Below are 57671 nucleotides of genomic sequence, written 5' to 3'. Positions count from 1 at the left end.
CCGCCGGATGTCGCGCTGAGCGCCGCCGTAACGGACGGATGACGAATCGGCGTGGATGCTGTGTGAACGCGGCGCTGGCCGCACAATAAAAGCGTGACCTCTCCCCGTGCGCGCAGAACCACGACCTCGGTGACCGCGACGAGCTTCCGCCTCTTCGGCGGCCTCGTTGTCGGGATGCTGGCCTTGAGCGCTTGCGCCACCCCCGTGGGTGGCGCGATGACTCCGACTCCGACGGCGACCCTTGAGAGCCCGACTCCCGAGCCGACACCGACGCCGACTCCGGACGACGCCGCGACCCCCGACGTGCCGGTTCCGACGGAAACGGTCGAAGTGGACACCCCCTACAACGGTGAGGTCCTCATCATCACCGCCGAGCAGCGGGGTGCGACCCTCGAGGTGACGGCGATGGTCCCGGGCGTCAGCGAGGATGACGGCACCTGCACGCTCCGCGTCGACGGCGTCGGGGTGGCCACCATCACCAGCACGGCCGGTAACGGTGTGACGTACTGCGGCCTCATGTCGGCCGACGTCGCGTCCGACTCCGCGGCAACGCGGTTCGATGTGCGGTACGAGTCCTCGTCGACGCGGGCGCGTTCCGCCGACTCGAGCGTCGAGTCGAGCCAGTGAGCGCGCGTCGCAGCATCCGCTCGTCCGTCGCGGTCCTCGCCGCATGGGTGTGCGCTATCGCGCTGCTCGTCGCGGCGCCGGTGGCGTTGTCGTCGTCGATCGCTCCGGCTCCGGCTGCCGCGGCCGCATCGGGATCGGACTTCAACCCCGGCAACATCATCAGCGACGCCGCCTTCTACGACTCGAATGCGATGGGATCGCCCGAGATCCAGGCATTCATGGAGCGTCAGGTGCGGTCGTGCGCCTCGGGTTTCACGTGTCTGAAGGACTACCGGCAGAACACCGACAACCGCCCGTCCGACCGCTACTGCAACGGGTACGAGGGTCGCGGCAACGAGAGCGCGTCGACGATCATCGATCGCGTCGCCCGCTCGTGCGGCATCAGCCAGAAGGTCATCCTGGTGCTGCTCGAGAAGGAGCAGTCTCTGGTCACCTGGAACGCTCCGACAGCGCGCGCTTACGCAGCAGCTACCGGGCAGGGGTGCCCTGACACGGCTCCGTGTGATTCGGCGACGCTGGGCTTCTTCTACCAGGTGTACTACGCGGCCCGGCAGTACAAGATCTACAAGGCTTTCCCGCAGGACTTCGGCTACCAGGCTGGCCGGTGGAACAACATCCTGTACCACCCGTACAACAACTGCGGGACGCAGCGGGTCTACATCGAGAACCAGGCCACCGCCGGTCTCTACATCTACACGCCGTACGTGCCCAACCAGGCCGCGCTCAACAACCTGTATGGCACGGGAGACACCTGCTCCTCATACGGAAACCGCAACTTCTGGCGGCTCTACACCGACTGGTTCGGGTCGACGCAGCCACAGCCTCCGGCGAATCCGTCCGGACCGTTCGGTAGCGTCGATGCCGTCCAGGCGAGGCCGGGGACGTTCGAGGTCTCTGGTTGGGCCGCGGACCCCGACACCAGCAACCCCATCGCCGTCCACGTGTATGTGAACGGTGTCGGCTACGCCTTCACCGCAGATGGTGATCGTGCCGACGTTGGCGCTGCGCTCCCTCACCTCGGGTCACGCCATGGCTTCTCCGTGACTGTCCCGGCCTCGGCTGCGGGCAGCAACGAGGTGTGTGTGTACGGCATCAACGTGGGTCCGGGAGGGAACTCGCAGATCGGATGCTCGAAAGTCGCAGCCCTCGCTGGGTCGCCAGTGGGAAACCTCGAGGGTGTGTCGGCGACCGCAGGCGGTGTGACGGTGGGCGGCTGGGCGCTGGATCCCGATACCCGCGATTCCGTCGACGTGCATGTGTATGTAGGGTCCACGGGAACGGCTTTGCGTGCGGACGCTAATCGTCCCGACATCGCCGCTGCTTATCCGCTCTACGGTGCCGCCCACGGTTTCGGGGCCACCCTCCCCGCTGCTCCCGGCACGTACGACGTCTGCGCATACGCGATCAACACCGGCTTTGGTAGCAACGTGCTCCTCGGGTGCCGAAACGTCACTGTGACTGCGCCGAGCGACCAGGGGCGTGCTCCGTTCGGTGTGTACGAGGGGCTCTCGGCCGACGGCCAGACACTCACAGTCAGCGGCTGGACGATCGACCCCGACACGGCCGCGCCTATCCGCGTCCGTGTGGACGCGGGCGGAGTGATCACCACCATCGCCGCTGACAACGTCCGCGCGGATGTCGGGGCAGCGTATCCCTCGTTCGGTTCGCAGCATGGGTTCGTTGCGAAGATTCAGGTTCCCGTCGGCGAAACACGTGTGTGCGTCACCGCCCTGAACAACGGACGAGGCGGCGACACGTCTCTGGGCTGCAAGACGATCACAGCGCGATTGCCTGATCTCGGGCGCGCGCCGATTGGTGTCCTCGAGGGTGTCACCGTGCGAGGGGCGACTGTCGCCGTAAGCGGATGGGCGTTGGATGAGGACACCTCAGACGCCATATCGGTGCATCTCTACGTGGGATCCAGGGGCGTGGCCTATAACGCCGACCTTCCTCGCGCCGACGTCGGCGCGGTGTACCCCGCGCAAGGGCCCAATCACGGCTTCTCGCAGGTCATGAATGCGCCACCCGGCCGGTCGGACGTGTGTGCCTACGCGATCAACAACGGCGCCGGCGGCAATACGCTGCTGGGATGCCGGGCCATTGTCGTAGGCACCAACGAGAAGCCTCCTTTCGGGAATCTCGAAGCGGTGTCGGTGGCGGGGCGGAACATCGTCGTCGACGGATGGGCGATTGATCCGGACACACCTGATCCGATTGCGGTCCACGTGTACATCAGCGGAGTCGGAACCGCGCACACGGCCGACCGAACCCGTGCGGACGTGGCTGGCGCTTACCCGGCGTCGGGGCCGCAGCACGGATTCTCAGTCACCCGTGCGGTGTCTCCCGGCACATACGATGCCTGCGTTTACGCGATCAACAACAACGGCAACGGGCCACACACACTGCTGGGATGTCGTCAGGTTCGGGTGCCGTAACCCGCATGAGGGGTTGATCACCGATCAGCCCCTCATGCGGGTCAACCGCGAAGGTATCGCGCGAGGACCTCTCGCCAGTCGCTGCCCGCGAGCATCGGGTCTTCGCGCAGCATCCCGTTCGCGGGTCGAGGCGACACGGCAGTCTCGACTTGGGCAAAGTATGCGGCCGTGGTCACCGCAGAGACGCGTTCGGGGTCATGCCCCATCAACGCGAAGACCGCCGCGGCGACTTCGTACCAGCTCGCTGGCGCTCCCGTCGAGGTGACATGGTGCAACCCGAACGGTGCATCGCGTTCGAGGAGGTGCCGTATCGCGCGGGCGATGTCGTCCGTGAACGTCAACCGGCCGATCTGGTCGTCGACGACCTTCGGATCGATACCCCGCTCGGCGAGCGAGGCCATCGTGCGCACGAAGTTGTTGCCATCGCCGATGACCCAGCTGGTGCGAACGATGTAGTGACGGGGAACGACGGACACGACGGCATCCCCGGCGGCCTTCGTTTGTCCGTACACGCCGAGCGGCGACACGGGGTCGTTCTCGGTGTACGCGCCGTCCTTCGTGCCGTCGAACACGTAGTCGCTCGAGACATGGACGAGGGTGATGCCGTTCGCCGTCGCGATGCGCGCCAGCGCGGCGACCGCGGTGACGTTCGCCGCCCAGGCGTCGACGCGGCCCTCGGGGGTCTCGGCGAGGTCGACCTTGGTGTACGCGGCCGCGTTGATGATCGTGCTGTAGTCGCGCCACCGGCGCGCGGAGGCGAGATCCGGCGACGTCAGGTCGAGCTCGTCCCGGCTCGCGTACTCCATCCACGGATGATCGCCGAACTCGGCGCGGAGCGCGCGGCCGAGCTGCCCGTTCGCCCCCGTCACCAGGATCCGCTTCGGCGGCATCGGAACCACGTCGGACAGACGCGGGTGGTTCTTGTCTTTCTCGCTGATCTCGACCTCGTCGAGGGGGATCGGCCACTCGATCGCTGCGGTCTCGTCAGCGAGATTGAGGAACGTGTAGGTCGCATCGGGCGACCAGTGGTCGTTCACGAGATACGTGTAGGCGGTGTCGGGCTCGAGGGTCTGATACGAGTTGCCGACGCCGCGCGGGACGAAGATCGCGCGCGAGGGATCGAGTTCGGTCGTGTAGACGGCGCCGAAGGTCGGCCCCTCGCGAAGGTCGACCCAGGCGCCGAAAATGCGGCCCGTGGCGACGGAGACGTACTTATCCCAGGGTTCGGCGTGGATGCCGCGGGTCGTGCCGACCGCGTCGTTGAACGAGATGTTGTTCTGCACCGGGCCGAAATCGGGCAGGTCGATGCCCGACGCGGTCATCTTCTCTCGCTGCCAGTTCTCCTTGAACCAGCCGCGTGAGTCGCCGTGCACCGGGAGGTCGAGGACCACGAGCCCCGGGATGGGGGTCGCGGTGACCGTGAGCGCCTTACCGAACTCGATGGCCACGGGTCACTGTCCCTTCGAGGCGTAGAAGGCTTCGACGCCGTCTTTCGCGGGCGCCCACCAGTCCTCGTTGTCGCGGTACCAATCGATGGTGGCCTTCAGGCCGGCTTCGAAGTCCTCGTAGCGGGGCGTCCAGCCGAGCTCGGTGCGGAGCTTCGTGGAGTCGATCGCGTAGCGCATGTCGTGACCGGGGCGGTCGGTGACGTGGTCGTACGCGTCGGTCGGGTTGCCGGTGAGGGCGAGGATCAGCTCGACGACGGTCTTGTTGTCCTTCTCGCCGTCGGCGCCGATGAGATACGTCTCGCCGATGACACCCTTATCGAGGATGGTGAGGACGGCGGAGGAGTGGTCGTCGGCATGGATCCAGTCGCGGACGTTCTCGCCCGTGCCATAGAGCTTGGGGCGGATGCCGCGGAGGACGTTGGTGATCTGGCGCGGGATGAACTTCTCGACGTGCTGGTACGGCCCGTAGTTGTTCGAACAGTTGCTGATGGTCGCCTTCACCCCGAACGATCGCACCCAGGCGCGTACGAGCAGGTCGGAGCCGGCCTTCGTGCTGCTGTAGGGAGAGGACGGGTTGTACGGGGTGTTCTCGGTGAACCGTGCCGGGTCGTCGAGCTCGAGGTCGCCGTACACCTCGTCGGTGGAGATGTGGTGGAACCGCTTGTCATGCTTCCGCGCGGCCTCAAGCAGCGTGTAGGTGCCGATGATGTTCGTGTCGAGGAACGGCCGCGGGTCGTGCAGAGAGTTGTCGTTGTGCGACTCGGCCGCGTAGTGCACGACCGCGTCGACCTGGCCGAACAGCTCATCCACGAGGGCTGCGTCGGCGATGTCGCCCTGCACCAGGCGCACCCGGTCGTCGGGCAGGCCCGCAAGAGATGCGGCGTTGCCCGCATAGGTGAGCTTGTCGAGCACGATCACCGTGTGGTCGGTGTGGTCGATGACGTGGTGAACGAAATTCGAACCGATGAACCCGGCGCCGCCGGTCACAAGAAGCGTGGACACACCGTCCAGGCTAGTAGCCGAGTTCGTAGTTTGGTGCGGCGGACGGCGTAGGGGAAACTTGTCCCATGCGCGGCATCATTTTGGCTGGTGGTACGGGATCACGTCTGCATCCGATCACCCAGGGGGTCTCGAAGCAGCTCGTTCCGGTCTATGACAAGCCGATGATCTACTACCCGCTGTCGACGCTCATCCTCGCCGGGATCCGAGACATCCTGATCATCACCACCCCCGACGATGCGCCGCAGTTTGCCCGTTTGCTGGGGGACGGCTCGGCCTTCGGTGTGTCCATCACCTACGCCCAGCAACCGCGACCCGACGGACTGGCGCAGGCCTTCGTCCTCGGCGCGGACCACATCGGCGGTGACTCCGTCGCGCTCGTCCTGGGCGACAACATCTTCTACGGCCAGGGGATGGGCACCCGCCTTCGTCAATACAACGACGTTCGAGGAGGCGTGGTGTTCGGCTACTGGGTCGATGATCCTTCGGCTTACGGTGTCGTCGAGTTCGACGACACCGGTCGAGCGATCTCCCTCGAGGAGAAGCCGAGTTCGCCACGAAGCAACTACGCGGTGCCCGGCCTGTACTTCTACGACAACGACGTGGTGAGCATCGCTCGCGACCTCCGCCCGTCAGCGCGAGGAGAGCTGGAGATCACTGACGTGAACCGGACCTATCTTGAGGCCGGGCGTCTCACCGTCGAGATTCTCCCGCGAGGGACGGCCTGGCTCGATACCGGCACGTTCGATTCACTCAGCGAGGCCACCGAGTTCATCCGTACCGTCGAGAAGCGGCAGGGGCTCTCGATCGGTTGTCCCGAGGAAGTCGCATGGCGGATGGGGTTCCTCTCGGACGATGAACTGCGTGAACGTGCATCGAAGCTCGCGAAGAGCGGCTACGGCGCGTACCTTCTGAAAGCGCTTGCACAGGGAGCAGGTGCGGCGCATTGAGTCGCGCTACTGTCCCGGCCGCCTTTCCGGTCGGAGGGCGGCGCGGCGTCGTCTACAGCGTTGCGGCTCGGCGGGGGCGGATCTCGGAAGCGGCGATCTACGCGATCGAGCGACTCCGCCGCGAGGTCGACGAGGTTCTCGTGGTCACTGGACCACTCGAGGACGATACGCGAGTTCGCGTGCAAGCCATCGCGCACGAGGTCGTGGAAGAGAACGGCGTTGTTGCGGGCTTGTGGGGTGCGCGGCTCGGGCTCTCTCGCTGGAGCCGTCGCGTCGACGAGTTCGACGAACTCATCCTCACAGGCGACCGGTGGTTCGGTCCGGTGAACGATCTGCGGCCGGTTTTCGAACGCATGGACCGGCGCGCCGTCGACGTGTGGTCGATCACCGATCGTCGCGACCCGCGGCGATTCGACCGTTCGGAAGGGCGGGACGGCGTCCCGGAGTTGAGCTCGTACTGGCTTGCCGTTCGACGTCGCGCTCTCGACTCGTCGGCATGGCGCACTTTCTGGAAGACCCTGCCCGCGATGCCCGAGAGCCGTCATGACGCCCGACGGATCGAGTCAGGCCTGGCGCGCCTCCTTACGAAAGCAGGGTTTCGCGGGGACGCCGCATTCCCGAGCGAGGACTATCCTGCCGAACATCCCGAGATGTTCAACGCCGAACTGTTGATCGCCGACGGCTGCCCCGCTGTCGTGCGCGATGTCTTCGACGGGTATCCACTCTTCTTCGACCAGCACGCCATCATCGGACGACGTATCGCTGCGGCGATGGCTGATCACGGCTATCCCGTGCGGTTGCTCTGGCAGGACCTGGCTCGCACGATGCCCCCGAAGTCGCTTCACACGCAAGCGGCGATGATGGAGATCCTGCCGAGCGTCGGCCCGGACGTCGAGCGCGCCGACCTCGCTGTCGTGGGCGTCGTGCAGGTCGTCGAGACCGAAGAGTTGCCTGACGTCCTCGCGCATCTCGCATCGGTGCCCGGAATGCGTCGTGTCGTGTGCACCGCTCCTGACGATGCGGTGGCGCGCGCGATCACCGAGGCGTCGCTGGCTATCGGATTGGGCGGGGTGGATGTGACTGTCGTCCCAGCGCCGGGCCGCGTGTTCGACGACGTGTCTGTCGTATTCGACGTATGCCGGGAGTACGTGTTCGCCGGCGATGCTGACATCGTCATCGCGCTTCACACTGGTACTCGCCCTGAAAACTCGATGAACGCGCGGCGCTACCTCCGCAAACAGCAGATCGACTGCCTCCTGGCCGGACCGGGCTACGTGCAGAACATGCTCGATCTGTTCCGCCGAGAGCCGGGTTTGGGGATGGTCTTCCCCCCCACCCCGCACATCGGCGTGTCGAGTCTCGGAGCAGGATGGCTCGGTCTTCGCGAGGAAGCGCATCATCTACTCAGCGATATGGGCGTCGATGTCCCTCTCGACTGGGCATCACCGCACGCGCCGCTCGGTGGGATGTGGGTCGGGCGACCCGAGGCGCTGCAGCGCCTCGCGGGTCGTCCGTGGGCACCGGGACAGAGCGGTAGCGATTTGCATCGCAGAATACTGACGTACGTCGCTGCGGAGGAGGGTTATCACACGCGCACCGTGGCCACGCCCGAACACGCAGGGCTCAGCCACGGGTCGTTGGAGTACACCGCTGACTTCATGGCCATGACCTCCTATGGGTATCCGGCGGGATACACCTCGATGCTCCACCGTGCTGGCGATGTCGGAACCGGCCGCGGGCGCGATTTCGCGCGCATGTATCTCCGGTATCGAGCGCCCCGGCTTCTGACCGTGTCTCGTCTCGTGGCACGGATGTTGCGCCCGGCGCGGCCAGTCCTGCGGGCGATCCGACAAACGCTGAGGAGGAACCAGTGACGGAAGTGGCCGAATCGCCCGGCGTGCCGAGACGATTCCTCGAGAGCGATCGACGCGCGGTCGTGTACGTGATTTACGACAAACGCGGTCGCGTCGACGACTTCGTCCTCCACGCATTGCGTGGTCTCCGTGAGCATGCGCATCACATCGTCGCTGTCGTCAACGGCGAGTTGCGCTCGGATGCTCGGCGGTCGCTCGAGACTCTCGTCGATGAGGTGTTGCAACGCGAGAACACAGGGCTGGACATCTGGGGTCAGAAGGCGGGACTCGACCTGCTCGGGGACAGGCTCGCCGAGTTCGATGAGGTCGTGCTGACCAACGACACCTGGTTCGGGCCAGTGCGTCCGTTCTCTCCCATCTTCCAGCGCATGAATGCTGCCGAACTCGATTTCTGGGGTCTGACCGATCACCCGCGCGTAGAGATCGAAGCGTCTTGGACGGGGGAGGTGATCCCCTACCATCTCCAGTCCTTCTGGATCGCCGTGCGGCGCCGCATGTTCACCTCCGACGCGTGGCGCGACTACTGGCGGGACCTACCCCTGCTCGACGATTGGCGACAGGCCGTCACTCGGCACGAAGTGACCTTCACTGAGCACTTCGCCTCGCGCGGTTTCACTCATGACGTCGGCTTCCCATACGCGGACTACGACACCGAGAATCCCTCGATCTTCAATGCGGATGCGATGCTTGACGCGGGCTGCCCGGTGGTGAAGCGTAAGCCGTTCTTCTTCTGGCCGATCACCATGGATCACAACGCCTCGATCGGGCGCTGGACGCTCGAAAAGGTCGAGTCTTACGGATATCCGCGGGAGCTGATCCTGCCGAATCTCGCCCGGAACTCGCCGCCTCGAGATTTGGCCACCGATATCGGGGCATTGGAGATCCTGTCGGATCAGCCTGCGCTGTACGACGCGTCTTCTCCGCTGCGCCTGGTCGTCGTGGCTCACATCTACTACGTGGACATGGCGCGCGACATGCTGCGGCGCGCTGACATGATGCCGGGCCCGTACGATCTTGTCGTCACCACTCCAGATGCGGGCCGCGCTGATGCGATCGCCGCTGTCGTCGCCGACTCTCCACGGGAGGGCCGTCGTGTCGACATCCGCGTTCTTCCGTCGAACAACGGCCGTGACCAGAGCGCGTTCCTCATCGCGTGCCGCGATGTCATCATGGACGACCGGTACGACGTGCTGGTGAAGATTCACACCAAGCGAACCCCGCAACAGGGGTATGCCGTCGGTCAACACTTTGCCTCGCAGCAGCTTGACAACCTTCTTCCCAACGCAGGCTACGCGGCGAATCTCGTCGGCCTGTTCCAACGCGAACCGACGTTGGGTCTGGTCTACCCGCCGATGATCCACATCGGTCACGGCACTCTCGGTCATGCATGGTGGGGAAACCGAGACAATTTCGTCAAGGTCGCCGACCAGCTGGGCATGCAGGTCCCGCTGGACGACGGCTCGCCGTTAGCGCCGTTCGGTTCGATGTACGCCGCGCGCCCTATCGCGTTGCGGAGGCTGGCCGAGCACGCGTGGCGCTACGAGGACTTCGGAGGTAAGAACGCGTATCGAGATGGCGGTTTGGCGCACGTGCTGGAGCGCATGCCGTCCTACGTGGCCGCCGAGGACGGGTACCACACGCGCCACGCGCTGACGGCCGAGTACGCCTCCCTCAGCCACACCTCGCTCGAGTTCAAGGTCGATGAGATGGCGGCGACGATCCCCGGCTCACTGCGCGACAAGGTGATCTTCCTCCACCGCGCAGGATGGATGGGAACCGGCCGTCTCAGTGACTTCGTGGCGATGTACCGGCGATTCAACGGTCGCGATCGTCATCCCGACACGGGGGAGCTCCGCCGCTTCGACCGCGCACTCCGCTGGCTGAGTGATCGTGCGATTCACTCAGGCGAGGACGCGTAGAATCTGAAGCTCCCGAAGGGCGAAGGCAGTTTGGACACATCGGCTAGATTCGCGCGCTTGAGCGCGCTCCCATTTGCCACCATCACGGCGAACGGCATGACCGTCGCAGGCCGAGGCGGGAAGATCCGCGAGGTGCTCGCGCGCCGAGATCTCCTGTTCCTCCTCGTGCGCCGCGACTTGCAAGTCCGCTACCGCGACAGCGTCCTCGGGTTCCTGTGGACCGTCATACGCCCTCTCATCCAGTTCCTGATGTACTTCATCGTGCTGGGACAGTTCCTGCGCGCTGCCGAGGGCATCCCGAACTTCGCGATCTACCTGTTCGCGGGCCTGACGCTCTACATGTTCTTCAACGACACAGTCTCCGGCGCGACGGGGTCCATCCTCGCGAACGGGGGCCTGGTCAAGAAGATCTACCTTCCGCGCGAGATCTTCCCGCTGGCCAGCGTGGGGGGAGCGGGATTCATGTTCTTCGTGCAGCTCGCGGTTCTGCTCATCGCGGCGGTTCTGTTCCGCGCGCTGCCCGCGCCGGTCGAAATGCTCTGGTTCTTCCCGTCGTTCGCGCTCGTGCTCCTATATGCCACCGCCGTGGGGCTGCTCCTCTCGGCGATCAATGTCTACCTGCGCGACATTCAGTACCTCACCGAGGTTGTGCTGATGTTGGCCATGTGGGCGTCTCCGATCGTGTACTCATGGCGCATGGTGAGTGACGTCATCAGTCGATTCTCTCTTCCGACCTGGACAATAGAGCTCTACCTCGCGAATCCGCTGACGATCGCGATTCTTGGTTTCCATAAGGCGTTCTGGGGTGCGGGAGCACCGTCCGACTACCCCGCGAACCTCGACCTCAGGATGCTCATCGCGGGCGCCGTGGGAGCGGTGCTCCTTCTCGTCGCCCACCGGGTCTTCACCCGCCTGCAGGGCAACTTCGCCCAGGAGATCTGATGCACGGCACCAACACCTCACCTGTTGTCGTCCGCGTGGACGGCGTGCGCAAGCGTTTCCGAGTCCGACGCGACAACAACCTGAAGGATCGCATCGTCCACCTCGGGCGGCAAGGGAAACAGCATCGTGAAGATTTCGTTGCCGTCAAAGACGTGACATTCGAGATCGAAGCAGGGACAACCGTGGCGCTGATGGGCGCCAACGGGTCGGGGAAGAGCACTCTTCTCAAGCTGATCGGCGGTATCGTGTCGCCCTCGAGTGGATCGGTCCAGACGCGCGGTCGTATGGCAGCCCTCCTGGAACTCGGCGCGGGTTTTCATCCAGATCTAAGCGGACGGGAGAACATCTACCTGAACGCTTCCATCCTGGGGCTCAGCCGGTCGGAGATCGACGACCGGTTCGACGACATTGTCGACTTCAGTGGCATCGGCGATTTCATCGAGACGGCCGTGAAATTCTACTCGTCGGGCATGTATGTCCGTCTCGCCTTCTCGGTCGCCATCCACACGGACCCGGACATCCTCTTGGTGGACGAAGTCCTCGCGGTTGGCGATGAGGCGTTCCAGCGCAAGTGCATGGACCGCATCGCACGGTTCCGGGCTGAGGGCTGCACGATCATCCTGGTGAGCCATTCTGCACAGCAGGTTGCGGAGCTCTGTGACCGTGGCATCGTGCTGCGAAACGGCGCCGTGGTTCATGACGGTGATGTGGACGAAGCGATAGGTGTCCTTCGAGACGTGCTGGAGAGACGTGACGACGCCACCGCTGCGGAGTCCGCGGAGTCTGCGCCGATCACGGTGTCAAGCGTCGAGGTCCTCGACGTCAGCGGTTCCCGTCGTCGAGCTTTCAGCTCGGCCGAGACCATCACCGTGAGACTCGAACTCGAGGCTCGACAGGTCATCGAGGTCTGGGCGGCCGGTTTCAGCGTGAACACGCCCTTGGGACACATGGTGTTCGCGTCGAACACCGATCTTCTGCGCTCCGAACTGCCTACGCTGTCCGGGGCGGTGACGGTGGACTTCCGGGTGGAGGCTCTGCATCTCGGATCGGGCACGTACCACGTGCACGGAAACGCGGTGGCGCCTGATGAGGGAGGAATCCACGGGATTGCACACGGGGCGACGTTCACCGTCGAGACGGATCGTCTGAACCTCGGCACGACGACGGCGGACGTAACGGTCGCCGTACGGACTCATTAGCGAAGCTCGATCGCCGTTCGGAGCAACGTGCGCGCGCGAGCATCGAAAGAATGATCCGCGCGCACCCCGGATGAGATCTCGCGAAGTCTCTCCTCCGAGGGGAACAGCGCGTCGAGGTCGCCCCGAAGCAATGAGATCAGTTCGGTGACGGAGTCGTAGGTCACGACAGCTCCGCCGAACAGGTCCTCGATGCCTGCGACGCTGTCGCTGACCGCCCGCCCTCCGGCGGCGACGACGTCGAAGAGACGGTTCGACACGAAACCGTGGCGCTGCATCGCGGGCCAATGGTCGTTCATCACTGCGCGGGCGCTCTCATAGATGGGCGGCAGCGCGGAGTTCGGAACGCCTGTCGCCACAATGGACGTAGCCGGGATGTAACCGCGCCAATCGGGACCGTAGACATCGATGGGGATGCCGGCGCGGATCGGTTCTACGACGGACGGGCGAGCGATACCGCGCGCAGTACCGATGAAAACGAGACGGTCCGTTCGCGCCTGACCGGTCGGACGGAATCGGCGGGTGTCCGTGCACTGGAGCAAGGGTGTCACGGGAATGCCGAAGCGCGTTTCGGCGCTCTCCGCCCAGAGGGTCGACGCAGCGAACGCCCTGTCGAAGCTTGACAGTTCCTCGTCGTCGATCTGATCGGGATGACTGATGACCCATATGAGGGACAATGCCCCGCGCTGGCCGCGGAAGGGCTCGGGACCGCGAAGGGCGAGGACCACGTCATCGAGATGCGATGTCGATCGTGCGCGCGCGTCGTACGCGTCGATAACAACTTCTTGGCCGAGCCGACGGAGCGCCTTCGCGAGACCTCTGGCGAAGTGGGTGTCTCCCCACGACTCGCCAGGCTTTCCCGGGGGAGCAGCTATCTTGATGGCCCATCGAAGACTCGGAACGATTTCCCCGTCCTCGGTGATAGCCGTTCGGGACGGTCGGGAGAGCTCGGGCTGACCGGCCGCGCCAGCCTCAACGCGGAACCCCAGCGATGCGACGATCTCGGCAAGCTTCGCATCGCCGTTCGCAGAACCCGAATCGACAGGTTCGGTGTGGGTGGTGGGTGCGCGGACGATGACATCCGTGAGTGTGCGACCACCCGCGGTGCGTGGAACCGCTGGCGTGGCGTACGTTTCGCCCGCGATGCCGGCGACGTTCACCACCGGCCCCAGGGCTCGGGCATCCTCGGCGGGGTGGTGCCGAAGCAGGTGGTGCAAGCGTCCTCCGTGCGCGACGAGGCCGGCTGACGCAACCGTGCCGTCCCACCCGAGCCAGAGCGGTGCGACGGGACCGATTGCGGCCTCGCGGGCGAGGGTAGCCAGGGCGTCTGAATCGATCTCGGCATGCGGCCCGCGGACGACCACGATGGTGGCGCCGGACTGCGCGATGCTTTCCGCGAGGCCTGGACTGTCGAGCACAACCTGCGTCCGTGGCAGCCACAGAGCGAGGATGCAGGACGCTATTCGTGCTTCGTCGCTGGCCGAGCTCAGGGCGATGACGGTTGAGACATCAGGGTTCTCCGCGAGTTTCGCCGCCTCGACGAGTGGACGCGCAGGGATGCCTTCGTCGGCCGACAGGCGGCAGATGTGCACGATGTGCGCTTCGGCGGCTGCGGGCTCATCACTCGGCGACGTGCGCGCCGCGGCGAGCACGTCGCTCCACGCGACGCGGCGTCGCGACGCCGAGGACGTGCCGAGCACGACGGAGGCCTCAGCACGTGCTGTACGCCAGAAATGCCCCAGAGGGCCACCGGGCACCTGTGCAGAGGAAGGGTGTTCCGCCAGGTACGTGGGGGCGTCCCAGTTGACGCTCACCGCCACCGAGTGTGGATCGTTGATGAGGTAGGCATAAAGAGCGGGGACGCGACCCGCGTCCGGCAGCTGCGATGCGACGAGGCGTTCCATGAAAAGCGGATTCAGGGACATCCCGTCACGGAAGCCGGTGCGAACGTATCGGCGGACCGCCTTGCGGACCGAGGCAGGGCCACCTTGGCTCACGACGAAGTCGATGTCGACGACATCGGCGCGACGAATGGTGCGCGCCCACCAGACGCGGTCCAGCGCTTCCGTGATCGGTCGTACTCCGGGTGTGCGACGCAGGCTCCGCCACACGGCTCGAGCGTGTCTCAGCATCGTCTGATTATATGAAGTCGCTTCGGCATCGTCGGAGGCCGACATCACTGCACGGTAGAGTTGAGGCGCCATGTCGGACCTGAGTGAACGCGTACTTGTCATCGTTCCTGCGTGGAACGAGGAACGAAACGTCGGTCACACGGTTCGGGAAATCCTCGCCGTCGACAACGCCTACGACGTGGTGGTGGTTGACGACGGCTCGACCGATTCGACCGCGGCGGAGGCGAGGGCGGCTGGAGCTCGCGTGCTCCAGCTTCCCTTCAATCTCGGCGTCGGCGGAGCCATGCGAACCGGCTTCACCTTCGCACAGCGTCACGGTTACACCCGGGCCATCCAGGTGGACGCCGACGGACAGCACAACCCCGAGAACATCGCCACGGTTCTCGACGGGCTCAACGCCGCCGACATCGCGATCGGGGCGCGCTTTGCGGAGGTCGGGAACTACACTGTGCGCGGACCTCGGCGATGGGCGATGCTCTTCCTCGCCTTCGTCGTCTCGCGAGTCGCGCATGTGAAACTCACAGACGTCACCAGTGGTTTCCGCGCGGCGAATCAGCGAGCCATTGCACAGTACGTTCGCTACTACCCCGCCGAGTATCTGGGGGACACCCTCGACTCCCTCGTCGAAGCTGTTCACTCCGGTCTACGTGTTGTCCAGGTTCCCGTCGCGATGCGGCCGCGCATGCACGGAAAACCGAGCCAAGGTTTCGTCGGGTCGACCGTGTACCTCATCAGGTCAGTGTTCGCGATTTCGCTCGCGCTCATGCGCGGCGCGCTGCGAAGGAGGCCCCGCGCATGATCGTTCCGATCGGCATCGCGTTCGCCGTCGTCATACTCGCCATCATCGTGACGATGCTCATGCGTCGCCACCTGCGTGAGAAGTATGCCGTCATGTGGCTCGTGATCGGAGCGGCGATGCTCGTCCTCGCCGTTTTCCCGGATCTGCTCGGTGCACTCGCCGGGGTCCTCGGGGTGATCGTTCCGTCGAATCTCCTCTTCGCGCTCGCCGTCGCGCTCCTCATCGGGGTCACCTTGCACCTCTCCTGGGAGCTATCGCGCGCTGAGGAAGAAATTCGTCGCGTCGCCGAGGAGGTCGCGATCCTCCGCGCGGACCTCGACTCACTCTCCGAGGCCGTACGAGAATCGCGGAACGGCGACCACTTACATGGGTTCGAAGAGAGCTCAGGCTGACCTGAGATGAGTTTTGTCGATTGGGGCGACAGCTCGGACGTCGTCGAGACGTGTTCGAGCTTCCGCCATCGCATCCGCGAAGCCTGGTCGACCGTCGAGATCGAGTAAACGCCGCCAGATCCGGAAGCACCCCGCTTCTTCGTGTCTGACCATCGAATGAGGAGCCTCTTTATGCGCGCTCGAGCCGCAAGCCGCGTCGGACTGCCGGTAGTCATCGTCGTATCCGTCCTTATCGCGCTCCTGAGCTGGGCGGTCTCCTCGCCGCCGGGATCCAGCCCGGACGACGACTATCACATGGCCAGCATCTGGTGCGCTAGCGGCGACCAAGCTCTCTGCGCTCCCGGGTCCGACCCCAGCGTGCGAATCCTCCCGGAGCCTGTGCTTCGCGCAGCTGACTGCTTCGCGTTCGATGGAAACAAGTCGGGCGCTTGCTCTTTCGATGAGAACGCCACGGGTTCCAGTGCACGGGGCAACTGGAACGGGGGAGCCTACCCTCCGGTCTACTACGCGGTCATGGGCATCTTCGCGGGCGATGATCTGTCGCTGTCGATTGTGGCTATCCGCCTGGCGAACATCGTGCTTTACCTACTCACTATGACCCTCCTGTTCTTCCTCCTTCCGCGTCGAGGTCGCGTGGCGCTGGTGTGGGGTGCCGCTATCACCGCCGTTCCGCTCGGCGTTTTTCTCATCGCGAGCGTAAATCCGAGCGCCTGGTCGGTAATCTCCGCCTCCGGCCTCGTGTTCGCCGCCTGGGGATTCTTCGACCAGCGCGGGATTCGGAAGGCGCTTCTGGGGGCGATGGCGGTCGTTCTGCTCTTCATCGGAGCCGGTGCGCGAAGTGATTCTGCCGTCTACGGCGGACTGGCGCTTGTCGCTGCGAGCGTGCTCGCCTTCCGTCGAGATTCCCGGTATCTGCGAGATCTCTCGCTTCCCGCAGCCTTGCTGATCGCCGCGGTGGTCTTCTTCTTCAGTGGAGGCCAGAGTGCCATCGTGGGAGGGGATACAGCTGTCGACAATTCGACGTACAGCTTCTCCGAACTTCTCTTCATCAACGTGAAGGCGCTACCACAGCTCCTCTCAGGCGGTTTGGGTACGTGGGGCCTCGGATGGCTAGACACCTACATGCCGGGGCTTGTCTGGGTGACGACGATGTTCATCCTGGCCGGTGTGATTTTTTGGTGCCTGCGCTACGGGACATGGCGCAAGTGGCTCGCGTTGTCAGGTGTCACCGCAGCAATGATCCTCGTCCCGCTCTACATCCTCATGCATGATGGCGTGGTCGTCGGGAACGGTGTCCAACCGCGATACGTCTACCCGATCATCGTCATGTTCGCGGGAATCGTCGTCTTCGGGACGAGCCGCGGGGCGCTAGGACTGAACCGACTGCAGCTCGTCCTGGGTGGTGTCGGACTTGCTGTCGCGCATAGTGTGGCGCTGCATGTCAACATCCGTCGATACGTGACGGGCGTCGACCTCGCTGGCATCAACCTCGATAGAGATGTCGAGTGGTGGTGGAATACACCGATCTCGCCCATGGGAATCTGGGTCTGGGGATCTCTCGCGTTCGCCGTAGCACTCGGCGCGTTGATATGGGCGGCCGCGCATAGCAACGATGAGACCCCTCGGGTCGAAGGCGATCTCGCTGTGCCGGAAGTCGCTCAGTCGTCGAGGACGCCGCGGAAGTAGTCGATCGTCCGCTCGAGGCCGGCGGTGAGCGCGACCGACGGCTTCCAGCCGAGCTCGCGCTGCGCGATGTCGATGTTGGGCTGCCGCTGCTTCGGGTCGTCCTGCGGCAGCGGGCGATGCTCGATCTCGGAGGTGCTCCCCGTGATGCGCAGAACCTCGTTCGCGAGTTCGAGCATCGTGAACTCGCCCGGGTTGCCGACGTTGATCGGACCGGTGACCCCGTGATCGGTGTTCATCAGGCGCACCATGCCGTCGACCAGGTCGTCGACGTAGCAGAACGACCGCGTCTGCGATCCGTCACCGTAGATCGTGATGGGCTCGCCGCGGAGGGCCTGAACGATGAAGTTCGACACGACCCGGCCGTCGTTCGGGTGCATCCGCGGTCCGTACGTGTTGAAGATGCGGATGACCTTGATCGATAGGTCGTGCTGACGTCGGTAGTCGAAGAAGAGCGTCTCGGCGGCGCGCTTGCCCTCGTCGTAGCAGGAGCGCGGGCCGATCGGATTGACGTTGCCCCAGTAGTCCTCGGTCTGCGGGTGGATCGCGGGGTCGCCGTAGACCTCCGAGGTCGATGCCTGGAGGATGGGCACCCGCAGGCGCTTCGCGAGACCGAGCATGTTGATGGCACCCATGACGCTCGTCTTCGTCGTCTGCACCGGGTCGTGCTGGTAGTGCACCGGCGACGCAGGGCACGCGAGGTTGTAGATCTTGTCGACCTCGAGATACAGCGGGAAGGTGACGTCGTGGCGGATCACCTCGAAGCGCGGGTTGTCGAAGAGGTGCTCGACGTTGCGGCGGGATCCGGTGAAGAAGTTGTCGACGCAGATGACCTCATCGCCCTCGGCGAGAAGACGCTCGGACAGGTGGGACCCGATGAACCCGGCTCCGCCGGTGATCAAAACTCTCGATGACACTTCCGAAGCCTATCAGCGCGGCATCCTGCGGCTCAGCGTACGGCCGAGACCATCCGCGCCTGCCCGAAGGTGCGGCCGAGCTGGCCCTCGAGGCGTCCGACGAACATCGGCCAGCCGTCGCCGATCGTGATGGGTGCTGGGTTGCGCAACCCGTACAGCAGCCCAGCACCCGTGAAGGCGAACCGCCACCACAGCGGGTAACGGTGTACCCCGAGAACGCGGGCGGTGCCGCGACCGTACGCCCGGAGCTTGCGGCGTCGCTCGGCGACGGTCAGTCCGAAGCCGGTCGAGATGCCGTCGACATGGACGTCCGCGGGGAGCCAGCGGAAATCGCGCGTCAGGCGCGGCTCGTGCGCGAGCGCTCGCAGGAGGAGGTCGGTGCCCTCGGCGACCTGCCACGGTGTGGCGGCCCCCGGGCCGAGTCGCTCGTCGAAGCCGCCGATGGCGTCGAAGAGCGACCGGCGCATGAGGATGCCCATCTCGATCACGGCCCAGACGTTGAACCGATCGAGGGGCGTGCCGGGCGAGGGGAGCGTGGTCTTGGGCCCGCGCTCGTCCCAGGACGTGAAGCCGCCGGCGATGAAGTCGTCTGCATCGACGGCCGTGTGCAGGGCGTCGACCGTCCCCGCCGGGTAGATCGTGTTGTCGTTCGGGAACGTCACGACGCGTTCGCCTGCGGGAAGCGCCGCAACGCCGGTGTTCCTGCCAAGCGACGCCCCGCGGGCCGAAGTAGTGGACGTCACAGCCATCCCGCGCTCCGCGTAGTCGGCGACGAGCGCTGCGACCTCGTCTTGTTCGCCCTGAGCGACGATGGCGACAGCGTCACCGTCGCGCAGTTGCGGCTCGAGGGAGTCGAGCAGGGTGCGGAGCGGGCCGAGGCGGCCCAGGGTCGTCACGACGAAACCGAGGTTCACGCTTCCGATTGTCCCCTGTCGACGGTGCCGATGCGCAATCCCGGGGCGGGCTCAGCGACGGGACGCGTCCAGCAGAGCGTTCCACGCGGTCGTCGTGGCCGCCCAGGTGAAGCGTTCCGCGTTGCGTCGGCTGCGCGCGCGCAGGTCTGCCCGACGAGCGGGGTCTCGCACGAGCTCCATCATCAGCGCGCCGAGGGCGGCGGGCTCGGCGGCGGGGAAGTAGAGCGCCGAGTCCCGCAGGATCTCGCGGTTGATGGGGATGTCGGAGGCGAGGACGGGTGCTCCGTAGCTCTGCGCCTCGAGAGGCGGCAGTCCGAAGCCTTCGTGGAAGGACGGCCAGACGAACCCGTCCGCGTCGGCGAAGACGCCGGCGAGTTCGGAGTCGGAGACCGGGCCGCGCCACCGGATGCGTCGCGGCGGGACGCCCTTCTCCGCGGCATAGGGCTCGAGATCGGGATCGAGGCGACCGACGAACTCGACGACGATCGGTGCGTCGTCGTCGACATGGCGCAGCGCGTCGATGACGGCTCGGGTGTTCTTGGCCGCGCCGTGGCGTCCGAAGGCGACGAAGCGGATCTCGGTGTCGTCGGCGGGCGGTCGTCCCGCATCCGGCGATCCGAGGCTGTCAGCGCCCTCGTAGACCACATCGATCGTGTCGGGTGACACCCGGAACTGTTCGGCGATCTCACGCTGGGACGCATGGCTCACCGTCACGAGCCGTTGGCCTCGGCGGAGCATCCCGAATCGCACGGCGAGGTGCCACTGCACGCGGAAGAGGAAGGTGAAGTCCTGCGGGCGGATCGTCGGGGCGATGTCGTGGAGCACCGTGAACTGGTTCCGGTACGCCACGGGAGCGATGTTCGCCAGGTTCAGCAGGACGGGGGAACCGTGCTTCCGGAGCCAGCGGGGGAGTTCGACCTGTTCCCAGAGCGGTCCGGCCGAGCGCCCCACCGTCTCGACGCGAACGCCGTGGATGCCCGAAGCATCGGCTGAGGCGGGGACGAGGAGGACGACATCGTCGCGGGATGCGGCGAGGTGCTCGGTGAGCTCGGTGGCGAAGCGGCGCACGCCGCCGAAGGAGTCGATGAGGAAGCGGCCGTTGATGGCGATGGTCATCGTGCGGTCCTTTCGGATGAGGCCGCTCGAGCGGAGCTCACAGCGCCGGCTCGACGGGGGTGTGGCGGAGATCGTGCAGGACGCGCAGGCACCGGCGGGCGAGGAGCATCGTCGCCGCTCCCTCGGTCACGGCGTAGCCGAGTGCGGCCCCGACCGGGCCCCAGGCGATCCCCAGTCCGATCATGAGCGGGATGCCGAGCGCGGTGGCGACGAGTGTCGCACGCATGACCGCGCCGGCCTGCCCCGCCGGGAAGAGCACCAAGCGCGCTACGGCAGTGCGCACCGAGAAGAAGAAGAACACTGCTCCGAGCACGACGAGGATCTCGAACGGCGCAGGCGCGTTGGGCAGGTACACGCTCGTCAGCCAGGGGCCGACCAGCGCGAGACCGGCCCATCCGGTGACGCCCGTCGCGGTCGCGAGTCCGATGGCGATCGTCATCCGGCGGCCCCGATGGCTGCCATGCGCCTCGCCGATCCAAGCCTGCAGTGCGTTCGCCAGCGTCATGGGGATGAACTGACCGAGCTTGAGCATCTTGTCGCCCGTAGCGTAGCCGGCGGCGGCGACCGGCACCGCTGTGACGTTGACGACCGGGGCGGGGACGCTCGAGTAGCCGCTCAGCCCGGCGTCGTTCAGCGCAACCGAGAGATTCGAGCGCAGGAGGCGGGGCAGGTCGCGGGGCCGCGGCCACGGACCGGGATGCCGGCGGAGCAGGCGCACCGTGAAGATCGAGGTGCCGATCAGCGTGACGAGGATGCCGGCGAGCGGATACAGCACCACGACGCCCGTCGAGAGCACGAGCCCGGCCGCCGCGAGGTTCGCGAGCAGGCGCGGTGCCGCGTCGTAGATGACGATCGTGCGGGGGTCTCCGACTCCGGCGCAGAACCAGGTGAAGGACAGGGCGATGAGCGCACCCTGCATCCCCATCAGGATCGTCAGCCATTCGGAGCCCGGCGTCGCGATCAGCCAGCAGATGACCGCCAGCGCGGGCAGCGCCAGGATCGAGATCGACAGGCGCACCGCGATCGACTCGCGATAGAGCCTGGCGCGCTCGTCGTCGCCCGCCGCGACCGAGATCAACGCCGGGCCGATGGTGGCCCACCCCCAGCCGATCGCGATGGCGGCGAACGTCCCGATCGACTCTCCGGCGATCGCGCTCGCCCACCCGCCGGGCCCCGCGATCGTGGTGACCGCCGGCAGAGCGATGATCGGGGAGAGCGCCGCGATCGCCGGTACGAGGAGGAAGCCGAGCAGGCGACGCTTCATCGAGGGCGCAGCGCTCACCGTGAGGTCTCCACCAGGGTCGCCTCGAGGACGGCGGCGGTGGCGTCTGCCGCATCGTCCCAGGTGAATCGTGAGGCCCACGCCTGTGCGGCCGCGCGTGCGGCGGCGTCCGCCGGCTCGTTCAGGGCTTTCGTGATCGCGAGCCCGAACGCGGCGGGATTCGTGGCGTCGGCGTAGCGGGTGACATCACCGCCGACCTCGCGCAGCACCGTCACGTCGTTGGCGAGAACGGGGACATCCCGCCGCAGCGCATCGACGACCGGCAGCCCGAACCCCTCGACGAGCGAGGGGCAGACATACAGGTCAGCGATCTGGAACAGTGCTTCGAGTTGATCGTCGCTCACCCAACCGGGCAGGATGACGTCGCCGTCGAGTCCGAGTCGTGAGACGTCATCGGCGAGCGGGTCGGGGAGCCTGCTGCCGGCGATCACCGTCAGTGGCCGGACCATCGCTGGAAGCGTCGCAAGCGCTTCCAGCAGTCCGACGAAGTTCTTGTGCGGCATCCGGTTTCCGACGCTCAGGACGATCGGCCGATCGTTCGGGAGGGCGAGCGCGGTCAGGGCGGCCCACGGGTCACCGACGGGACGGGGCGCGGCGCTGCCGTTGTGTACCACGGCGATGCGCTGGGAGGCGACCCCCAGGTGTCGTTCGATGCTGGCGGCGGCGGCACGCGACACCGTCAGCACGCGGTCGGCGGTCTGCGCGGACCGGCGCATGAGTGTCGACGTCACCGCCCGTTGTGCGCGCTCGGCGAGCGATCCCGGCACCTCGTCGTAGATGGCGTCGTGCACGGTGACGACGCGCGGCACGCCTCGGAAGATCGGACCGAAGTTCGCTGGTGCCCAGACGAGGTCGGCGCGCCCCCGGCGGGCGATGGCCTCTGTCGCTGCGACGGCGCCGAGCGCCCACGTGCCGGGGTCGGAGCCGACCCAGATGAGGGACTGGACGTGGCCGGGGAAGAACGTGCCGACCTTCTCGTTTCCGTCGCGTCCGGTCAGCGCGGCGAAGCGGACGCGGGGCATACGCTCGGCGAGCCGAGGCATCAGCTCACGCACATAGGTCTCGGTGCCGCCGCGCGAGCCGGTGAACCCCAGCAGATCGACGAGCACCCTCGATGACGGCATCAGCTCTCGATGACGGCTTCGGGGCGCTGCTCACGACGCGGTGTCGTGAGGACGCCGGAGAAGAAGCTCATCATGATGGTCTGGAAACCGAGGATGATCGTGAGCGCGCTCGGCACCGCGATACGCACCGCCTGCGCGGCATCCTGCTGGCCGAAGTCGGCACTGCCCCACACGCTGACCTGCACGATACCGATGACGATCCCGAGGAGGAACAGCGCGACGCCAGCGAGCAGTCCGCGCTCGGCCGACCATTTCGCGACGATGCGCCGGTATCGTTCGCTGGTCGGGAGGAAGCCCTCCTGCGTCGCGTACAGCTTCGTCAACCAGAAGAACAGCAGGGCTTGGAAGCCCGTGACGCACAGTGCACTCGCGTAGACCATCGTGGTGACGTCGAAGCCGATCCCGCCGATCTCCACGCCGCCGAAGGCGAGCACCGCGACCGCGATGGCACCGAGGAAGAACGCCACGAGGCCGGGGTAGACGAAGAGCCAGCGCGGCGCGAACAGGAGAAGGAAACGCAGGTGGCGCCAGCCGTCGTGCCAGCTGCGCAGGTGCGGCGGGCGCGACCGGCCGTCCTTCTTGAGCGTGGTGGGGACTTCCTCGATCCGGTACTTCGCGAGGGAGGACTTCACCACCATCTCGGACGCGAACTCCATGCCGGTGGTCTGCAGGTCGAGCGCGCGCATCCGATCGCGGTTGAACCCGCGGAGTCCGCAGTGGAAGTCGCGGACGTTCGGGCGGAAGAAGAGCTGACCGATGGTCGACAGCACCGGGTTGCCCAGGTACTTGTGCAGCGGCGGCATGGCACCGGGCGCGATGCCGCCGGCGAAGCGATTGCCCATGACGAGGTCGGCACCCGCTCGCAGGCGCTCGACGAACGGTTCCAGGTTCTCGAAGTCGTAGCTGTCATCGGCGTCGCCCATGATGATGTAGCGCCCGCGGGCGTTGTCGATGCCGTTGATCAGCGCCGCGCCATAGCCACGGCGGCTCGCCGATGAGACGCGCGCGCCGAGGCGGAGCGCGATCTCCTGCGAGCCGTCCGTGCTGCCGTTGTCGGAGATGAGGACTTCACCCGAGATGCCGGTGCGGGCCAGGAAACCCTGGGCCTTGCGGATGCAGACCTCGAGCGTCTCGGCCTCGTTGAGGCACGGCATGAGAATCGTCAGTTCGACCTCGGTGGACGGGGATGCAGCAGTCACAGAGTGTCTTCTTTCGTGTTCCGGGCGATGCGCCGCGGTGGTTCGAGGGCTTCGAGGATTCCCTCGACGGTACGGCGGATTGTGCGGGTCTCGATGGCGGATTCGTACCAGGCGCGTGCGGTGCGACGGAGCTCGTCGCCCCCGTCCGCGACGGCGCAGATGGCGGCCGACAGGTCTTCGGCGGACGCGGAATCGGCGACGACGCCGTTGACTCCCGCCTCGACGAGTTCGGTGGCGGCGTTACCGGGGTCGGCGACGAGGACCGCGGGCGTGCCGTGTGCGTTCGCTTCGACCACCACGAGGCCGTAGCCTTCGCGGCGGGACGGATTGATGACGCAGAGGGCTCCGTGCATCAGCTCGGCCAGCCGTTCCTCGTCGACGAATCCGGGGAACTCGGTCCACTCCTCGCCACCGGACTCCGCGACGGCGGCGCGCACGGCGTCGCCGCTCGGTCCTCGCCCGAGCACGACGAGGCGCAGGTCGGGAATCCGCCGGCGTGCTGCGGCAACGGCGGCCGGGAGCGTTTCGACCCGCTTGTCGGGGATGTGGCGTCCCACATAGAGCACGTACGGCGGCTCAGATGCCGGGGTGACGGGGCCCGTTTCCACCGTGGCATCGATGAGGCCCGGGCTGACGACCGGGACCGTGCGCAGGCCCTCGTCCCGCAGCCGGGTCGCGCTGAGCTGAGAGTGGCAGGTCGCGAGCGGGGTCACCGCGATGGCGGCGCGCTGGAGCACCCAGGCGATGGTGCCGGTGACGGTGCCGGAGTAATCGACCCATTGGCGGCGCGGCCAGACCTCCAGGTAGTCGACGACCAGACGCGTGCCGGATCCGAGAAGCGCGAGGCGTGCGGCGAAGACGTTGAAGATCGGGAGTCCGCTCACGATCACGGCGCCGAAGCGACGACGCCGACGTACGAGGGTCCCGAACAGGCCTGCCGCGAAGCGGAGCGCCGCGGGGATACGCCGCACGCCGTCGCCCGAGTAGAGCGAGAGCCGTCCGGTGACCGCAATCACGGAGAAAGCCTCGGGCAGCTCGACACCATCGTCCCACTGACGAGACGTGAGGTAGTCGACCTCGTACCCGAGTTTCACCAGCTCGTCCGCGAAGGCGCGGTACTGACGTTCCCCGCCTCCGGTGGTGAAGGGGAAGAGGCAGTCGTAGGCGACCGCGAGACGCCGACGCGACGCCACGATCAGCATCCTTCGATGCGGAACAGGCGTGCTTCGGGACCTTCCGAATCCACGAGCACGAGATGAGGACCCGGTGCGAGATCTTGGATGCCGTCGTAGGTGACGGCCTGCGACTGGTCCATGACGTCCTGTCGCCCGAAGTCCAGGACGTAGTCGATTCCGAGGTCCTCGACCGTCGAGCAGACGGTCGGGTCGGAGTCGATGTTCCGCAGGTGGGAGTTGAGGTAGACCAGCTCGGGGGAGGGGGAACCGAAGATATGCCGCTGGGTCACGTCGCGATCGGACAGGGCGAGCGCAAGCGATGCGCCGGTGCGCGGACTTCCGATGATGAGCGCGTCATCGCTGGTCTCCTCCGGCAGCCGGTCGAGCAGGGCTCGTTCGTCAGAGGTGAGAAGGACCGAGTCATCGGTGTAGGCGTAGGCCTCGCGAACCTGCGAGATCGCGAAGCGGGTGTTGGGGCCGACGGCGACGGAGAACACCGCGATGACCGCGACGACGAGGGCGACGACGCGGGCCCAGTTCGGCGCGGAGAGCCGCGCGAGGGCTCGGCGCCCCACGTCGTAGATTCCGAGTGCGCCGAGCACGGCGACCGGGATGGCGGCCATCGGCAGCAGGGCCGCGAGACGGTTCGCGTCGTTGTACCAGGGGTTGGTGAGGAACTCGCGGAGAGGGTGGTCGATGCGCAGACCCGAGGCGACGACGAACAACAGGATGGCCACCGCGAATGGGGCGATCAGAGGGAGCGACTTCGGCCGTCGCGCCGCCACGACCGCTCCGGCCACGAGGAGGACGGCGATCACGATGGTAGGCGCGTATCCCCGAGGTGAGGCCAGCGCGGCCTCGCCGATCGCCTGCGCGAGGTTCTGCCAGGGCTTCCATCCCGAGTGCTCGGCCGAGGTTCGGAAGACCGACCATGTCGCGATACAGACCACCGCGAAGCCCGCTGCGCTCGCCGCGAGCGCCCACCAATCACGCTGTGACCGGCCCGCGATCGCGCGTGCCAGGAGCGTGCTCAGCACGGACGCTGCCGAGAACGCGAGCAGGGCCAGGAAGGCGTTCGGATGTCCGAGGAAGACGCCGCCCGCCAGCAGCGCGATCAGCAGGACGGCGCGAACGATGCTTCCGGATCTGCGCTCGTCGAGTGCGAGGACGACGGCGGCGAGACCCGCGGGCAGCATGGCGTAACCGACGAGATTGGGATACAGAACACCCCAGTTGAGGAAGAGTGCGGGGAACGCACCGAACCCCGTCGACAGGGCCGCCGCGGCGACGTAGGCGGCTCTGCGGCGGTGGAACATCGCACCGACGAGGGCCATGATCGAAGCGGGCCACAGGACCGCGACGAACGCGAGGTTCGCGGCATTGATGCCCTCCGGAACGGTGACACCGGTCAGCTCGACGACGAGCGTCGTGATGGCATGCCACGCATTGGGGTAGCCCCCGATGTCCGAGGTGGCGCCTATCTGGAACGGCGAGGCGCTGCCGTTCTTCACGGCGAGGGCGATCGCGTTCAGATGGACGATGTTGTCGAACCGCTGAGCGATGTTGTCCGGCCCGCCGAACGCGCGGGCGAACAGAACGCCGAGTCCGCCGGCTGCCGCCGCCAGCGCGCCGGCGGTCGCGAGGAAGGTGCCGCGGGACGTCGGTGCGTCGTCGGTCCCGGCGAAGCGGCGCAGCACGAGGCCGACTCCCGCGACGAGCGCGGTGACGAGCGCGAGCGGGATCAGCCCCCAACGCAGACCGACGAGCGGGGCGATCGTGGCGGCGACAGCAGCGACCGTGACCGACACCGCCGGAGCGAGGAGCCAGCGAGAGGGATTGCGCACACCCCAGCCGGCGGCCATCACGATGCCGCCCGGGACGATCAGGAGGAGCGCAGCGACGAGGATCGACGGAAATATGCTGATCCAGCTGTCCATTCGATCCCGACTCCGTCACTGCGACAATTCGACATGCCATCGTAGCTGACGCCCTCGGCGGGCTTTCCCACGGTTTCCTCAGGCCCGCCGAATGCGTCGCGTAGGATCGATGACGCCCCGCCCGGGGGTGCCCATTCGCTTGCCCCGAAACGAAAGCGTTCGCCCCATGGACCTCCTCATCGTCGGCTCCGGCTTCTTCGGCCTCACCATCGCCGAGCGTGCCGCAGCATCCGGCCGCAAGGTGACCGTCATCGACCGCCGCCACCACATCGGCGGCAACGCCTACACCGAGAACGAGCCGACCACCGGTATCGAGGTCCACAAGTACGGGGCCCACCTGTTCCACACCTCGAATGCGACGGTGTGGGAGTACGTCAACCGCTTCACGCAGTTCACGAACTACGTCCACCGCGTCTACACGACCCACAAGGGCGTCGTGTACCCGCTTCCGATCAACCTCGGCACGATCAACCAGTTCTTCCGGGCCGCCTACACTCCCGGTGAGGCGCGGGACCTCATCCAGGAGCTCGCCGGCGAGTTCGACCCGAAGGGGGCGAGCAACCTCGAGGAGCGCGCCATCGGGCTCATCGGCCGTCCGTTGTACGAGGCGTTCATCCGCGACTACACCGCGAAGCAGTGGCAGACCGATCCGAAAGAGCTTCCGGCCGAGATCATCTCGCGCCTGCCGGTCCGCTACACCTACGACAACCGCTACTTCAACGACACCTGGGAAGGCCTCCCGGTCGACGGCTACACCGCGTGGCTCGAGCGCATGGCCGACCACCCGAACATCGAGGTGAAGCTGAACACGGACTTCTTCGACGAGTCGCAGCCCCTGAACAAGAGGGCGACCGTCGGGCAGGTGCCGATCGTCTACACCGGCCCGGTGGACCGTTACTTCGACTACACGGAGGGCGAGCTGTCGTGGCGCACGCTCGACTTCGAGCAGGACGTCCTCGACATCCCCGATTTCCAGGGCACGAGCGTCATGAACTACGCCGACGCCGACGCCCCGTACACGCGGATCCACGAGTTCAAGCACTTCCACCCGGAGCGCGCCGATCGGTACCCGACAGACAAGACCGTGATCGTGCGGGAGTACTCGCGCTTCGCGACCCGCGCCGACGAGCCGTACTACCCCGTGAACACCGCCGATGACCGTGCGGGCCTGCTGGCATACCGCGACCTCGCCAAGGGTGAGCAGGAGGTGCACTTCGGCGGACGCCTGGGCACCTACCAGTACCTCGACATGCACATGGCCATCGGCTCTGCGCTGTCGATGTGGAACAACCACCTCGCATGAGCGATCGGCTCCACCGGGGTTGTCGGACGTCTTCGTTAGGGTGATGACGTGCAGTCTGGACTTTGGAAGGCCTCGCGGTTGACCGCCATCTCGGTCGTGATGCCCGCGTTCAACTCTGCACGATGGCTCGCGTCAACCATCGCGTCGCTCGCCGAGGCGGCTCGACGCGTCGAGGTTCCCATCGAACTGGTGGTTGTCGACGACGGATCAACGGATGACACGCTCGCTGTGCTGGACAGTATCCGCGGTGGCTTTCCCGGCACCTTGCGAGTTGTGTCTCAGAAGAACCTCGGCCGCTTCCGCGCCCGCCTGGCCGGTCTCGAGGCTGCGTCCAATGACCACATTCTCCTCATGGACTCACGCGTCCTCATTGAACCGCACGCGCTCGGCTATCTCGTTCGGCAGAGCGGACGAGCCGATGCTCCGACCGCATGGAACGGTCACGTACCCACTGTCGATGACGCCCCCCTCATCGGGCGTTTCTGGGAGGTTCCCGTCCAGATCTTCTGGCGGCGATACCTCCGACGTCCCCGTCCCTTCGATCTGACGACGGAGACCTTCGATCAAGCCCCCAAGGGCACGGGCCTTTTCTTCGCGCCTCGCGATCTGCTACGGGACGTGTTTCGCGAAGCCGCGCCGGAGGGAGACGCGCATCTGATGTCCGACGACACGCGGATCCTGCGTGCCATAGCGCAACGGACTCCGATTCGTCTCGACCCCGGCTTTGCCGGTTGGTACCGGCCTCGGACGACGTACAGGGCGTTCATCTCACACACCTATCAGCGCGGCACACTCTTCGTAGACAGCTACGCAGGTACTGGGACGGCGCGTTCCGCGGCACTGCTCATCGCGGCCGCGGCACCGGGTGTAGTCGTAGCGGTGATCGTCGGACTTCTCGTCTCCCGTCGAGCCGGCGTGGCTATCGGTGTGGGGCTTGCCGGAGTCGCCCTAGCCGCCCTCCCCTCGGCCGTGGCCCTACGGCTAGGGGTCGCGCCGCGGGCAGCACTTGCGTACCTCCTGCACCTCCCGTCGTTCGTCGTTCCGTTTTGGGGCGGACTCGTGCGGGGCATCGTCGTGCATCGACGTGCGTTCCTACGACGTAACGACGCGATCGACCCTCGCTCTCAGGAGAACTCATGATCATTTTCATCTACGGAACGACCGCCGAGGCAATCAAGATTGCGCCCGTGATGCGCCGATTGGCTGCGCGTGGGGCGGCCTTTGAGCAGTGGGTAACCCAGCAGCACACCGAAGCGTTACGCCGGGCCATCCCCGAACTCGGGCTGCCCGAGCCTGACCGCGTGATCGCGAACGGGTGGCGCGGAAAGCCCCTCAAATCGCCCGTCCAGATGCTGGGGTGGATCGCGTCGGTCGGGAAGTGGGCACTTCTGAATCTTGGGAAGACTCGTCGTTCGCTGCCCTCGGGGTCGATCGTCGTCGTTCACGGTGACACGATGACGACGGTGCTGGGTACATTCATCGGGCGGTTCCTACGTCTTCCTGTCGCGCACGTCGAAGCCGGCCTTCGATCTGGTAACTGGCGACACCCTTTCCCTGAGGAACTCGATCGGCGCATCGTGGGTCGCTTCGCCAGCATCCATTACGCACCGGACGATGAGTCCGCGCGCAACCTTGCCGGTCGACGCAACGTCGTCATCACCCACGGCAACACGGCAAAGGATGCCGTCCGTGATGCGGCAGGTGCAGAGGCCCTGGACGCTGATCGCTATGGCCTGGTCCTTCTCCACCGTTTCGAGTTCATCTCCAACGCCGCGCTGGTGCGTGAGACCCTTCGAACGCTGGAGGCGAGCAGCCCGGTGAGCATGCGTCTCATCGTCGATTCCTATTCTCGGGACGCCATTGAGGCGACGATCGCAGAGCTCGGACTTGTGAAGTTCGTCGTCCAGGCGAAACTGGAGCACGCTGCATTCGTTGCGCTCATGCGGGGAGCTCGCTTCATCGTGACGGACTCCGGGGGCATCCAGCAGGAGGCAGCGGTCTTCGGAGTGCCCACGCTGGTGCACCGGAAGGTGAGCGAAAGTCGAGAAGGGATCGGGTCCAGCGCGGTGCTCTCTCGTTGGGATGCGAACGCGGTCGCGGACTTCCTGAGGAACTTCGAAGAATATCGAGTGGTCGATGTCGACGCGGGCGAATCGCCGGCCGACATCATCGTCGAGGATCTCTCGAACCGCGGCTATCTCGGCTGAACACTTTCGCTCGTGTCCTCGACCGCAACTGGCCGGTGGTCGGGCCGAACCACTCGATCAGCATGAACGCAACGAGGGCAATGGCGCCGATCGCGCCCATCATCCACAGCATCGCGAAGATGTCAGGGAGGATCAGCGGGAACGCTATCCCCTGAGCCAGGACCGCCATCCAAACGACAGCGACCGCTGGCCGCGAAGCCGATGCTGTCATTTTGACCATCAATCCTTGCGCGGCTATCCACGGCGCGTAAGCGATGGAGGCGGCAACGAGAAACTCGCTCGTCCGAGCGTACTCGTCGTCGTAGAGAAGACCGACGATCCAGCCCCCGGCGGCGATGAAAACCACGATCATGGCGATGCTTGTGCCGAGTGATATGGCCAGGGTGGCGAGGACGCCGGTCCGGGTGAGCGCGGCGTCTCCGCTATTGCGCACGAACCGAGGAAGGAGGTAGAACGACAGCGTCGCGGGAAGGAGGAGTCCGGCTTTGACGAGAACGGTGGCAGCAGCGTAGGCGCCGGCATCCTGGGGGTGCGCGGTCGCCCGGACGAACAAAACATCAGCGCTGGTGAGCCAGGCGAAGCCGACTGTGAGCGCGACGATCGCCAAGCCCGTGCCGCTGAAGACGCTCGCGCGTGGCCTCCGGATCCGTCGCGTGTGGAGTAGCGCACCAACTGTCGTGGCGGCCACCGCGGCCACGACGGAACCGACAACACCAGCCAGGCCGGCCCCGATTCCGATGGCGGCGAGGAGCAGCACGATGCGGATCACTTGTGACGAGGTCGACCACCAGACAGCGGCGCCCACCCGTCCCGATCCCTGGAGAAGGCCGAGTGAGTCCGCGAAGACGAGGCTGAGCGGTATCGTGCAGGCGGCAGCGATGACGATGGGGGCTGTGGTGTCGAGGTTGTGCGCGAGCAGGGGCGAGACTGCTGCAACGCCGATGGCGGCGGCGGTGCCCAACAGCACCGCGTCTTTCGGCCATCCACGACGGCCCGCCGAAGGATGCGTCTCGGCGTCCCGGCTCAATCGAGCAGTGTTGACCGTGACGTGGTTTTGGATGGCTGCGCTGCCGACTGCTGCAACATTCACAATGACAAGGAACGCCGCAAACAGTCCGAAGTCCGCTGGCGCAAGGTAGCGGGCGCTGAGCAGTTGGAACCCGAAGGTGGCAAGGATGCCGATCCCGCTTGCCGCGGCCACCGACGCAAGACCTCGCGCGTGTGCGCGAGCATGGAACAACACCCCTGACAGCCGCCGGGGACCGCTGGCTTCTGCCGGGGGAACGTCTGACATGTGACACCGTTTCGTCGAGGGCGAATTCCTACTGTAGACGTGCGACTCCTGGGTTCGATTCTTCCGCCCTCCTCGGCACAGACCGCGCGGTGCGTCGACGGTAGGATCGTCACTCGTGACCGGTCATCCTGATAGTTCGTTGTCCCCTGAACGTCGGCGGGCGCATATAGAAGACAGCGCGAACGTCAGCGAGTCGGCCGACGTCGGTGAAGGGGCGGTTGTCTGGCACCTCGCGCAGGTCCGAGAAGAAGCGCGCATCGGGTGCGACGTGATCATCGGTCGGGGCGCGTACATCGGCTCCGGAGTGTCTGTCGGTGATCGCTGCAAGATTCAGAATTATGCGCTCGTGTATGAGCCGGCGGTGATCGAGGATGGCGTGTTCATCGGTCCTGCGGTCGTCCTCACAAACGACGCGTTCCCGCGCGCGGTTTCACCGGTCGGGGAGCTCAAGAGTGCATCTGATTGGCAAGCCGTCGGTGTGACCATTCGTCGTGGTGCGTCGATCGGTGCCAACGCTACTTGCGTGGCGCCTCTTGAGATCGGTGAGTGGGCGACAGTTGCAGCGGGCGCAGTCGTCACGCGGGATGTGCCTCCGTACGCGCTCGTTGCGGGCATCCCGGCTCGCCGAATCGGATGGGTCGGGCCGGCCGGGGTGCCGCTGAAGAACGACGGTGGATGCGCCTGGTCATGCCCAGTCACGGGCGACCGCTTCGCGGAACGCGAAGGCGTGCTGATTATGGAGGACAAGTGATGGAGTTCATTCCCGCGGCGAAGCCGATCATCGGGGCCGAGGAGCGAGAGGCAGTCGACCGAGTCCTACGTGGCGGGATGGTGGCGCAAGGACCGGAGGTTGCACAGTTCGAGGAAGAGTTCTCGGCGCATTTTGTACTGGACAGGCCCACAGTGGCGGTCAACTCGGGTACTGCGGGCCTCCACCTCGGTCTGCTCGCGGCTGGGATCGGCCCGGGCGACGAGGTCATCGTCCCGTCGTTCACTTTCGCGGCGACCGGCAACAGCGTCGTGCTGGCCGGAGCGACCCCCGTCTTCGCTGACATTGACTCCTCCACCTACACGCTCGATCCCGCCGCGGTGGAGGCGGCGGTCACGCCGCGCACACGAGCGATCATGCCGGTCCACCTCTACGGTCACCCCGCGCGGATGGCAGAGATCGTTACGCTCGCAAGGCAGCACGACCTGCTCGTGATCGAGGACTCAGCTCAGGCGCACGGCGCGGCCGTGAATGGTCGTCCTGTCGGGACCCTCGGCGATGTCGCCATGTTCTCGCTCTATCCGACGAAGAACATGACCAGTGGCGAAGGAGGGATGGTGGTCGCGAGGGACACGGAAGTGGCTCGCACCGTTCGCTTACTCCGGAACCAAGGCATGGAGAAGCAATACGAGAATGAGATCGTCGGGTTCAATGCGCGTATGACCGACATCCACGCGGCGATCGGTCGTGTCCAACTGACGAAAGTGGACGGATGGACTGAGATTCGACGTGCTCATGCCGCGTTCCTCGACCAGAACCTGCGCGGAGTGGGGCTTCCTACGGTCCGCGAGGATTCGAGCCATGTCTATCACCAGTACACCGTCCGCATCCCGGCGGGGCGGGACCGGTTCGCTCTAGCACTGCGCGAGGAGTTCAACATCGGCAGCGGGGTTTATTACCCGATTCCCAATCATCGGTTGCCGTCACTTGCTAAGTATGCTCGAGAGCTTCACCTCCCGGAGACCGAGCGGGCGGCACGAGAGGTCCTGTCGCTGCCAGTCCACCCCTCCCTCTCGGACAGCGATCTCGATCGCATTGTGAGTGCAGTCAACTACCTCGCGAATGGCACGCGGTGATGAGGTCTCTACGCGCAGGACTCCTCGGGCTGGGCATGATGGGTCGACACCATGCTCGTCTGCTTCGCGATATCGACGGGATCGAACTCGTCGCGGTCGCGGACCCCGGGGGCGACCCCCATCGCGTCGCGCAGGGGCTCCCCATCCTGGACGACGTCCGAGCTCTCATCAATGCCGGCATCGACATTGCTGTCGTGGCAATTCCCACTCGCTTCCATGCCGAAGCGGCGATCGCGCTTGCCGAGGCTGACGTCCACACCCTCGTCGAGAAGCCGATCGCGGACGACTCTCAATCGGGGCGAGCCGTCGGCGAGGCGTTCCGGACCCGCGGACTTGTCGGGGCCGTCGGGCACGTAGAACGCTTCAACCCGGCGCTCCAGCAGCTGCGAATGAGGTTGGCAGCGGGCGACGCCGGCTCTGTCTACCAGGTGGCAACCCGTCGGCAGAGCACCTTCCCAGCGCGGATCGGCGACGTTGGGGTAGCGAAAGACCTCGGGACGCACGACGTGGACCTGACAGCATGGATCACGCAATCGACATACGACACGATCTCTGCCCAGACGACGTTCAAAAGCGGGCGGCAGCATGAAGACATGATCGCCATGACCGGGAGGTTGCGAACCGGCACCATCGTCAGCCACCTCATCAACTGGCTCAGCCCGATGAAGGAGCGCATCACGGTCGTCACCGGCGAGCGAGGGACGTTCATCGCCGACACCGCCACAGGGGATCTGACGTTCTTTGCGAACGGCACGGAGGCTCTTGAATGGGAGTCCGTGTCGACTTTTCGAGGCGTATCGGAAGGTGACATCACACGATTTGCCTTCGCGAAGAAGGAGCCTTTACGCGCTGAACTCGAAGCGTTCCGTGACGCCGTCCGAGGCGAACCGAGCGATTTGTCCTCGATGGACGAAGCGTTGCATACGCTGGAGGTCGTACAAGCCGCCCTCTCGTCCGCGGCCGACGGTGGAGCTGTGCGTCACCTTGCAGTCAGCTGACGAACGCGCGTTGCACGTGTCTTACAATTGACGGGTGCTTTCAGACTGCCTGCGCCCCCGCGCGGGGGCAGCAGACGGCGGCCGGTCTTGATGTTCGATCACGCGGGACCCAGCGGGGAAGGCAGCGTTCAGGACGCGGATCGCTGGGGATACCGCGCCGACATCGACGGCCTCCGTGCCGTCGCCATCCTGCTGGTTGTGACCTACCACGTGTGGCTCGGGCGCGTTTCGGGCGGGGTCGACGTATTCCTGATGCTGTCTGCCTTCTTCCTCACGCGGACGTTCCTGCACCGCATCCATACCGGCGCACCGCCGCACATAGCGCGCCGGCTCGTCGGGACGTTCCGGCGGCTCCTTCCCGCTGCTGCCGTGACACTCCTGTTCGTCCTTCTGCTGGCACGCGTGCTCTATCCCGCCACGATGTGGCGGTCGCTTTGGGAGCAGACGTGGGCGTCCCTGCTCTACGTCCAGAACTGGGTCCTGGCCGCAGACGCGGTGGACTACTACAACCGCGGCGAGGCGCCCAGCCCGCTCCAGCACTTCTGGTCGCTCTCCGTGCAGGGTCAGGCATTCGTGCTCTGGGCGGTGCTCTTCGCGCTCTGCCTCCTGGTCATACGGCGCTTCCGGCGGTCTCCGGACGCCGTCGTTGCGGTGGTATTCGGGGCGGTCTTTGTGCTGTCGCTGGCGTACTCGATCGTGCGGACGGATGCCGCTCAGCAGCTCGCCTACTTCGACACAGGTGCCCGGCTGTGGGAGTTCGCCGCCGGGTCGCTGCTGGTCGTCGCGCTCCCGCACCTGCGGCCCGGGCCCAGGCTGAGCGCCGTGCTCGGCTGGACCGGCATCGCCGGGCTCCTCAGCTGCGGCGTGCTGCTCGACGTCGAGGGCGGGTTCCCCGGGTACCTCGCCCTGTGGCCGGTCGTCTGCGCCGCGATGATCGTCGTGTCGGGAACCGGCGACGCGGGGCGTGGGCCGGCCCGATTCCTCGCATCGCGCCCGCTTCGACTCGCCGGCCGCGACGCCTACGGCCTCTATCTCGTGCACTGGCCGATCCTGGTCACGTGGCTCGTCGTGCGCGAGCGAACTGAGGTCGGAGTGGCGGGTGGGGTGGCGATCGTCGCCGCCTCCCTGGTGTGCGCGAGGCTGCTGACCTTCGCCGTAGACCACCCCGTGCGGCAGTGGCGACGCTCGGAACGCAGCGTCATGCCCTCGGTCGCGGTCGTCGCCGTCGCCGCTCTGGTCGTCGTGGTTCCCGTCGGGACATGGCAGGGGGTGACCGCGTACCGCGAGCAACGGATCGCCGAGCAGCAGCTGACTGCGAATCCCGGGGCGCACGTGCTCTTCGACGACGAGGTCTCCGAACCTGACCCGGAGCTGCCAATGATCCCGCTTGCGACTGCGATCGAAGACGAATGGGTGCAGCTCGAACTCGAGTGCAGCGGCGCGCGCGCCATCACCGACGACATCCTGCACGGCTCGTGCTCCGAGATGCCGGGCACGCAGCGCGCAATCGAGCTGATTGCGGTGATCGGCGACTCCCACGCGCAGCAGATGACGGCGGCTCTCGTGCCGATCGCGGAGCAGCGCGGCTGGGGTGTCATCACGCTCGTGCGCGGCGGCTGTGCCATGGGCCTCGACGACCCCGGCTTCGATCCCGACTTCTGCCCGCAGTGGCGCGAGGCGGCGATCCGCCATGTGGAGGCGATCAAGCCGTCGGCGGTCATGACCATCGTCACCGCCGCTGACGCCGGCGATGAGGACGAGCGCCTCCGGCCGGGAATCGAACGGTTCATCGACCGCATGGACGCCGCCGACATCCCGATCATCGCGGTACGAGACAACCCGCGGTTCGGCTACAACATGTTCGGTTGCGTCATCGAATCCGACGACCCGGAGGGCTGCTCCGTGCCCCGTAGCGGCTCGCTAGCGGCCGCCAACCCGGCGCGCATCCTCCAGCGCGAGAGCATCACGCACGTCGATCTGACCGAGTGGATCTGTCCGGATGACGTCTGCCCAGCCGTCGTCGGCAACGTCGCCGTGTATCGGGATGACAACCACCTCTCCAGTTCCTACGCGCGGACCCTCGCGCCGGTGCTGGAACGGCAGCTCGCACCTCTGCGGTGAGGTGTGTCACCGAGCCGTGCCCTCATGGAACCGTAGGATCGAACGCGTGAGTCCCGCCGTCGTCGGCGCCCCCGGATCGCCGCGGCGCTACCTCCACTCTCTGTGGCTGCTGTCGGCGCGCGATCTGCGGGTGCGCTACTCCACGAGTGCGCTCGGCTACTTCTGGTCGGTCCTCGACCCGCTCGTGATGAGCGGGATCTACTGGTTCGTCTTCACGCAGGTCTTCCATCGGGACGTCGGTGAGAACCCCTACATCGTCTTCCTCATCACCGCGCTGCTGCCGTGGGTGTGGTTCAACTCGGCGGTCACCGACTTCACGCGTGCGTTCAACAAGGACGCACGGCTGGTCCGGTCCACCTCGATCCCACGCTCGATCTGGGTGGGGCGCATCGTCCTGAGCAAGGGCATCGAGTTCCTCTTCTCGCTGCCGGTGCTCGCGATGTTCGCGATCTTCGGGGGAGCGACGGTCAACGCCGCGCTCCTCCTCTTCCCGGTGGCCGTCGTGCTTCAGGTGATCCTGCTCCTCGGGCTCGGGCTCATCGTCGCCCCGCTCTGCGTGCTCTGGGGCGATCTCGAGCGAACCACGCGGCTCGTCCTGCGCGCGCTCTTCTACGCGTCGCCGATCATCTACGGCGTGGCCGACCTGCCGGGCGTCTTCAAAGAGATCGGCGCGTTCAACCCGCTGGCCGGGATCTTCACGCTCTACCGCGTCGGGTTCTTCCCCGACCAGTGGGACACGCTGTCGGTGATCGTCGGGGCCGCCACCAGCATCCTGATCTTCGGGCTCGGACTCCTCGTCTTCTCACGCCTCGAGCGTCCGGTGCTGAAGGAGCTGTGATGACCGGACTCGCGATCGAGGTGCGCGACCTCGGTGTGCGCTTCCGCCGCAACCGGCGCGGGAGGCGCAACCTCAAGGACCTGTTCGGCGGCGCCTCGCGCCGAAGCCGCCCGGGGGAGTTCTGGGCCCTCCGCAACGTCTCGTTCTCCGTCGAGCCGGGCGAGTCGATCGGCGTCGTCGGGCGCAACGGGCAGGGCAAGTCCACGCTCCTCAAGCTCGTCGCCGGCGTCCTGCTGCCCGATGAGGGCCGTGTCGAGGTGCACGGTGGGGTGGCGCCGCTCATCGAGATCACGGGCGGGTTCGTGGGAGACCTGACCGTCCGCGAGAACGTGCGCCTCACCGCGGGACTGCACGGGATGTCGAAGGCCGAGGTCAACCGCCGGTTCGACGACATCATCGATTTCGCGGAGATCGCCGATTTCGTCGACACCCCGTACAAACACCTCTCGAACGGCATGAAGGTGCGCCTCGCGTTCTCCGTGGTGTCGCAGCTCGACGAGCCGATCCTGCTCGTCGACGAAGTGCTCGCCGTCGGCGACCGTGCCTTCCGCGCGAAGTGCTACAAGCGCATCGACGAGCTTCTCGCCGAGGGGCGGACGCTGTTCTTCGTCAGCCACAACGAGAAGGACCTGCGGCGCTTCTGCACGCGTGGGCTCTACCTCGACAAGGGTTCGCTGGTCCTCGACGGGCCGATCGGCGACGTGCTCGATCGGTACAACGAGGACCACAACGGCGGGGCTTGACCCTCAGCGCTTCGCGGAGCCGAAGATGCTCTCCCACGATTCCGGCGAGGTCAGCTGCCCGATCGCGCGGCGGTAGCGCCGCGACAGCTTCGGCCAGTCGCGCTTGAGCTGTGCGTGCAGCCGCAGGCTCTCTCGCAGCATCCGCCGGTAGGCCGCCCGGTCGCGGGTGTAGATGTTCTTCCCCGACCCATCGGCGGCGCTCACGAGCGCGCTGTCGTAGCGAGGAAGCCGCCACCAGTTCGCGTCACCCTTGCCGAACTCGACCTCGGGCTGGGTGACGTTCTCGGGTCGGGGCGCGTGCAGCCAGTGCGAGGCGAGGGTCGACAAGGTGAACCAGCGGAGCTTGAGGCCCGTCGGGCTGTCGAAGGTGTGGCGGGGGAGGCGCTTGAAGACCTGACGCCCCCTCCGCGAACGCAGTGGTACGCCGGTGTCGCGGTGGATGACCGTCTCGGGGAACTCCTTCTGCAGAGCCCTGGCGGCGGGCATGGCCGTCGCGATTCCCGCCGCCATGTGCTCCGGTCCCGACAGGATGTCGCGCAGGGCACGGTGGCGCAGCTCGACGGGGTAGTACTGCATCATCATCAGGTGCTTGAGGTCGAGTCGTCGACTGTGCCGCAGCAGCGTGCCACCGCGCGGACTGTTCGAGTGCAGCAGTGCGGCGACGATGCGGTTCCGCGCGTGGAAGTACGCCTGCCAGTCGATGGAGTCGTCCTTGCCGACCCACGACACGTGCCAGAGCGCGACTCCGGGCATCGAGACCGTGGGGAAGCCGGCGTCGCGGGCGCGCAGGCAGTACTCCGCGTCGTCCCACTTGATGAACGCGGGCAACGAGAGGCCGATCTCACGGATGACCTCGACCGGGATGAGACACATCCACCAGCCGTTGTAGTCGGCGTCGAGTCGCATGTGCAGCTCGGGTGACTGCCGCAGGTTCGCGACCGAGAAGTCGTGTGGCATCTTCTCCTGCTGCAGCGTGCGCCACATGAACGGCTCGTCGTCGACGACCTCGGCCCAGGCGTGGAGCTTCGGGCGGTCGAGCAGATCGAACATATGCGCGCCGACGATCGTCGGCGTCGTCGCGTACCGGCCGAACACGATCGACCGACGGAGGGACTCGGGCTCGATGCGCACGTCGTCGTCGAGTAGCTGGACGAAGTCGCTGTCGGGCCGCTGGAGGGTCTCGTACATCGCGCGGGCGAAGCCGCCCGAGCCGCCGAGATTGGGCTGCGTGATGATCTGAAGCGTCTCGCCGAGGCTGTCGGCGACCTCGGCGAAATCGTGCTGCGCGTCGACACGGTCGGTGCCCTGGTCGATGAGGAAGATGCGGTCGACCAGCTCGAGGACATCGGGCGCCGCGTCGAGTGCACGGAGGGTTGCCACGCAGTAGTCGGGCTTGTTGTAGGTCGTGATCCCGAGCGAGGCCTTGCCCGACCGGGCCGGTTCCTGCTCGGTCGTCCACTCAGCTCCCAGGAACCGGGCGTCCTCGCGGTCGGCTGCGATGTCGAACCAGATCCATCCACCGTCGCTGTACTGGTTGAGCGCGAGCTCGAAGGTGCTGGTCGCCTCGCCGGTGACCTCGCGGGTCTCCAGTCGCTGGCGGGTGCCGCCGCCGTTGGAGCGGTAGACGAGGACGGTGGCGGGGCCTTCGGTGTGCACGGTGAGGGTCACGTCGCGGACCGGCGTCCAGTGCTGCCAGTACGACGCCGGGAAAGCGTTGAAGTACGTGCCGAACGATACCCGCCGGCCGCCCACGATCCGGGCCTCCGAGCGACCGAGGATGTTCGACAGCTGGGCCCGCGACGACACGCGCACGGGCTCCTCATCGATCTCGGTCCACGTCTCGGGGTCGACATAGAGCGGAAGGAGGTCGGGGTCGTGCTCGAGAGGGAGGACGGCGCGCTGCAGCAGGTGGGGCATGATCTGTCTTTCGTCAGGGACGGGCCGGCTGATCCATCAGCGGCTGCATCGGCTGCCAGGTACGGTCGCGCGAGATGCGCCGGCCGTCGCGGAGGCCGCGGAAGAGGTTCGAGGTGCCTCGCACGGTGCGCTCGACCAGGAAGAGCCGGATCAGCTCCTTGCCGAACGTCAGGGTCGTCCCGAGACCGAACAGCACCGGGTTGTAGACGCCCTTCGTTCGGTAGTACTGCTTGATGTGCGCCCGGTTGCGCATGATGTAGTACCGGTAGGCGTCGCTCGAGGCGTTCATGTGGCGGATGCCCATGTCCCACTGGCGGATCTCACGCGTGCGGCGCAGGACGAACTCGTCGACGATGACCGACGTCGTGATGCGCGAGGCGAGCCATCCGTAGAGCTGGTCGTCCCAGTAGATGAAAAACCGCGGGTCGGGGAGCCCGATGCGGGCGACGATGTCGCGGTGGATGAACATGCCCTCGAAGCATCCGGAGTTCATCTCCTTGTAGCCCGCCTCGCCGAAACCGGCGGGCGCGAAGGGGATCGGGATGCCCATGCGTTCGGCGACGCGGTACTGCCAGTAGAACTCGCTGCCGTCGTAGTCGTAGCGACGGCCCTGGATGCTACGGAAACGCGGCGCCCAGCGGCCCATCTTCGCGAGGCCGTCGGGGAGCACCTCGACGTCGTCGTCCATGAGCCAGATCCATTCGGAGCCGAGCTCGTACGCCACGCGCACGCCCTCGCTGAATCCGCCCGACCCGCCCGTGTTCGTCTCGAGACGCCGGTACTCGAGCTGCGTGCCCAGCCGATCGCGGAACGAGTCGACGACGGATGTCGTGTCGTCCGACGACGCGTTGTCGATGATCACCACGTGCCCGGGCTTCGGGTCCATGCGGACGATGCTCTCGAGCAGCCGCGACAGGAGCGCGGAGCGGTTGAAAGTGACGATGGCGATGGTCGCCGTTGTCGGGTCGAAAACCTGCGCGCTCACCGGCCCGATCCTACCGTGCGATGCCGTGGGTTCCCGTCGAGGTGTCCCCGGGCAGACCTGCGGCGGGAGTCGTCGGCCGCACGGCATCCCGGATGTTCTCGCGCCAGGATCGCGATTGCCCCGCCCGTAGGGCGCACAGCACGAGCATCAGCCAGCCGTAGCCGTGGAGGGGGAAGCTCTCGAAGAGGGCGTCGACGAGCACGGTCACGAGGATGAGCGGCGTCCAGGCGTAGAGGATCGAGCGGCGCTCGCTCGCGACGAGCCAGGCGCGGCCGAGGGCCAGGCCGACGAACGTCATGAAGATGAGGAGTCCGACCCAGCCGAGCTGGAGGACGACGTCGACGTAAGCGTTGAGCGCCGAGGTGTGACGGTCGCCGAGTGCGAAGTTGATGGCGTTGAACGGGAAGTCCGTCCGTGACCACGGTCCGAACCAGCCCCACCCGCGCACGGGCTCCGCGCGGACGAACGAGGCGACCTGGTCCCAGAGCTCAGCGCGGATGGAGAAGTCGGTGCCCGCGCCGATCCACGCGATGATGCGCTCGCGGAAGAGGTATCCGACCAGCGCTCCGACGACGACGGTCGCGGCGAGCACGGACTGCACGGGCCGGCGCAGCGCACGGCGGGTGCGGCGGACGAGGCCGAGGGCGGCCGTCGCGATCCCCGTCGCGACGGCGAGGACGAGCACGGTGGGGGAGTCCGACAAGGCGGCGAGGAGTGCGGCCAGGACCGCCGAGAAGAGAGAGACTCCGGTGCGGACTGACACGGTCCGCCATTCGATATAGAAGGTGATCAGAGCCAGGACCGCGATGAACCCGAGGGAGTTGCGGGTGCCGAAGATGCCCTGGACCGGACCGAGGACGGCGATGTCTCCCTCGATGCCGAGGAAGCTGAAGGGCATGTCGAAGAACACGCCCGAGAGGAGCTCGAGCGCCAGCGACAGCACCAGCAGGACGCGGAACACGTCGGCCAGCGCGCGGACCGTCTGGAGGGTGTCGCGCGTGTTGGCGATGACGACGGCCAGGAACGCGATCGAGGCGAGCGCGAGCCACCCGCCCAGCGTTCCGGAGGCGTCGGTGGTCCAGGTGATGCTCGCGAGCGCCCAGCCGAGGAACACCACGAGGGTCGACGGGATCAGTCGCACGAGGGTGAACTCGCGGCGACGCACCAGCAACAGGGCCGCGCCCACCACGCACAGCCCCGCGATCACGGTGAGCCAGGTGACGCGGCCCGCCGTCCGCTCGACGAGATGCTCCGCGAAGACCGCGGCGATCGCGGTGTGGGCGAAGGCCTGCGCGAACGCCGCCGAGTCGAGGGTCCGCACGAGCCACGACGTCGACAGTGCCGGTGGCGTCGTCACGCCGCGCCCTCGACGGGCGCACCGCGTTCGATGGGGGCCCCGCCTTCGAGCGGCCAGGCGGCTGCAAGCGTCGAGCGGCGACGCACGGGGGTGCCCCGCACAGACGCAGGAGCCTGCTTGATCGCGAACGCGAGCATCACGAGCAGGAACCAGCCCCAGTTGAGCAGGGGTGACGACTCGGTGACGCTCTGGACGAGCAGGATCGTCGCCACCAGCGCCGGGATGAGCAGCAGGCGCGACCGGGGTTCGCGCTCGGCACCGGGGCGGGGGATGCGGCCGAGCGCCAGGAACCACGCGCGCCACGTGAAGGCGCCGAGGGCGACGGCGAACAGCAGCACCCCGACGACGCCGAGCTGCATCGCCACGTCGAACCACGTGCTGTGCGCCTGCATCACCGTGACGCCGCGATCGATGATCCACCCGTCGAAGAACGGGTCGGTGGGCACCCACGGCACGGAATAGCCCCAGCCGATGATCGGGCTCTCGGCGAACCGTTCGCCCACGGTCGCCCAGATCTCCTTGCGGCCGCTGAGATCGGAGGAGCGTCCGAGCAGCTCGAAGAGGGCTTCCCGCACGATCCACAGGGTCGTGATGAGGGTGATGCCCGTGACGGTGAAGACGATGTAGAGGATGCGCCGGGTACGTGCGGTGCGCGCGCGGCGCATGAGCAGCACGACGACGATCACGAGAGCGATGGCGATCGCGCACATCGCCGCTGTCGCGGACGACCCCCGCCAGAAGCAGAATGCCGCCAGCAGCGTCCACGCCACGAGCGGCCCGCGCCGGCCGGCGCGGGTGTTGATCTGCAGGCCGAACACCACGAGCCCGAGGAGCGCGATGTAGGCCAGGGAGTTGGCATTGCCGAAGATGCCCTGGATGCGGTCGTCGGTGAAGAGCTTGTCGCGTGACCAGAACATGATCGGGTCGCCCGTGAAATCCGGTCCGGGCCGCACGAAGCCGGGCAGGATCGGTCCCTGCCAGATGAGCGAGACCCACAGCTCGAAGGCGAGCGAGAGGGCCAGCATCCACTTCACCGCCGCGGCGATGGCCTCGATGATCTGGCGCCCCGTGAGCACGGCGGCGACGAAGATCGCCTGCGCCGTCGTCGCCAGCAGAAGGGCGAGCGTCATCGCGGTCGCGCGCGGCCATTCGGTCCACAGCAGCGAGAGCACCGCCCAGCCGATGTAGGCCAGGGCGAACCACGGGAGGCGGCGCCAGCGGCGGCGCGGCCGTTGGATCACCCAGATCGCCGCGGAGACAGCGGTCGTCACCGCCACCACGACAGCCGAGCCGCCCACGCCGATCGCCATGAGCCAGGCCGTGCCCGCCATCGATGAGGCGATGATCAGGGTGCACCACGCGCGCACCAGCCGGAGGGGGAGGCGCCGCGGTGCCGGGGTCGTCGGCGCAGCCGTTCCTGATCCCTCGCGCGTATGACTGGCCATGATGCTCTCAGATTAGCCGGAGGGCCCTGAGAGCACTCAGGGGCTGCGGACAGGCTCCCGCTGGTCGGGGAGACCGTCGCCCTGCTCCGCGTCGAGACGCTGCTCGGCCGGCCCGCGTCCGACGAGCGGAGCCTGCTTGATCTTGAAGGCGAACAGGATGATGAGGAACCACCCCCAGTTCAACAGCGGCGCCGACTCGGCGAGGCCCTGGACGAGGAGGATCGTCGCGACGAGCGAGGGGACGAGGGTCAGGGCGCTGTAGGGACGATCGGCGACGAGATCCCAGCGCGGGCGATCGACCGCGAAGAACCACGAACGCCAGATGAAGGCCAGCAGTGCGAGCCCGATCAGCGCGACGCCGATGTACCCGAGCTGGAGCGCGACGTCGAGCCACATGTTGTGCGCCTGCATGACGCTCACGCCGTGATCGACGATCCAGCCGTCGAAGGCAGGGTCGGAGGGCACCCACGGTGTCGAGTAGCCCCATCCGATCACCGGGCGCTCAGCGATGCGTTCGCCCACGGCATCCCAGATCCGCTGCCGGCCCGTCAGGTCAGAGGACCGGCCGAGGAGCCCGAACACCGTGTCGCGCGTGAGCCAGACGGCCGCGCCCCCGATGCCGGCGACGGCCACGTACATGATGTAGAACCGCGTGCGCTCGCCGGGGCGCCGGGCCGTGCGCATCAACAGGATCGTGACGAGGACGACCGCCACCGCGACGGCGCACAGGAACGCGGTCGCCGATGCCGCGCGCCAGAAAAGGAACAGGGCGAGGGCGGTCCACAACCCGAGCAGGAATCGCCGCGGTGCTCCCGAGGCGATCCTCACGATGAAGACGATGATCGCCAGGAGCGCGATGTACGCGAGCGGGTTGGCGTTTCCGAAGATGCCCTGCAGTCGCCCCCCGTTGAAGAGGTTGTCGCGTGACCAGAGGGTGATCGCATGCCCCGCGTAGTCGGGGTCCGGGCGCGCGAACCCCGGCAGGATGTCGCCGCGCCAGATGAGCGCGACCCACAGCTCGAAGACGATCGACAGGCCGAGCATCCATTTCAGCGCCGCGGCGACGGCACGGAGGATCTCTCGCCACGTCAGCACCGCTCCGACGAACATCGCCTGGAGCGTCGTGGACACCAGCAGCAGCAGCGTGAGCTCTGTCGCGCCGAGCCAGGAGGACCAGAGCATCGAGGCCACCGCCCACGCGACATAGGCGAGCGCGAACCACGGCAACCGGCGCCACTGCACCCGCGGACGCAACGACACCCAGAGGATCGCCGATACGACGCCGGTGGCGACGACGACGATGGCCGCGCCCGTCGACCCGAAGGCCATCAGCCAACTCGTGCCTGCCATCGACGCCGCGATGATGAAGACGCACCAGGCGCGCAGCAGCAGATGGCCGGTCGTCTCGCGCGCGGGCGCCGTTGGCGGTGCCGAGACGGGGTGGCGGGAGTGGACGGCCATGGTGCAGACAGGCTACCGCGGCGTCGCGTCTTGACAGGGGCTGGGCGGCGTCCGCGTCCTAGGCTGGGCTCGTGCTGATTCCGATCTCGAACATGGCCAGGGACTACGCGTGGGGCTCCACGACGCTCATCGCCGAGCTGCAGGGGCGGGAACCCTCGGGGACGCCCGAGGCGGAGATCTGGTTCGGGGACCACCCGGGAAGCCCGTCGCGCGTCGACGACGGCACCGGACGTCCCCTGAACCTCGTCCTCTCCGAGGCGGGCATCGCACCCCTGCCCTATCTGCTGAAGATCCTCGCTGCGGGGACGTCGCTGTCCATCCAGGCGCATCCCTCTCGGGATCAGGCGGCGGCCGGATTCGCCCGCGAAGAGGCCGCGGGCATCCCGCGGGATGCCCCGCACCGGCTGTACCGCGACGAGAACCACAAGCCCGAGATCATCGTGGCCCTGTCGGAGACCTTCCGTGCGCTGGTCGGGCTGCGGCCGATCGCCGATACGCAGCGTCTGCTCGCCTCGCTCGGCGAGGGCAGCGGTGTGGGCGCGCTCTCGGCGGCCCTTTCCCCGACCGACGCCGAGGACCAGCCCGCGGCGCTGCGCCGGGTCATCGGCTGGGCGCTCTCGGGCGAGGCATCGGATGTCGTGACCGACCTCGCCGCTGCGTTGGAGAGCTCCGCGAGCGATGAGGCCGCCTCGGAGTTCGCCGCCGAGATCCGTGTCCTCCGAGACATCGCGGGCGCCTTCCCCGGTGACGCCGGCCTCGTCGTGGCGACCCTCATGAATCTCGTCGAGCTGCGGCGAGGAGAAGCGCTCTTCGCTCCGGCCGGCGTTCTCCACGCCTATCAGGACGGCCTCGGCGTCGAGCTGATGGCGGCCAGTGACAACGTGCTCCGCGGCGGTCTGACCCCCAAGCACGTCGACGTGCCCGAGTTGCTGCAGGTCGTGAGCACCGAGAGCGGTCCGGCGCCGATCGTCGAGCCGCTCGACGTCGCGCCCGGCGTGTTCGGCTACGACGTCGGCGTGTCGGACTTCCGCCTCGTGCGCGTCGAGACGACGTTCGAAGCGGTCGCCGAGATCGCGCTCGACGGCATCGCGATCGTGCTCGCGACGCGCGGAGACATCGTCGTCGAGGCAGACGGAGACCGCGTGGAGCTCGTACCCGGCACGGCGGCCGTCGTGTCGGCGACGTCGGTGGCGATCGGCGGCGCGGGGGAGGCGTTCGTCGCTCAGCCGGGCGTGGCGTGAGCGCGCGACACGCCGATGTGTCGCCGCGAAGCTTAAACACGCGCTTGAGGGTTTACGATCCGCGACTTGACCCGGAGGAATGACACGGGTGTAATTAATCCCAGACACGCGGCTCGCGTGCCGGCCGGCGAGGAGGGAACACGATATGACGGCATACCGTTCGGGCGTTCCCGACAACTGGTTCGTCGACCCGGTCAACCTGGGCGTGCCCGGGGTGCGGCGCGTCGACACCGACGGCGACGACAACGCTCTCGCCTGGCAGACCGACGCATTGTGCGCGCAGACCGACCCCGAGGCCTTCTTCCCCGAGAAGGGCGGCTCCACGCGTGACGCCAAGCGCATCTGCACGTCGTGCGACGTGCGCGGAGAGTGCCTCGAGTACGCCCTGCAGAACGACGAGCGCTTCGGCATCTGGGGCGGTCTCAGCGAGCGCGAGCGCCGCAAGCTGAAGCGCCGCGCGGTCTGATCCCACGTCGCCGACGGCTCTCGACGAGATCGGCGACCCGCCCCGCCGCTGCCGAGCCCGCTCAGGATCGCCGCCTAGGCTTGCTCCGTCATGCCCGCCCGTGTTCACGCGCTCCTGGTCGTGCGTCCCGACGGACGCGCTCCGGCGGCCTTCCATCTCACGCGCACGCTCGCCGCGCTGCGCGATCAGACGCGCGCCGTCGACGCGCTGACCATCGTGCTCTGCGGGGGCGATGAGCGGTTGCGTGCTCTCGCCGAGGAGTCTGGCGCCGAGGCGGTGATCGCGGCGCCGTCTCGCACCGGGTTCGCCGCAGCCCTCCGGCTCGCGTCGCGCCGTATCGACGGTGACGCCGTCTGGCTGCTCGCGCAGGACGTCGCTCCGGAGCCGGAGGCGCTGCAGCGTCTCGCCGCGGCCCTCGAGACGGCACCGTCCGTCGCGATCGCCGTCCCCAAGCTCGTCGAATGGGACGACACCACCCGCATCGTCTCGCTCGGGCGCTCGATGACGAGGTTCGGCGCCGCGGTCGGCCTCGCCGACGGTGAGCACGACCAGGGTCAGCACGACGGCACAGACGACGTCCTCGGCGGCGACGTGCGCGGCATCCTCGTCCACACGGCGGCCTGGCGCGAGCTCGAAGGCGTCGACGAAGCACTCGCCGGCGCTGACGAGGGGCTCGATCTGGGGGTGCGCGTGCGGCTGGCTGGCGGACGCGTCGTCCTCGCGCCCGGGGCACGCATCGCCGTCGCGCACGACGGCGTCGCCGGATCGCCTGCGCCGCGGACGACCGGCGCCCGGGCACGAACCGCACACGCCGCGCGTGTGGCGCAGCTCCACCGGCGGCTGGTCTACGCCCCGCCGCCCGCGGTCGCCATCCACTGGCTCACCCTGCTGGCGTTGGCGCTGTGGCGCAGCATCCTCCACCTCGTCGGCAAGCGGCCCGCTCGGATCGGTCCGGAGTGGTCGGCAGCGGTCACCGTGCTGGTGCGGCTGTCGGCGGTCGCCCGCGCCCGACGTCGCATCGCGCGCCACCGTCGCGCATCCTGGTCGCAGCTGGCGCCCCTGCGGGTGAGCTCCCGCGTCATGCGGCAGCGGCTCATCGAAGACCAGCCTGCCGGCGACGGTCCCCGCCGCACCGAGCTCGGCTTCTTCTCCGGAGGCGGTGCCTGGGCCGTGCTCGCCGCGCTCGCCGTCTCGATCGCAGCGATGCCCGCCGCGCTGAGCTGGCCCTCGATCGGCGGCGGAGCGCTCGCGCCCCTCGCCGCCAACGCGGCCCGCGCGTGGTCCGAAGCCACCGGAGCGCAGCGCCCGCTCGGCTGGGATGCCGTCGGGCCCGCCGACCCGTTCAGCGCCGTGCTGGCCGTGCTCGCGTCGTTCTCGCCGACGGACCCGTCGCGCGCGCTCGTGGTGCTGTGGCTCCTGGCGCTCCCGCTCGCGGTGCTCGGCGGATGGTTCGCCGCGACCCGCATCACCGAACGTCCGGTCCTGCGCATCGTCGGCGCGGTTGTCTGGGCCCTCGCACCGATGTTCCTCGCGGCGCTGGGGGACGGGCGCCCGGCATCCGTCATCGCCCACCTCGTGCTGCCTTGGCTGGCTTTCACAGCCGCGGCTGCGCATCGGTCGTGGGGCAACGCCGGAACGGCATCCATCCTGCTCGCCGCCGTGCTGGCGTGCTCGCCCGTGCTCTCCGCACCCGTCGTGGTCATCTGGCTCTTCGCCGTGGTGCTGTCGATGGTGCTGCGAGGCCGGCGGGCGGCCTTCCGGTGGCTCTGGATCATCGTCCCGTCCGCGGCGCTGTCGGCGCCGCTCGTCTTCGAGCGACTCCGTGCGGGAGATCCGTGGTCGCTCCTGGCCGATCCGGGCATTCCGTGGAGCGGGCCCCGGTTCGCGGATGACGTCCTGGGCAGGTTCCTCCTCGCGGCGGGCTTCCCGGCCGACGCCGGCTGGGCGGCCTTCACCGGTGCCAGCGGCCCGGTGTGGTGGCTGATCCTCTTCACCGCGCCGCTGCTCGCCCTCGCGCTGGCCGCCGCCGTCTCGGCGCGACGCTTCGTCGGCATCGTCCTGCTCGCCATCGCCGGCCTCGGGACGGCGACGGCCTTCGCGGCCGCGGGGCTGGCGGTGGCCATCGACGGCACGACCGCCATCGCTCTCTGGCCCGGTGCGGCTCTCAGCCTCGCCTGGGTCGGTGTCGCCGGGGGAGCGCTTCTCACGCTCGACAGCGTCGTGCCGACTCGCGTGGTCCGCGCGGTCGCCGCGGCGACCGCGGTCGCCGGGCTCGTCATCGCCGCGGTCCCCATGCTCACCGCTCAGGCGCGGGATGCGTCGCTGGTCGGTCGCGGCGAGACGAGCACCCTCCCGGCCTTCGTCGCGGCCGAGGGCGCGAACTCGCCCGGGCTCGGCACGATCGTGCTCACCCCGACCGACGACGGTGTCGCGGTGGACGTGGTGTGGGGTGGCAGCGCGACCCTCGGCGGCCAGTCGACGCTCGTCACCGCACGCACCGAACTCACGGATGCCGATCGGGAGGCGGCGCAGATCGCCGCCGACCTGGTCGCCGACACCGCGAACGACGTCGTCGCGCAGCTGCGTGACCACGGCGTCGCGTTCATCCTGCTCGCCTCGTCCGAGGATGAAACCGCGACCGCTCGCAGCACACGGCTCGCCGCAGCGACCGCGCTGGGCAGTCGTGACGGCCTCGACGCCGTCGGATCGACCGACAAGGGTGAGCTGTGGCGCCTGTCGGGAGACGTCGCTCCCCGCGCCGAAGCTCCGACGACGGCGCGCGCCGTGACGTCGGTGCTGTGGAGCGGCATCGCGGTGGTGTTCGCGGTGGCCCTGCTCCTCGCCCTGCCCACACGCGGCAGCCGGTCGGCTTCGCGGGCGGCACCACGCCTCGTGGGGATACGAGCGCTCCGCAGGAGGGACCGATGAACTCGCGAACCGCACTCGTGACCCGTCTCGCCGTGGGCGCGGTGGCCGCCGTCGTCGTCGGAGGCGGCGTCATCGCCGCCGCAGCGGCCCCCTGGCCGACCTTCGCGCGCGAGCCCATGTCGCTCGATGTCGTTCCCGAGGCGGCGCGTTCGATCGCCGCGTGCGACGGCCCGCTCCTCGCTCTCGGCCGCGACGCAACGGCGGCGGGCGCGATCACCGTCGCGGCAGTATCGAGCGTCGTCTCGGCGACGGACGGCGCAGAGTCGACGGCGTACACGCTCGCGACCCCCGATCGAACGGGCGACGGAGCGTCACCCGAAGCCTTCTCGGCAGAGCCGACGGACGGTGCGCCGACCGATCTCGGCGCGGCGTCTTCCGCGTCCCTCGATGACCCTGATCTGCGCGGCCTGGCGGTTTCGGCCTGCACGCGGCCCGCGATGGAGTCGTGGCTGGTCGGCGGATCGGCCGCCACGGGGGCGAGCGACCTCGTGCTCCTGACGAACCCGGGTGATGTCGCGGCGACCGTCGATCTGAGGGTGTTCGGTGCTGACGGAGCCCAGGACCCCGTCGCGGGGCGCGACATCGTCGTGGCCGCTCGCTCGCAGCGCGCCATTCCCCTCGCGGCGCTTCGCCGCGGCGAGCAGAGTCCCGTCGTGCAGGTCACGGCGCAGGGAGCCCCGGTGCGGGCATCCCTGCAGTCGGCACTGACGCGCACGCTCATCGCCGGTGGCGTCGACCAGGTGGGGGCGAGTGCCCTGCCGGCGACGCAGCAGACCATTCCGGCCGTGATCGTCACCGTCGCCCCCGATTCCGTCGCCTCGGCGGGCGGACTGTCGGTGCGGCTCATGGCGACTGCGGCCGACACCTCCGCGAACGTGACCGTCCGCTCCGTCGCCGATGGGAGCGTGGTGTCGCAACAGGACGCGATCGCCGTGACCGCCGGGCGACCGGTCGAGCTCGAGGTGACGGGGATGCCCGTCGGCGACTACACCGTCACCGCGACCGCATCCGATCCTCTTGTGGCCGCAGCGTGGACCTCGACCGACCAGGCGGCGCCGGCTGATTTCGCCTGGGCGGTCGCCGCGCCGCTCGTCGACGCTCCGACCCTCGTCGCCGTCGCATCCGGTCCCGCGCCGTCGCTCACCCTGACGGCCGATCAGGACACCGTCGCGACGCTGACCCCCATCGCCGGCGGAACGCCGCAGACAGTGCAGCTGGCAGCAGGGCAGTCCGGCACGATCGACGTCGCGGCGGGGACCGTCTACCGACTCGACCCCGGCACCGGCGGCATCCGCGGCTCCGTCGGCTTCTCGGCAGCCGGACAGCTCGGGACGTATCCCGTGACGGGGTCGGCCGCAGCAGCGGCCGAGCTCACCGTGTATCCCTGACCCGGGTCAGAGGAAGCGGAACCGGTCGGGTCCGAGGTCCCAGGGATCGCGGTCGAGGTATTCGGCCGCCGCACGGAAGACGCAACTCTCGACCATCATCCGGCGGTGCAGATCGTCGTTGCGGTGCAGCCGGTTCAGGCGCTCGATGGGCAGGCGATAGAGCACGATGCGCTTCTCGTTCGCGAAGACCTGCCAGCGCGGGATGCCGTCCTCGTCGCTTGCCGCCGGCATGCCGGCGACTTCGAATCGCACCTCGCGCAGCTCGGGCCACGCGCTCCGCAGAAACTCCGCGGCTGTCCCGACCGAGAGATCGAACCGCTCGGAGCGCGTCTCGAGGGGCGGGAGCGGGGGGCGAACGACCGGGCTGCGATCATCGCGGCCGTGTCGCCCGTGGCGCGACGGCCGGTTCCGCCGAGGCGGCACGGCTCGGGAACGACGCCGGATCATGAGGCCATCCTATGCGGCCCCGGACGCCGGCCCGGCGCGGCATCCGATCGTGCCGCGTCTGCGGCGTTACGGTGGACGGGATGCGCGAGAGACTGTGTTCGAAGGTGGGCTGCGCCCGCGAGGCTGTGACGACCCTGACCTTCGACTACGGCGATCAGATGGCCGCTCTCGGCCCGCTGGGAGGCGGCACCGACCCGCACGCGCACGACCTGTGCGCCATCCACACCGAACGACTCTCCGTGCCCAAGGGATGGGTCGTCATTCGTCACGAGACGCTCAAGATCTGACGGGGAACCCGCGCGGAGTCTCGGTGGCTGCCCCGACGAGCGCGCGCGCCCGGTCATCGATCCGGGTGATCGCGGCATACTCCCGATCCCGGCGAGCTGCGACGACGGCCCGGACGAGGGATTCGGGGTCGGTCTGCGGCAGAGGCGAGACGAACGGTGCGACCTCGGCGGCGATCATCGTCGCAGAGCGCTGTCGAGCCCCGGGCTCCATTCCCTCGGCCGAGCGGGCGAACTGCGTCGCCCGTCGCGCGACACGGTCGGGCAGCCTCGCGACATCGGCGACCTCGGCCCATTCCCGCAGCTCGGCGGGAATCGGGCCGGCAGGATGCGGCAGGCGCGGAGCGCGCGTGCGCTCGCAGTAGGTCCCCGCGACCATGTCGCCCAATCGGGTCGAGCGCGGCGTGAACGCGGCGACCACCCCGGCGAGTGCTCCGAATGTGAACCAGATCTCCAGTACTCCGACGAGGGCGCGGATGAATGCCTGCCGGAACCCGGTGGCGCCGCCGTCGGTGCGCACGATGCGGCCGCCGACCGCGAGCTTGCCGAGACTGCGCCCGTGGGTGAGGGTCTCGATCGCCGTCGGGATGACGACCAGCACGAGGACGAGGGCTGAGATGACCAGGATCCCCGACAGGTTCTCGAGGCCGAAGCCGCCGACGAGGAGGCCTCCGACGAAGGAGAACAACAACAGCAGCACGATGCCGCAGAGGACGTCGATGAGCACGCCGAGCGCGCGGAGGAAGAAGCCCAGGGGCTGGACGTCGAGCGCGACCGCCTCACCGGTGAGGATCTCGTCCTGACGGATCTGCGCCGGGGGAGCGGGCGTGGTCATGGGTACAGTTAAGCAAATGGACCTCGACGCCCTGGTCGCCGCGCGTCGCGCCGAGTGGGATCGGCTCGACGCGCTCGCGCGTGCCCGCCGGCTGTCGAGCGCCGAGGTCGACGAGCTGGTGACGCGCTATCGTGCCGCGTCCGCCGACCTCGCCGACATCAAGACCTCCGCCGGCCGCAGCGTCGAGGGAGACCGGCTGTCGATGATCCTCTCGCGCGCCCGGCTGCGCCTCACCGGCGCGCCCGAGAACGTCCTGCGACTGCTGCCGCGCTTCTTCGTGCAGCAGCTGCCGGCCGCGCTCTATCGCGTGCGCTGGACGACGCTCGCGGTCGCGGTGGCGTTCATCGCCATCAGCTCGCTCGTGGCGTTCTGGGTCTCGGGCGATCCCGCCGCGGTGGCCGCCCTGGGGTCGCAGGCCCAGCTCCAGCAGTACGCCGAGAACGACTTCACCGCCTACTACAGCGACAACCCCGCGGCGGTGTTCGCCGGCACCGTGTGGACGAACAACGCCTGGATCGCCGCGCAGTGCGTGCTGTTCGGGATCACCGGGCTGTGGCCCGTGATGGTGCTCATGCAGAACGCGGTGAGCATCGGTCAGGCGGCGGCGATCCTCATCGCGTTCGACCGGGGAGACGTGTTCCTGCTGCACATCGCCCCGCACGGGCTGCTCGAGCTGACGTGCATCTTCGTCGCAGGTGCGACGGGTCTCCACATCTTCTGGGCGTGGGTCGCACCGGGGCGGCGGAGCCGCGGCGAGGCGCTCGCCGCGGCGGGACGCTCGCTCGCGACGGTCGCGATCGGGCTGATCCTGGCGCTCGCGCTCTCCGGACTCGTCGAGGGTTTCGTCACCCGTCAGCCGTGGCCCTGGCCGCTCAAGATCGGGATCGGCGCCCTCGCACTCGGCGTCTTCCTCGCCTACATGCTGGGACTCGGGCGGATCGCCGCGCGACGAGGCGAGACGGGTGACCTCACGGAGTATGAAGCGGGGACGCCGCGCCTGGTCGCCGGATGAACCCGTCGCATCGGGTTAATTTGATCTGATCAAAAATAAAAGCTACGATCGCAGCATGACGATCGCGACCGCCCCCGAGGCCATCCGCGCCTTCGGTCTGCGAGTCACCGAGTCTCGCGCCGCCGTCTACGCCGCGCTCCACGCGCGACCCCACGCGAGCGCCGACGAGGTGTACACGGCCGTCGCGGATCGGATGCCGCAGGCCAGCCGGCAGTCGGTGTACAACGCCCTCAACGATTTCGCCGACGCGGGCCTCGCCCGTCGCATCGAGCCCGCCGGCCGCTCCATGCTGTTCGAACTCCGCGTCGGCGACAACCACCACCATCTCGTCTGCACCGCATGCGGCCGAGTGGAAGACGTCGACTGCGCCGTCGGGCACACGCCGTGCCTGCACCCGTCCGACGACCACGGCTTCGAGGTCGCCTCGGCCGAGGTGACCTACTGGGGGCGGTGCGCGGAATGCGCCTCATCCGCGACCCCGGCGGCATCCTGAACTTCTCTCTCTCCCGAAACCCCCAACGGAAGGATCCCCATGAGCGATCGCGACCCGCAGTCCGCGCCCATCGGCGAGGACGTGACCGACACCGACCAGGCGGTCACCCCCATCGACACACCCGAAGACGAGCGCGGCGACGGTGAGACCCGGCCGCGTTCCAACGACGCCGGCGGCTGCCCCGTGATCCACGGCGGCGAGCAGGGACAGGGGCACGGCCACGGCTCGCACGGCGGACAGCCCCACCCGACGGTCGGCAACGCCAACCACGTCTGGTGGCCGAACCAGCTCAACCTGCGCATCCTGAAGAAGAACCCCGCCGTGGCCAATCCCGTCGGCGAGGACTTCGACTACAAGGCCGCGTTCGAGGCCCTCGACCTCGCCGCCGTGAAGAAGGACATCGAAGAGGTCCTCACCACCTCGCAGGACTGGTGGCCGGCCGACTTCGGCCACTACGGCCCGCTCATGATCCGCATGGCCTGGCACTCGGCGGGCACGTATCGCGTCACCGACGGCCGCGGCGGCGGCGGGGCCGGTCAGCAGCGCTTCGCCCCGCTGAACAGCTGGCCCGACAACGTCAACCTCGACAAGGCCCGGCGCCTGCTGTGGCCCGTCAAGAAGAAGTACGGCCAGTCGATCTCGTGGGCCGACCTCATGATTCTCGCCGGCAACGTCGCGCTGGAGTCGATGGGCTTCTCGACCTTCGGCTACGCCGGCGGTCGTCCCGACGTCTGGGAGCCGGACGACGACGTGTACTGGGGTCCCGAGACCACGTGGCTCGCCGACGAGCGCTACTCCGGCGACCGCGACCTCGAGAAGCCGCTCGCGGCGGTGCAGATGGGCCTCATCTATGTCAACCCCGAAGGCCCGAACGGTGAGCCCGACCCGCTGAAGTCGGCGCGCGACATTCGCGAGACGTTCGGCCGCATGGGCATGAACGACGAGGAGACCGTCGCCCTCATCGCCGGTGGTCACACCTTCGGCAAGACCCACGGCGCGGCTCCGGACTCGAACCTCGAAGACAACCCCGAGGCCGCAGGCGTCGAGATGCAGGGCCTCGGTTGGAAGAACAACTTCGGCACCGGCCACGGCGACGACACGATCACGTCGGGACTCGAGGTCACCTGGACCTACCACCCCACGCGCTGGGACAACGAGTTCTTCCACATCCTCTACGCCTACGACTGGGAGCCCATGCGCAGCCCCGGCGGCGGACACCAGTGGCGTCCCGTCAACGGGGCCGGTGCCGACATGGTGCCGCTCGCGCACTCGAACGGCCGTCGCGAGCCGCGCATGCTCACGAGCGACCTCGCGCTGCGAATGGATCCTGCCTACGACGAGGTCTCGCGCCGCTTCAAGGACGACCCGGTGGCCTTCGGCGACGCGTTCGCCCGCGCCTGGTTCAAGCTCACGCACCGTGACATGGGCCCCATCGCGCGCTACCTCGGTCCCGAGGTGCCGCAGGAGGAGCTCATCTGGCAGGACCCGCTTCCCGCCGTCGACCACGAGCTGATCGATGACGCGGATGCCGCCGACCTGAAGGCCCGCATCCTCGCGACCGACCTGACCGTGAGCGAGCTCGTCTCCACGACGTGGGCAGCAGCCTCGACCTTCCGAGGCAGTGACAAGCGCGGCGGCGTCAACGGCGCCCGCATCCGTCTCGCCCCGCAGAAGGACTGGGAGGCCAACAACCCGGCCCAGCTGCAGCGGGTGCTGGGTGTGCTCGAGAGCGTGCAGGCATCGTTCAACGACGGCCGCACCGACGGCAAGAAGGTCTCGCTGGCCGACCTCCTGGTGCTGGCGGGCAACGCCGGTGTCGAGAAGGCCGCGCGTGACGGTGGTGTCGACGTGACGGTTCCCTTCCGTCCCGGCCGTACCGACGCAACTGCCGAGCAGACCGACGAGCTGTCGTTCAGCCACCTCGAGCCGGTCGCCGACGGCTTCCGCAATTACTACGGCCCGAACGCGGTGCTGCCGGCCGAGCACCACCTCATCGACAAGGCGAACCTGCTGACGCTGAGCGCGCCCGAGATGACGGTGCTCGTCGGTGGCCTCCGTGCCCTGGGAACGAACTACGACGGATCGTCGTTCGGCGTGTTCACCGAGCGTCCGGGGGTGCTCACGAACGACGTGTTCGTCAAGCTGCTCGACCTGGGCGCCACGTGGAAGCCGCTCGACCCGGGGTCGCACGCCTTCCGCGGTGTGAACGCCGACGGGTCGGAGATCGGCATCGGCACGCGTGTCGACCTGCTGTTCAGCTCGAACTCCGAGCTCCGCGCCATCGCCGAGGTCTACGCCTCGGATGACGCGAGCGAGAAGTTCGTGCGCGACTTCGTCGCCGCGTGGACCAAGGTCACCGAGCTCGACCGGTTCGACCTGCGCTGATCCGCGGCATCCCTTCGAAGGCCCGTCCCGATTCTGCGGGGCGGGCCTTCGTCGTCTGGGCTTTGTGTGGGGCGGGGTGGCTGGGTGAGGGGGAGACTCTGGCTTGGGTTGGCAGATGGTGCCCGATCGCGCGCTGGGTGTGGGCGCGAGCTGCCAAGCGAGCGGGATGCTGGTGGTGCGGGGTGGCCGCGTGGCCGGGGCGCCTGCTCGCCGGAGGTTGGGGCGCGCTGCCACAGGCTCTTGGGTTGGCAGTTGGCGCCGCTTCTCTGAGCCCGAGGGGGCGCGAGCTGCCAGGTGAGGGGGAGACGCTGGCCTGGGTTGGCAGATGGTGCCCGATCGCGCGCTGGGTGTGGGCGCGAACTGCCAAGCGAGCGGGATGCTGCGAGGCGGGTTGACAGTTGCTGCCCTCTCTCCGCGGTTGAGCGGCCGCGCTCAGAGCCCAGCACCGGGGCACCGCTCAGAGGCGGCCCGCGGCCTTCAGCGCGAGGTAATGGTCGGCAACCGCGGGCGGGAGGGCCTCCGGGGTCGCGCTGAGGGCTTCGCCTCCGGCACGGCGGATCGCGCCGGCGACCAGTTCGGCGTCACGCGTGGCGTGCGCGATGGCCGCCTCACGGTAGA

48 protein-coding genes (2 of these 48 running past the window's edge) are annotated in these 57671 nt (G+C 67.6%); 28 read left to right on the top strand and 20 right to left on the bottom strand.

Annotated features, from left to right (window positions below; all coding sequences use genetic code 11):
• From QUC20_RS12175 to QUC20_RS12165, 3 genes are all read left to right on the top strand, one after another.
• Positions 1-19, top strand: the end of a protein-coding gene (locus tag QUC20_RS12175) for a glycosyltransferase family 2 protein (RefSeq protein ID WP_289330046.1). The gene continues 914 nt to the left of window position 1, outside the view; the window shows 19 of its 933 coding nt (coding positions 915-933); its start codon lies beyond the left edge, outside the window; its stop codon occupies positions 17-19.
• Between the two features lie 74 nt (positions 20-93).
• Positions 94-627, top strand: coding sequence for a hypothetical protein (locus QUC20_RS12170; protein ID WP_289330045.1), 534 nt, complete (start codon positions 94-96; stop codon positions 625-627).
• Positions 628-707: 80 nt separating this feature from the next.
• A complete protein-coding gene (locus QUC20_RS12165) occupies positions 708-3062 on the top strand; it encodes a hypothetical protein (protein ID WP_289330044.1) in 2355 nt (784 codons plus the stop codon).
• Between the two features lie 41 nt (positions 3063-3103).
• Here the strand turns inward: QUC20_RS12165 and QUC20_RS12160 are convergent, their stop codons facing one another.
• Positions 3104-4510, bottom strand: a complete 1407-nt coding sequence (locus tag QUC20_RS12160; RefSeq protein WP_289330043.1) for a sugar nucleotide-binding protein — start codon at positions 4508-4510, stop codon at positions 3104-3106.
• Positions 4511-4513: 3 nt separating this feature from the next.
• Positions 4514-5512: a dTDP-glucose 4,6-dehydratase gene (rfbB, locus tag QUC20_RS12155; RefSeq protein ID WP_289330042.1), complete on the bottom strand. Its 999-nt coding sequence runs from the start codon at positions 5510-5512 to the stop codon at positions 4514-4516.
• 65 nt (positions 5513-5577) lie between these two features.
• Here rfbB and rfbA point away from each other — a divergent pair, with 65 nt between their 5' ends.
• From rfbA to QUC20_RS12130, 5 genes are all read left to right on the top strand, one after another.
• On the top strand, positions 5578-6459 hold the full coding sequence (rfbA, locus tag QUC20_RS12150; protein WP_289330041.1) for a glucose-1-phosphate thymidylyltransferase RfbA: 882 nt from the start codon (positions 5578-5580) through the stop codon (positions 6457-6459).
• A gap of 140 nt (positions 6460-6599) precedes the next feature.
• On the top strand, positions 6600-8333 hold the full coding sequence (locus QUC20_RS12145; RefSeq protein WP_353105705.1) for a rhamnan synthesis F family protein: 1734 nt from the start codon (positions 6600-6602) through the stop codon (positions 8331-8333).
• Positions 8330-10252, top strand: coding sequence for a rhamnan synthesis F family protein (locus QUC20_RS12140; RefSeq protein ID WP_289330039.1), 1923 nt, complete (start codon positions 8330-8332; stop codon positions 10250-10252). The genes QUC20_RS12145 and QUC20_RS12140 overlap by 4 nt, the downstream gene beginning before the upstream one ends.
• Positions 10253-10309: 57 nt before the next feature.
• A complete protein-coding gene (locus tag QUC20_RS12135) occupies positions 10310-11194 on the top strand; it encodes an ABC transporter permease (protein WP_289330038.1) in 885 nt (294 codons plus the stop codon).
• Positions 11194-12393, top strand: a complete 1200-nt coding sequence (locus tag QUC20_RS12130) for an ABC transporter ATP-binding protein (RefSeq protein ID WP_289330037.1) — start codon at positions 11194-11196, stop codon at positions 12391-12393. The genes QUC20_RS12135 and QUC20_RS12130 overlap by 1 nt, the downstream gene beginning before the upstream one ends.
• On the opposite strand, the gene QUC20_RS12125 is transcribed toward QUC20_RS12130, so the two are convergent.
• Positions 12390-14567 (bottom strand): glycosyltransferase family protein, encoded by a 2178-nt coding sequence (locus QUC20_RS12125; RefSeq protein WP_289330036.1) that lies wholly within the window; start codon positions 14565-14567, stop codon positions 12390-12392. The genes QUC20_RS12130 and QUC20_RS12125 overlap by 4 nt on opposite strands.
• Positions 14568-14592: 25 nt before the next feature.
• Between QUC20_RS12125 and QUC20_RS12120 the strand changes: the two genes are divergently transcribed.
• The 3 genes from QUC20_RS12120 (at position 14593) to QUC20_RS12110 (ending at position 17399) form a co-directional block, all read left to right on the top strand.
• A complete protein-coding gene (locus QUC20_RS12120) occupies positions 14593-15321 on the top strand; it encodes a glycosyltransferase family 2 protein (protein ID WP_289330035.1) in 729 nt (242 codons plus the stop codon).
• A complete protein-coding gene (locus QUC20_RS12115) occupies positions 15318-15713 on the top strand; it encodes a DUF2304 domain-containing protein (protein WP_289330034.1) in 396 nt (131 codons plus the stop codon). The genes QUC20_RS12120 and QUC20_RS12115 overlap by 4 nt, the downstream gene beginning before the upstream one ends.
• A gap of 171 nt (positions 15714-15884) precedes the next feature.
• Positions 15885-17399 carry a DUF2142 domain-containing protein gene (locus QUC20_RS12110; RefSeq protein WP_289330033.1) on the top strand — a complete coding sequence of 505 codons (1515 nt, stop codon included), beginning with the start codon at positions 15885-15887 and terminating at the stop codon, positions 17397-17399.
• On the opposite strand, the gene QUC20_RS12105 is transcribed toward QUC20_RS12110, so the two are convergent.
• The 8 genes from QUC20_RS12105 to QUC20_RS12070 are packed head-to-tail and all read right to left on the bottom strand — an operon-like array spanning position 17372 to position 27060.
• Positions 17372-18313: a UDP-glucuronic acid decarboxylase family protein gene (locus tag QUC20_RS12105; RefSeq protein ID WP_289330032.1), complete on the bottom strand. Its 942-nt coding sequence runs from the start codon at positions 18311-18313 to the stop codon at positions 17372-17374. The genes QUC20_RS12110 and QUC20_RS12105 overlap by 28 nt on opposite strands.
• A 32-nt stretch (positions 18314-18345) precedes the next feature.
• Complete coding sequence (locus QUC20_RS12100; protein ID WP_289330031.1) at positions 18346-19227, bottom strand: glycosyltransferase family 2 protein; 882 nt, start codon at positions 19225-19227, stop codon at positions 18346-18348.
• Positions 19228-19278: 51 nt separating this feature from the next.
• Positions 19279-20343 carry a glycosyltransferase family 4 protein gene (locus tag QUC20_RS12095; RefSeq protein WP_289330030.1) on the bottom strand — a complete coding sequence of 355 codons (1065 nt, stop codon included), beginning with the start codon at positions 20341-20343 and terminating at the stop codon, positions 19279-19281.
• A gap of 37 nt (positions 20344-20380) precedes the next feature.
• Entirely contained in the window at positions 20381-21625 is a 1245-nt protein-coding gene (locus QUC20_RS12090; RefSeq protein ID WP_289330029.1) for a lipopolysaccharide biosynthesis protein, read from the bottom strand.
• Positions 21622-22749, bottom strand: a complete 1128-nt coding sequence (locus tag QUC20_RS12085) for a glycosyltransferase family 4 protein (protein WP_289330028.1) — start codon at positions 22747-22749, stop codon at positions 21622-21624. Before QUC20_RS12085 ends, QUC20_RS12090 begins: the two co-directional genes overlap by 4 nt.
• Positions 22749-23948: a glycosyltransferase family 2 protein gene (locus QUC20_RS12080; protein WP_289330027.1), complete on the bottom strand. Its 1200-nt coding sequence runs from the start codon at positions 23946-23948 to the stop codon at positions 22749-22751. Before QUC20_RS12080 ends, QUC20_RS12085 begins: the two co-directional genes overlap by 1 nt.
• Positions 23945-25141: a glycosyltransferase family 4 protein gene (locus QUC20_RS12075; RefSeq protein ID WP_289330026.1), complete on the bottom strand. Its 1197-nt coding sequence runs from the start codon at positions 25139-25141 to the stop codon at positions 23945-23947. Before QUC20_RS12075 ends, QUC20_RS12080 begins: the two co-directional genes overlap by 4 nt.
• 2 nt (positions 25142-25143) lie before the next feature.
• Positions 25144-27060, bottom strand: coding sequence for a DUF6541 family protein (locus tag QUC20_RS12070; protein WP_289330025.1), 1917 nt, complete (start codon positions 27058-27060; stop codon positions 25144-25146).
• Positions 27061-27226: 166 nt separating this feature from the next.
• Here QUC20_RS12070 and glf point away from each other — a divergent pair, with 166 nt between their 5' ends.
• From glf to QUC20_RS12055, 3 genes are read left to right on the top strand one after another with little or no spacing between them, the layout of a single operon-like run.
• Entirely contained in the window at positions 27227-28363 is a 1137-nt protein-coding gene (gene glf, locus QUC20_RS12065; protein WP_289330024.1) for a UDP-galactopyranose mutase, read from the top strand.
• Positions 28364-28411: 48 nt separating this feature from the next.
• On the top strand, positions 28412-29503 hold the full coding sequence (locus QUC20_RS12060) for a glycosyltransferase family 2 protein (RefSeq protein WP_289330023.1): 1092 nt from the start codon (positions 28412-28414) through the stop codon (positions 29501-29503).
• A complete protein-coding gene (locus QUC20_RS12055; protein ID WP_289330022.1) occupies positions 29500-30570 on the top strand; it encodes a UDP-N-acetylglucosamine 2-epimerase in 1071 nt (356 codons plus the stop codon). Before QUC20_RS12060 ends, QUC20_RS12055 begins: the two co-directional genes overlap by 4 nt.
• Here QUC20_RS12055 and QUC20_RS12050 read toward each other — a convergent pair.
• On the bottom strand, positions 30530-31864 hold the full coding sequence (locus QUC20_RS12050) for a lipopolysaccharide biosynthesis protein (RefSeq protein ID WP_289330021.1): 1335 nt from the start codon (positions 31862-31864) through the stop codon (positions 30530-30532). The genes QUC20_RS12055 and QUC20_RS12050 overlap by 41 nt on opposite strands.
• 115 nt (positions 31865-31979) lie before the next feature.
• Here QUC20_RS12050 and QUC20_RS12045 point away from each other — a divergent pair, with 115 nt between their 5' ends.
• The 6 genes from QUC20_RS12045 to QUC20_RS12020 all read left to right on the top strand — a co-directional run bounded on the left by QUC20_RS12045 (position 31980) and on the right by QUC20_RS12020 (position 38409).
• A complete protein-coding gene (locus QUC20_RS12045; protein WP_289330020.1) occupies positions 31980-32615 on the top strand; it encodes an acyltransferase in 636 nt (211 codons plus the stop codon).
• Positions 32615-33709: a DegT/DnrJ/EryC1/StrS family aminotransferase gene (locus tag QUC20_RS12040; protein WP_289330019.1), complete on the top strand. Its 1095-nt coding sequence runs from the start codon at positions 32615-32617 to the stop codon at positions 33707-33709. The genes QUC20_RS12045 and QUC20_RS12040 overlap by 1 nt, the downstream gene beginning before the upstream one ends.
• Positions 33709-34707 (top strand): Gfo/Idh/MocA family protein, encoded by a 999-nt coding sequence (locus QUC20_RS12035; protein WP_289330018.1) that lies wholly within the window; start codon positions 33709-33711, stop codon positions 34705-34707. The genes QUC20_RS12040 and QUC20_RS12035 overlap by 1 nt, the downstream gene beginning before the upstream one ends.
• A gap of 90 nt (positions 34708-34797) precedes the next feature.
• Complete coding sequence (locus QUC20_RS12030; protein ID WP_289330017.1) at positions 34798-36828, top strand: acyltransferase family protein; 2031 nt, start codon at positions 34798-34800, stop codon at positions 36826-36828.
• Positions 36829-36874: 46 nt separating this feature from the next.
• Positions 36875-37666, top strand: a complete 792-nt coding sequence (locus QUC20_RS12025; protein ID WP_120264708.1) for an ABC transporter permease — start codon at positions 36875-36877, stop codon at positions 37664-37666.
• The gene (locus QUC20_RS12020) at positions 37666-38409 is read left to right on the top strand and encodes an ABC transporter ATP-binding protein (RefSeq protein WP_289330016.1); all 744 of its coding nucleotides are present in this window, start codon (positions 37666-37668) and stop codon (positions 38407-38409) included. Before QUC20_RS12025 ends, QUC20_RS12020 begins: the two co-directional genes overlap by 1 nt.
• A 3-nt stretch (positions 38410-38412) precedes the next feature.
• Here QUC20_RS12020 and QUC20_RS12015 read toward each other — a convergent pair whose 3' ends face one another.
• The 5 genes from QUC20_RS12015 to QUC20_RS11995 are packed head-to-tail and all read right to left on the bottom strand — an operon-like array spanning position 38413 to position 45574.
• Positions 38413-40326: a glycosyltransferase gene (locus QUC20_RS12015; RefSeq protein ID WP_289330015.1), complete on the bottom strand. Its 1914-nt coding sequence runs from the start codon at positions 40324-40326 to the stop codon at positions 38413-38415.
• A 13-nt stretch (positions 40327-40339) separates the two neighbouring features.
• Complete coding sequence (locus tag QUC20_RS12010) at positions 40340-41311, bottom strand: glycosyltransferase (RefSeq protein ID WP_289330014.1); 972 nt, start codon at positions 41309-41311, stop codon at positions 40340-40342.
• Between the two features lie 10 nt (positions 41312-41321).
• Positions 41322-42668 carry an O-antigen ligase family protein gene (locus tag QUC20_RS12005; RefSeq protein WP_289330013.1) on the bottom strand — a complete coding sequence of 449 codons (1347 nt, stop codon included), beginning with the start codon at positions 42666-42668 and terminating at the stop codon, positions 41322-41324.
• Positions 42665-44113, bottom strand: a complete 1449-nt coding sequence (locus QUC20_RS12000) for an O-antigen ligase family protein (protein ID WP_289330012.1) — start codon at positions 44111-44113, stop codon at positions 42665-42667. Before QUC20_RS12000 ends, QUC20_RS12005 begins: the two co-directional genes overlap by 4 nt.
• A gap of 36 nt (positions 44114-44149) precedes the next feature.
• The gene (locus tag QUC20_RS11995) at positions 44150-45574 is read right to left on the bottom strand and encodes an O-antigen ligase family protein (protein ID WP_289330011.1); all 1425 of its coding nucleotides are present in this window, start codon (positions 45572-45574) and stop codon (positions 44150-44152) included.
• 71 nt (positions 45575-45645) lie between these two features.
• Here QUC20_RS11995 and manA point away from each other — a divergent pair, with 71 nt between their 5' ends.
• The 4 genes from manA (at position 45646) to QUC20_RS11975 (ending at position 51597) form a co-directional block, all read left to right on the top strand.
• The gene (gene manA / locus QUC20_RS11990) at positions 45646-46815 is read left to right on the top strand and encodes a mannose-6-phosphate isomerase, class I (RefSeq protein WP_289330010.1); all 1170 of its coding nucleotides are present in this window, start codon (positions 45646-45648) and stop codon (positions 46813-46815) included.
• Positions 46816-46960: 145 nt separating this feature from the next.
• Positions 46961-47281 (top strand): WhiB family transcriptional regulator, encoded by a 321-nt coding sequence (locus QUC20_RS11985; protein WP_023955405.1) that lies wholly within the window; start codon positions 46961-46963, stop codon positions 47279-47281.
• A gap of 90 nt (positions 47282-47371) precedes the next feature.
• On the top strand, positions 47372-50209 hold the full coding sequence (locus tag QUC20_RS11980) for a glycosyltransferase family 2 protein (protein ID WP_289330009.1): 2838 nt from the start codon (positions 47372-47374) through the stop codon (positions 50207-50209).
• On the top strand, positions 50206-51597 hold the full coding sequence (locus QUC20_RS11975; RefSeq protein WP_289330008.1) for a DUF5719 family protein: 1392 nt from the start codon (positions 50206-50208) through the stop codon (positions 51595-51597). The genes QUC20_RS11980 and QUC20_RS11975 overlap by 4 nt, the downstream gene beginning before the upstream one ends.
• A 6-nt stretch (positions 51598-51603) precedes the next feature.
• Here QUC20_RS11975 and QUC20_RS11970 read toward each other — a convergent pair whose 3' ends face one another.
• Entirely contained in the window at positions 51604-52044 is a 441-nt protein-coding gene (locus tag QUC20_RS11970; RefSeq protein WP_120264717.1) for a metallopeptidase family protein, read from the bottom strand.
• Positions 52045-52124: 80 nt separating this feature from the next.
• On the opposite strand from QUC20_RS11970, the gene QUC20_RS11965 reads away from it, so the two are divergent.
• The gene (locus tag QUC20_RS11965; RefSeq protein ID WP_120264718.1) at positions 52125-52331 is read left to right on the top strand and encodes a DUF3499 family protein; all 207 of its coding nucleotides are present in this window, start codon (positions 52125-52127) and stop codon (positions 52329-52331) included.
• Here QUC20_RS11965 and QUC20_RS11960 read toward each other — a convergent pair.
• Entirely contained in the window at positions 52321-53163 is an 843-nt protein-coding gene (locus QUC20_RS11960) for an RDD family protein (RefSeq protein ID WP_120264719.1), read from the bottom strand. The two genes, QUC20_RS11965 and QUC20_RS11960, sit on opposite strands and share 11 nt — an antisense overlap.
• 16 nt (positions 53164-53179) lie before the next feature.
• Here QUC20_RS11960 and QUC20_RS11955 point away from each other — a divergent pair, with 16 nt between their 5' ends.
• The 3 genes from QUC20_RS11955 to katG are packed head-to-tail and all read left to right on the top strand — an operon-like array spanning position 53180 to position 57053.
• Positions 53180-54175, top strand: coding sequence for a stage II sporulation protein M (locus tag QUC20_RS11955; protein ID WP_120264720.1), 996 nt, complete (start codon positions 53180-53182; stop codon positions 54173-54175).
• A gap of 55 nt (positions 54176-54230) precedes the next feature.
• The gene (locus QUC20_RS11950; protein WP_289330007.1) at positions 54231-54668 is read left to right on the top strand and encodes a Fur family transcriptional regulator; all 438 of its coding nucleotides are present in this window, start codon (positions 54231-54233) and stop codon (positions 54666-54668) included.
• A gap of 39 nt (positions 54669-54707) precedes the next feature.
• Positions 54708-57053, top strand: coding sequence for a catalase/peroxidase HPI (katG, locus tag QUC20_RS11945; RefSeq protein ID WP_289330006.1), 2346 nt, complete (start codon positions 54708-54710; stop codon positions 57051-57053).
• Positions 57054-57510: 457 nt separating this feature from the next.
• Here katG and QUC20_RS11940 read toward each other — a convergent pair whose 3' ends face one another.
• Positions 57511-57671, bottom strand: the 3' portion of a protein-coding gene (locus QUC20_RS11940) for a DUF58 domain-containing protein (protein ID WP_289330005.1). Its footprint extends 1141 nt past the window's final position; only the last 161 of its 1302 coding nucleotides appear in the window; the start codon falls outside the window, past its right edge; it ends in the stop codon at positions 57511-57513.

The sequence above is a fragment of the Microbacterium arborescens genome (assembly GCF_030369635.1).
In the GTDB taxonomy this organism is placed as follows: Bacteria; Actinomycetota; Actinomycetes; order Actinomycetales; family Microbacteriaceae; genus Microbacterium.
This window is presented reverse-complemented; position numbering and strand designations above follow the sequence as displayed.

Coding starts and splice junctions, on each gene's coding strand:
- rfbA (WP_289330041.1), top strand. CDS start 5,578: ATGCGCGGCATCATTTTGGCTGGTGGTACGGGATCACGTCTGCATCCG.
- QUC20_RS12130 (WP_289330037.1), top strand. CDS start 11,194: ATGCACGGCACCAACACCTCACCTGTTGTCGTCCGCGTGGACGGCGTG.
- QUC20_RS12125 (WP_289330036.1), bottom strand. CDS start 14,567: ATGTCGGCCTCCGACGATGCCGAAGCGACTTCATATAATCAGACGATG.
- QUC20_RS12120 (WP_289330035.1), top strand. CDS start 14,593: ATGTCGGACCTGAGTGAACGCGTACTTGTCATCGTTCCTGCGTGGAAC.
- QUC20_RS12115 (WP_289330034.1), top strand. CDS start 15,318: ATGATCGTTCCGATCGGCATCGCGTTCGCCGTCGTCATACTCGCCATC.
- QUC20_RS12110 (WP_289330033.1), top strand. CDS start 15,885: ATGCGCGCTCGAGCCGCAAGCCGCGTCGGACTGCCGGTAGTCATCGTC.
- QUC20_RS12095 (WP_289330030.1), bottom strand. CDS start 20,343: ATGACCATCGCCATCAACGGCCGCTTCCTCATCGACTCCTTCGGCGGC.
- QUC20_RS12085 (WP_289330028.1), bottom strand. CDS start 22,749: ATGCCGTCATCGAGGGTGCTCGTCGATCTGCTGGGGTTCACCGGCTCG.
- QUC20_RS12070 (WP_289330025.1), bottom strand. CDS start 27,060: ATGGACAGCTGGATCAGCATATTTCCGTCGATCCTCGTCGCTGCGCTC.
- glf (WP_289330024.1), top strand. CDS start 27,227: ATGGACCTCCTCATCGTCGGCTCCGGCTTCTTCGGCCTCACCATCGCC.
- QUC20_RS12055 (WP_289330022.1), top strand. CDS start 29,500: ATGATCATTTTCATCTACGGAACGACCGCCGAGGCAATCAAGATTGCG.
- QUC20_RS12050 (WP_289330021.1), bottom strand. CDS start 31,864: ATGTCAGACGTTCCCCCGGCAGAAGCCAGCGGTCCCCGGCGGCTGTCA.
- QUC20_RS12040 (WP_289330019.1), top strand. CDS start 32,615: ATGGAGTTCATTCCCGCGGCGAAGCCGATCATCGGGGCCGAGGAGCGA.
- QUC20_RS12035 (WP_289330018.1), top strand. CDS start 33,709: ATGAGGTCTCTACGCGCAGGACTCCTCGGGCTGGGCATGATGGGTCGA.
- QUC20_RS12030 (WP_289330017.1), top strand. CDS start 34,798: ATGTTCGATCACGCGGGACCCAGCGGGGAAGGCAGCGTTCAGGACGCG.
- QUC20_RS12020 (WP_289330016.1), top strand. CDS start 37,666: ATGACCGGACTCGCGATCGAGGTGCGCGACCTCGGTGTGCGCTTCCGC.
- QUC20_RS12015 (WP_289330015.1), bottom strand. CDS start 40,326: ATGCCCCACCTGCTGCAGCGCGCCGTCCTCCCTCTCGAGCACGACCCC.
- QUC20_RS12000 (WP_289330012.1), bottom strand. CDS start 44,113: ATGGCCAGTCATACGCGCGAGGGATCAGGAACGGCTGCGCCGACGACC.
- QUC20_RS11995 (WP_289330011.1), bottom strand. CDS start 45,574: ATGGCCGTCCACTCCCGCCACCCCGTCTCGGCACCGCCAACGGCGCCC.
- QUC20_RS11985 (WP_023955405.1), top strand. CDS start 46,961: ATGACGGCATACCGTTCGGGCGTTCCCGACAACTGGTTCGTCGACCCG.
- QUC20_RS11980 (WP_289330009.1), top strand. CDS start 47,372: ATGCCCGCCCGTGTTCACGCGCTCCTGGTCGTGCGTCCCGACGGACGC.
- QUC20_RS11975 (WP_289330008.1), top strand. CDS start 50,206: ATGAACTCGCGAACCGCACTCGTGACCCGTCTCGCCGTGGGCGCGGTG.
- QUC20_RS11970 (WP_120264717.1), bottom strand. CDS start 52,044: ATGATCCGGCGTCGTTCCCGAGCCGTGCCGCCTCGGCGGAACCGGCCG.
- QUC20_RS11965 (WP_120264718.1), top strand. CDS start 52,125: ATGCGCGAGAGACTGTGTTCGAAGGTGGGCTGCGCCCGCGAGGCTGTG.
- QUC20_RS11960 (WP_120264719.1), bottom strand. CDS start 53,163: ATGACCACGCCCGCTCCCCCGGCGCAGATCCGTCAGGACGAGATCCTC.
- QUC20_RS11955 (WP_120264720.1), top strand. CDS start 53,180: ATGGACCTCGACGCCCTGGTCGCCGCGCGTCGCGCCGAGTGGGATCGG.
- QUC20_RS11950 (WP_289330007.1), top strand. CDS start 54,231: ATGACGATCGCGACCGCCCCCGAGGCCATCCGCGCCTTCGGTCTGCGA.
- katG (WP_289330006.1), top strand. CDS start 54,708: ATGAGCGATCGCGACCCGCAGTCCGCGCCCATCGGCGAGGACGTGACC.